The 57671-nt window shown below is 64.2% G+C and carries 48 protein-coding genes and 1 pseudogene (1 of these 49 only partly in view); 30 read left to right on the top strand and 19 right to left on the bottom strand.

What is annotated here, in order from left to right:
* The 4 genes from HPY64_06295 to HPY64_06280 form a co-directional block, all read left to right on the top strand.
* Positions 1 to 8: the final stretch of a VWA domain-containing protein gene (locus HPY64_06295; protein NPV66738.1), read on the top strand. It extends 1903 nt beyond the left edge of the window; the window shows 8 of its 1911 coding nt (coding positions 1904–1911); the start codon falls outside the window, past its left edge; the stop codon is at positions 6 to 8.
* A 76-nt stretch (positions 9 to 84) separates the two neighbouring features.
* The gene (locus HPY64_06290; GenBank protein NPV66737.1) at positions 85 to 1263 is read left to right on the top strand and encodes a GNAT family N-acetyltransferase; all 1179 of its coding nucleotides are present in this window, start codon (positions 85 to 87) and stop codon (positions 1261 to 1263) included.
* A gap of 20 nt (positions 1264 to 1283) precedes the next feature.
* The gene (locus tag HPY64_06285) at positions 1284 to 1574 is read left to right on the top strand and encodes a (2Fe-2S) ferredoxin domain-containing protein (GenBank protein NPV66736.1); all 291 of its coding nucleotides are present in this window, start codon (positions 1284 to 1286) and stop codon (positions 1572 to 1574) included.
* 15 nt (positions 1575 to 1589) lie between these two features.
* Positions 1590 to 4679 carry a VWA domain-containing protein gene (locus HPY64_06280; GenBank protein NPV66735.1) on the top strand — a complete coding sequence of 1030 codons (3090 nt, stop codon included), beginning with the start codon at positions 1590 to 1592 and terminating at the stop codon, positions 4677 to 4679.
* 138 nt (positions 4680 to 4817) lie between these two features.
* Here HPY64_06280 and HPY64_06275 read toward each other — a convergent pair whose 3' ends face one another.
* The 11 genes from HPY64_06275 to HPY64_06225 form a co-directional block, all read right to left on the bottom strand.
* Positions 4818 to 6350: an NADH-quinone oxidoreductase subunit M gene (locus HPY64_06275; protein NPV66734.1), complete on the bottom strand. Its 1533-nt coding sequence runs from the start codon at positions 6348 to 6350 to the stop codon at positions 4818 to 4820.
* 28 nt (positions 6351 to 6378) lie between these two features.
* On the bottom strand, positions 6379 to 8751 hold the full coding sequence (locus HPY64_06270; protein NPV66733.1) for an NADH-quinone oxidoreductase subunit L: 2373 nt from the start codon (positions 8749 to 8751) through the stop codon (positions 6379 to 6381).
* A 103-nt stretch (positions 8752 to 8854) separates the two neighbouring features.
* Positions 8855 to 9172, bottom strand: a complete 318-nt coding sequence (nuoK, locus tag HPY64_06265; GenBank protein ID NPV66732.1) for an NADH-quinone oxidoreductase subunit NuoK — start codon at positions 9170 to 9172, stop codon at positions 8855 to 8857.
* A gap of 31 nt (positions 9173 to 9203) precedes the next feature.
* Positions 9204 to 10394, bottom strand: a complete 1191-nt coding sequence (locus HPY64_06260) for a DUF4397 domain-containing protein (GenBank protein NPV66731.1) — start codon at positions 10392 to 10394, stop codon at positions 9204 to 9206.
* Positions 10395 to 10617: 223 nt separating this feature from the next.
* Positions 10618 to 11715: a hypothetical protein gene (locus tag HPY64_06255; protein ID NPV66730.1), complete on the bottom strand. Its 1098-nt coding sequence runs from the start codon at positions 11713 to 11715 to the stop codon at positions 10618 to 10620.
* Positions 11716 to 11822: 107 nt separating this feature from the next.
* Complete coding sequence (gene nuoI / locus HPY64_06250) at positions 11823 to 12317, bottom strand: NADH-quinone oxidoreductase subunit NuoI (protein ID NPV66729.1); 495 nt, start codon at positions 12315 to 12317, stop codon at positions 11823 to 11825.
* 127 nt (positions 12318 to 12444) lie between these two features.
* Positions 12445 to 13833: an NADH-quinone oxidoreductase subunit NuoH gene (gene nuoH / locus HPY64_06245; GenBank protein ID NPV66728.1), complete on the bottom strand. Its 1389-nt coding sequence runs from the start codon at positions 13831 to 13833 to the stop codon at positions 12445 to 12447.
* Positions 13834 to 14070: 237 nt separating this feature from the next.
* Positions 14071 to 16653 (bottom strand): NADH-quinone oxidoreductase subunit NuoG, encoded by a 2583-nt coding sequence (gene nuoG / locus HPY64_06240; GenBank protein ID NPV66727.1) that lies wholly within the window; start codon positions 16651 to 16653, stop codon positions 14071 to 14073.
* Positions 16654 to 16833: 180 nt separating this feature from the next.
* On the bottom strand, positions 16834 to 19500 hold the full coding sequence (locus HPY64_06235; protein NPV66726.1) for a PAS domain-containing protein: 2667 nt from the start codon (positions 19498 to 19500) through the stop codon (positions 16834 to 16836).
* A gap of 66 nt (positions 19501 to 19566) precedes the next feature.
* Positions 19567 to 20124 (bottom strand): hypothetical protein, encoded by a 558-nt coding sequence (locus tag HPY64_06230; protein ID NPV66725.1) that lies wholly within the window; start codon positions 20122 to 20124, stop codon positions 19567 to 19569.
* A 64-nt stretch (positions 20125 to 20188) separates the two neighbouring features.
* The gene (locus HPY64_06225; GenBank protein ID NPV66724.1) at positions 20189 to 21997 is read right to left on the bottom strand and encodes a hypothetical protein; all 1809 of its coding nucleotides are present in this window, start codon (positions 21995 to 21997) and stop codon (positions 20189 to 20191) included.
* 289 nt (positions 21998 to 22286) lie between these two features.
* Here HPY64_06225 and HPY64_06220 point away from each other — a divergent pair, with 289 nt between their 5' ends.
* The 5 genes from HPY64_06220 (at position 22287) to HPY64_06200 (ending at position 28872) form a co-directional block, all read left to right on the top strand.
* Positions 22287 to 24305 carry a hypothetical protein gene (locus HPY64_06220; protein NPV66723.1) on the top strand — a complete coding sequence of 673 codons (2019 nt, stop codon included), beginning with the start codon at positions 22287 to 22289 and terminating at the stop codon, positions 24303 to 24305.
* Between the two features lie 182 nt (positions 24306 to 24487).
* The gene (locus HPY64_06215) at positions 24488 to 24691 is read left to right on the top strand and encodes a hypothetical protein (GenBank protein NPV66722.1); all 204 of its coding nucleotides are present in this window, start codon (positions 24488 to 24490) and stop codon (positions 24689 to 24691) included.
* A gap of 150 nt (positions 24692 to 24841) precedes the next feature.
* On the top strand, positions 24842 to 26137 hold the full coding sequence (locus HPY64_06210; protein ID NPV66721.1) for an MFS transporter: 1296 nt from the start codon (positions 24842 to 24844) through the stop codon (positions 26135 to 26137).
* A 146-nt stretch (positions 26138 to 26283) separates the two neighbouring features.
* Positions 26284 to 28488, top strand: coding sequence for a UvrD-helicase domain-containing protein (locus HPY64_06205; GenBank protein NPV66720.1), 2205 nt, complete (start codon positions 26284 to 26286; stop codon positions 28486 to 28488).
* An 84-nt stretch (positions 28489 to 28572) separates the two neighbouring features.
* A complete protein-coding gene (locus tag HPY64_06200) occupies positions 28573 to 28872 on the top strand; it encodes a hypothetical protein (protein ID NPV66719.1) in 300 nt (99 codons plus the stop codon).
* 23 nt (positions 28873 to 28895) lie between these two features.
* Here the strand turns inward: HPY64_06200 and HPY64_06195 are convergent, their stop codons facing one another.
* The 3 genes from HPY64_06195 to HPY64_06185 all read right to left on the bottom strand — a co-directional run bounded on the left by HPY64_06195 (position 28896) and on the right by HPY64_06185 (position 33177).
* Positions 28896 to 30518, bottom strand: coding sequence for an SH3 domain-containing protein (locus HPY64_06195; GenBank protein ID NPV66718.1), 1623 nt, complete (start codon positions 30516 to 30518; stop codon positions 28896 to 28898).
* Between the two features lie 48 nt (positions 30519 to 30566).
* Positions 30567 to 31874, bottom strand: coding sequence for a hypothetical protein (locus tag HPY64_06190; protein ID NPV66717.1), 1308 nt, complete (start codon positions 31872 to 31874; stop codon positions 30567 to 30569).
* A 73-nt stretch (positions 31875 to 31947) separates the two neighbouring features.
* Positions 31948 to 33177, bottom strand: a complete 1230-nt coding sequence (locus HPY64_06185; protein NPV66716.1) for a hypothetical protein — start codon at positions 33175 to 33177, stop codon at positions 31948 to 31950.
* Between the two features lie 317 nt (positions 33178 to 33494).
* On the opposite strand from HPY64_06185, the gene HPY64_06180 reads away from it, so the two are divergent.
* The 4 genes from HPY64_06180 (at position 33495) to HPY64_06165 (ending at position 35928) form a co-directional block, all read left to right on the top strand.
* Positions 33495 to 33971 (top strand): GIY-YIG nuclease family protein, encoded by a 477-nt coding sequence (locus tag HPY64_06180; GenBank protein NPV66715.1) that lies wholly within the window; start codon positions 33495 to 33497, stop codon positions 33969 to 33971.
* A gap of 142 nt (positions 33972 to 34113) precedes the next feature.
* Positions 34114 to 34875 (top strand): GNAT family N-acetyltransferase, encoded by a 762-nt coding sequence (locus HPY64_06175; protein ID NPV66714.1) that lies wholly within the window; start codon positions 34114 to 34116, stop codon positions 34873 to 34875.
* Between the two features lie 87 nt (positions 34876 to 34962).
* Positions 34963 to 35379, top strand: coding sequence for an NUDIX hydrolase (locus tag HPY64_06170; GenBank protein ID NPV66713.1), 417 nt, complete (start codon positions 34963 to 34965; stop codon positions 35377 to 35379).
* Positions 35380 to 35556: 177 nt separating this feature from the next.
* Positions 35557 to 35928: a VOC family protein gene (locus HPY64_06165; protein NPV66712.1), complete on the top strand. Its 372-nt coding sequence runs from the start codon at positions 35557 to 35559 to the stop codon at positions 35926 to 35928.
* Between the two features lie 139 nt (positions 35929 to 36067).
* Here the strand turns inward: HPY64_06165 and rho are convergent, their stop codons facing one another.
* Positions 36068 to 37360 carry a transcription termination factor Rho gene (rho, locus tag HPY64_06160; protein NPV66711.1) on the bottom strand — a complete coding sequence of 431 codons (1293 nt, stop codon included), beginning with the start codon at positions 37358 to 37360 and terminating at the stop codon, positions 36068 to 36070.
* Between the two features lie 342 nt (positions 37361 to 37702).
* On the opposite strand from rho, the pseudogene HPY64_06155 reads away from it, so the two are divergent.
* The 8 genes and pseudogenes from HPY64_06155 to hutU all read left to right on the top strand — a co-directional run bounded on the left by HPY64_06155 (position 37703) and on the right by hutU (position 44673).
* A pseudogene (locus HPY64_06155) lies at positions 37703 to 38838 on the top strand (ISAs1 family transposase).
* A 222-nt stretch (positions 38839 to 39060) separates the two neighbouring features.
* The gene (rpmH, locus tag HPY64_06150) at positions 39061 to 39237 is read left to right on the top strand and encodes a 50S ribosomal protein L34 (protein ID NPV66710.1); all 177 of its coding nucleotides are present in this window, start codon (positions 39061 to 39063) and stop codon (positions 39235 to 39237) included.
* Between the two features lie 4 nt (positions 39238 to 39241).
* Positions 39242 to 39574: a ribonuclease P protein component gene (rnpA, locus tag HPY64_06145; GenBank protein NPV66709.1), complete on the top strand. Its 333-nt coding sequence runs from the start codon at positions 39242 to 39244 to the stop codon at positions 39572 to 39574.
* A gap of 105 nt (positions 39575 to 39679) precedes the next feature.
* Positions 39680 to 39892 (top strand): membrane protein insertion efficiency factor YidD, encoded by a 213-nt coding sequence (gene yidD, locus HPY64_06140; GenBank protein NPV66708.1) that lies wholly within the window; start codon positions 39680 to 39682, stop codon positions 39890 to 39892.
* A gap of 9 nt (positions 39893 to 39901) precedes the next feature.
* On the top strand, positions 39902 to 41041 hold the full coding sequence (locus tag HPY64_06135; GenBank protein NPV66707.1) for a PQQ-binding-like beta-propeller repeat protein: 1140 nt from the start codon (positions 39902 to 39904) through the stop codon (positions 41039 to 41041).
* Positions 41042 to 41056: 15 nt separating this feature from the next.
* Positions 41057 to 41839, top strand: coding sequence for a membrane protein insertase YidC (locus tag HPY64_06130; protein NPV66706.1), 783 nt, complete (start codon positions 41057 to 41059; stop codon positions 41837 to 41839).
* A 20-nt stretch (positions 41840 to 41859) separates the two neighbouring features.
* On the top strand, positions 41860 to 42762 hold the full coding sequence (locus tag HPY64_06125) for a KH domain-containing protein (protein NPV66705.1): 903 nt from the start codon (positions 41860 to 41862) through the stop codon (positions 42760 to 42762).
* A 264-nt stretch (positions 42763 to 43026) separates the two neighbouring features.
* The gene (hutU, locus tag HPY64_06120; GenBank protein NPV66704.1) at positions 43027 to 44673 is read left to right on the top strand and encodes a urocanate hydratase; all 1647 of its coding nucleotides are present in this window, start codon (positions 43027 to 43029) and stop codon (positions 44671 to 44673) included.
* 108 nt (positions 44674 to 44781) lie between these two features.
* Here hutU and HPY64_06115 read toward each other — a convergent pair whose 3' ends face one another.
* The 3 genes from HPY64_06115 to HPY64_06105 form a co-directional block, all read right to left on the bottom strand.
* Positions 44782 to 45699: a hypothetical protein gene (locus HPY64_06115; protein NPV66703.1), complete on the bottom strand. Its 918-nt coding sequence runs from the start codon at positions 45697 to 45699 to the stop codon at positions 44782 to 44784.
* 282 nt (positions 45700 to 45981) lie between these two features.
* A complete protein-coding gene (locus tag HPY64_06110; GenBank protein ID NPV66702.1) occupies positions 45982 to 46764 on the bottom strand; it encodes a tryptophan-rich sensory protein in 783 nt (260 codons plus the stop codon).
* Positions 46765 to 47052: 288 nt separating this feature from the next.
* Entirely contained in the window at positions 47053 to 47214 is a 162-nt protein-coding gene (locus tag HPY64_06105) for a YqaE/Pmp3 family membrane protein (protein NPV66701.1), read from the bottom strand.
* A gap of 418 nt (positions 47215 to 47632) precedes the next feature.
* Here HPY64_06105 and HPY64_06100 point away from each other — a divergent pair, with 418 nt between their 5' ends.
* The 9 genes from HPY64_06100 to HPY64_06060 all read left to right on the top strand — a co-directional run bounded on the left by HPY64_06100 (position 47633) and on the right by HPY64_06060 (position 56663).
* Positions 47633 to 48052: a CoA-binding protein gene (locus HPY64_06100; protein NPV66700.1), complete on the top strand. Its 420-nt coding sequence runs from the start codon at positions 47633 to 47635 to the stop codon at positions 48050 to 48052.
* Between the two features lie 262 nt (positions 48053 to 48314).
* The gene (locus HPY64_06095; protein NPV66699.1) at positions 48315 to 48926 is read left to right on the top strand and encodes a TetR/AcrR family transcriptional regulator; all 612 of its coding nucleotides are present in this window, start codon (positions 48315 to 48317) and stop codon (positions 48924 to 48926) included.
* 33 nt (positions 48927 to 48959) lie between these two features.
* Positions 48960 to 51566 carry an MMPL family transporter gene (locus HPY64_06090; protein NPV66698.1) on the top strand — a complete coding sequence of 869 codons (2607 nt, stop codon included), beginning with the start codon at positions 48960 to 48962 and terminating at the stop codon, positions 51564 to 51566.
* A 204-nt stretch (positions 51567 to 51770) separates the two neighbouring features.
* Positions 51771 to 52835 carry a bifunctional phosphoglucose/phosphomannose isomerase gene (locus HPY64_06085; protein NPV66697.1) on the top strand — a complete coding sequence of 355 codons (1065 nt, stop codon included), beginning with the start codon at positions 51771 to 51773 and terminating at the stop codon, positions 52833 to 52835.
* 76 nt (positions 52836 to 52911) lie between these two features.
* Positions 52912 to 53919, top strand: a complete 1008-nt coding sequence (locus HPY64_06080) for an SDR family oxidoreductase (GenBank protein NPV66696.1) — start codon at positions 52912 to 52914, stop codon at positions 53917 to 53919.
* 20 nt (positions 53920 to 53939) lie between these two features.
* Positions 53940 to 54335: a PPOX class F420-dependent oxidoreductase gene (locus HPY64_06075; protein ID NPV66695.1), complete on the top strand. Its 396-nt coding sequence runs from the start codon at positions 53940 to 53942 to the stop codon at positions 54333 to 54335.
* Between the two features lie 18 nt (positions 54336 to 54353).
* Positions 54354 to 54941, top strand: a complete 588-nt coding sequence (locus HPY64_06070; protein ID NPV66694.1) for a GNAT family N-acetyltransferase — start codon at positions 54354 to 54356, stop codon at positions 54939 to 54941.
* A 37-nt stretch (positions 54942 to 54978) separates the two neighbouring features.
* Positions 54979 to 55431, top strand: a complete 453-nt coding sequence (locus HPY64_06065) for a hypothetical protein (protein NPV66693.1) — start codon at positions 54979 to 54981, stop codon at positions 55429 to 55431.
* A 32-nt stretch (positions 55432 to 55463) separates the two neighbouring features.
* Positions 55464 to 56663: a PD-(D/E)XK nuclease family protein gene (locus HPY64_06060; protein NPV66692.1), complete on the top strand. Its 1200-nt coding sequence runs from the start codon at positions 55464 to 55466 to the stop codon at positions 56661 to 56663.
* Between the two features lie 319 nt (positions 56664 to 56982).
* Here HPY64_06060 and folE read toward each other — a convergent pair whose 3' ends face one another.
* Positions 56983 to 57639, bottom strand: a complete 657-nt coding sequence (gene folE / locus HPY64_06055; GenBank protein NPV66691.1) for a GTP cyclohydrolase I FolE — start codon at positions 57637 to 57639, stop codon at positions 56983 to 56985.
* Positions 57640 to 57671: the final 32 nt, after the last annotated feature.

Raw genomic sequence — 57671 nt, 5'->3', positions numbered from 1 at the left:
AAAGCTGAGGTGTCTGCCGTGGGGGGGAAGATGGTTGGGAATTACGCAGGGTGACGCAAGCATCTTGGGGGAGTTGGGCCAGTTATGGCGATAACGGTGACGCTGACACATGACAGCAATGCCCTGGCGGCGTTGCGTGAAGCGTGGGAGGCGCTGAGTGAGCGCTGCCCCACCCAGAGCATCTACATGACCTGGGACTGGGTCACCATCTGGTGGAAATTCTATGGCCAGGGTGCCGAACTATGGCTGCTTCAGGCGCGGGCAGAAGATGGGCGATTGATCGGCCTGGCGCCACTCATGCTGGTTGTTCACCGGCCAGTCTCACTGCTGCGCTGGCGGCAGTTACAGTTCATCGGTGCATCATCGCCATTCGATCACCTCGACTTTCTGATCGAATCCGGCGCTGAGTCACTTGTGCTACCGTTGTTCCTGGAGCGTTTGCAGGCCGAACAGCATCGCTGGGATGTATTGCTGCTCTCCGCCTTACCAGAACAATCGTCGACATTGTCCCTGCTACGCCAGAGTAGCCTCCCTTGGGAAGCGGGGGAACCGCAGTGCTGCCCGGCTATCGCCCTGCCCGGCGATTGGGAGACTTACCACAGCGCCCTCAGCAAGCGCAAGCGCAAGAACATTCGCCACACGCATAATGTCCTGGATAGCGCCTTTCCGGGTCGCTGGGGCTGGGAACGTGTAGAGAACCCGGCTGAGCTGGAGCCGACCATGTCAACCATGATCCGGCTGCACCAGGCCAAATGGGCCGCGCTCGGTAAGCCGGGTGGTTTCGCCGACGCCACCACAGTCGCCTTTCATCAGGCCATCAGCCGCCGCCTTCTGGAGCAGGGCTGGCTGTGGCTGTACCGTCTGTGCATTGATGGCCGGCCGGCGGCTATTGAGTATGCCTACGCTTACCGCGACCGGGTGTATGCCTTTGCTTCCGGTGTGGATTTCAGCCTGGCGGAATACAGCCCCGGCCAGGTTCTAATGGAAGCCATGATTGGGGAGGCTATCCGTGCCGGGATGCGGTACTATGATTTCCTGCGCGGAGACGAAGCATACAAGTTCTTCTGGGAGGCGCAGTGCTGTTATGATCATAGCCTGTGCTGGTATGCCAGCCCGGCTGCACAACAACAGCGCCGCCTGCTGGCATTGGGTCGGTCTGTCTGGCACCGGGGGAAGCGCCTGCTGCCCGCCGACCTGCGCCGTCGTCTGCGTCGCCTGGGAGCATCTCCCCCTGCTACTGCTGGAGTAGCCGACATCGAGTAAGTGTATCGGCAGAGGGTCCTATGCCTGACTCCCACCAGCCTCCGCGCGTGATTGTCTGCACCGGCGTCAACTGCAACGCCGCCGGTTGTGGGGAGCGTATCTACCACCACCTGGAAGCGCTACTGGCGCAGGCCGATCCGCTTCATCCGCCATTCCTGTTGCGCACAGCCAATTGCCTGGATATGTGCGCTGTGGGGCCGAACATGGTCATCTACCCCGGCAACCGCCGCTTTAACAGCCTGGACGAGGCAACGGCGGAAGTGATCGTCCGCCGGGAGAGCGCGCCGGATGCTGCCGGGACGGAGTCGTAGGCTTGTGAGGGCATCATGACCTTCACCAACCCCATTGCCCTGCTGTTGCTTGCCCTGCTGCCGGTGATTGCTGCTATCGGCTGGCCGCGTGCTGCCTACCGCCGCCGCCGTGACGCACTCAGTCTGGCCCTGCGCCTGTTGATCGTGACCCTGATCGTGCTCAGCCTGGCCGGACTGCAGCTCAGCCGCGCCGCCGACCGGCTGGCCGTCGTCTTCCTGGTGGATGTCTCCGACAGCATGGACGCTGCCGCGCAGGCCGCCGCCCTCGATTACGTCCGGGCAGCCATGGCCGAAAGCCCGCCCGACGACCGGACAGCTGTGATCCTCTTTGGCGGAGACGCCCTGGTAGAGCGCCCGCTGCTGCCGGGCCACGAACTGGGGCCGATCGGTTCCCGCCCCAGCACGCTCAACACTGACCTGGCAGAAGCCATCCGGCTGGGGCTGGCCCTCTTCCCGGCGGATGCGGCCCGGCGGATGGTGATTCTCAGCGATGGCGTGGCTACGGTAGGCGACGCCCCGGCAGCTGCCCGCCTGGCCGCCGCCGCCGGTGTGCAGATCGACTTTGTGCCCTTCAGCCGGCAGTCCGCGCCGGAGATGGCGGTCACTGATGTGCAGGTCCCTTCGCGGCTTAATGTTGATGAGCCGTTCGAGGTCAGTTACACCATCACCAGCACGATCGACACCCCCGCTGTGGTCATCCTGCAGGCTGGCGGCCAGACGGTTGCCCGCGTGCCGGTCAACCTGCGGGCCGGGGAAAACCGCTACTTCTTCCGCCTCAGTTCTGGCTTCCCCAACCCTGGCTTCAGCGATATCCGTGTGCAGGTGGAGCCGGAAGATTCCGCCGCTGACAGCTTCTACCAGAACAACCAGCTTTCCGCCTTCGCTGAGATCACCGGCCCGGCGCGGGTGCTGCTGGTGGCGCGGGATAGCCCGGAAGGCCAGGCGGACATCGAGCACCTGCGTCCGGCGCTGGAGGAAGTCGGGCTGGCCCTGGATACCGCCACGCCCGCTGACTTGCCGATCGGTCTGGCCCCACTGAGCAGTTACGCCAGCGTGATCCTGGTCAACGTCCCGGCGCGGGACCTTTCCTACCTGCGCATGGAAGCCCTGCGCACGTATGTGCGCGATCTGGGCGGCGGGTTGGTGGTCATCGGCGGCGACCAGAGCTACGGCGTTGGCGGCTACTACCGCACCCCGCTGGAAGAGACCCTGCCGGTGGAGATGCAGCTCCGTGATCAGGAGCGCCTGCCGGCGCTGACCATGCTCTTTGTGATCGACACCTCCGGCTCAATGGGGGCGGTCGGGCCGAGTGGCTTCACCAACGTTGACCTGGCTAAGGAGGCGATCATCCGCTCGGTTGACCTGCTCAACCCGGTGGATCGCGTCGGCGTTGTTGGCTTCGACAGCCGGGCGTCCTGGGTTGTCCCGCCCACCTCCGCAGAGAATCCAGCAGCCATCCAGGAGCAGGTCGCCACCCTGCGCGCCGGGGGCGGGACGGACATCCTGGCTGGCATCCGCGCCGCCGCCGACTACCTGCCGCAGGACCCCTCCCTGCTCAAGCATGTCATCCTGCTGACTGATGGCGGTGCCAACCCGGCCGGCATTGTCCCCACCGTGCAGCAGATGCGCATCCTGTATAATGCCACGACCACAGTAGTCGCTATCGGCGAAGGCTACGCGCCTTTCCTGCAGGACGTGGCCGTAGCCGGGCAGGGTAATTTCCATGTGGCCCGCGATGTCAGCACAATCCCTTCGATCTTCACCGCAGAGACAGTACTGGCGACCCGCTCCTATATCATGGAGGAAGAGTTCTTCCCGGCGGTGACCGGCCAAAGCCCGATCCTGAGCGGCATCCAGCGCTTCCCGCCGCTGCTGGGTTACGTGGCGACGACCGCCAAAGATACCGCCCAGGTGCTGCTGCGCAGCCCGCAGCCCAACGCCGATCCGATTCTGGCGGCGTGGCAGTACGGGCTGGGTCGTGTCGTCGCCTGGACCAGCGATGCCGCCGCCCGCTGGGCGCGCCAGTGGGTCACCTGGGAGGATTACCCGCGCTTCTTCAACCAGATGGTGCGCTGGACCATCACCGAAGGGCTGAACAGCAACCTGGAGGCGCGCGTGGAGCAGCGCGGGGAACAGGCCGTGTTGATCGTGGATGCCCGCGACGGCGTGGGGAACTTCCTCAACGGCCTGCTGCTGGACGCCGGGATCGTCAGCCCTGGCTTGCAGGCGCAGGCTGTTCAGCTCTTTCAGGTCGCGCCGGGGCGCTACGAAGGGGTTTTTGAGCCGGGGGAGGAAGGCGCGTATTTTATCCGCCTGGTCGGGCAACCCGCGCCCGGTGCACGGATTCCCGCCGACGTGCGCGTGGCCCAGACGACCGGCTGGGTGCTGACCTATTCGCCGGAATATCGCCTGCCAGCGGGCAGCCAGGACCTCGACCTGCTCAACGAGCTGGCCAACCTGACTGGCGGCGGTTCGCTGGCCGGGCGGCCAGAAGCTGTTTACGCCCACAATGTGCGGGCCGCCCGCGCCGCGCTGCCGCTGTGGCCGTGGCTGCTGGGACTGGCGGCCATCCTGCTGCCGCTGGACGTGGGCGCTCGGCGGCTGGTGCTGACAGCCGCTGACCTGCGCCGGTTGCAGGCATGGCTGGACGCCCGGCTGGGCCGCCCGGCCCCCCTCCGGGAGGTTATCCGCGCCGAGCAGCTTGACCGCCTGCTGGCCGCCCGCGAGCGCGCTCGCAGCGAGATGGAAAGCGGCGAACCGCGTCCACCCGGCGAGCGCATTCTGCCCGTTGACGAGCGCCGCCAGCCGACTCCTTCCCGCCCCGCCCAGGAAGAGACCACTCCCGCCGCCGTGACCGCCGCAACGCTGGTCGCCCGTCGCCGCAGCACACGGCAGGAACAGGGTGCACCGCCCGCTCCGGAGTCGCTGCCTGCCCAACCACCGCCAGCAAGACCGCCGGAGCCACGCCCGGCGCGGCGCGGGACGCCTCAGGCTTACCCCAAGCCACCCAAACCGCCGGAGGAAGAAGGCACGGTGGCCTCCCGTCTGTTACGGCGCAAGCGCGCCCGCGGATACGATCGAGACGAGGGCGGCCCGCCCGAATAAGCGGGGAGCGGGAGCAGAAGTCGCCCGCAGGGGGGAACCAGCGGGCTGGTAAGGGTGAGGACGGTGGTATCAGCACAACGGGGGCGCTCCACCGCAGAGCGCCCCCGTGTGATCTCCCTTGCCAGCGCAGCGCAGGCGCTAGCCCCCGCCCGCCACCATCTGCACGAACGGCCCGACCTGCGCCACCAGCTCGCTTACGCTGCTGCTCATCATCCCGAAGAACATCTGCGGGAAGAGACCGATCCAGAAGATCATGACGATCAACGGCGCCAGCGCCACCAGTTCCTTCCAGGTCAGCGGCTGGGCAGCCAGCGCTTCGTTCTCCGGCTTGTCCAGCGGGCCCATGAAGATCTTCTGGAACATGTACAGCAGGTACACGGCGGCCATGATCACGCCGAACGCGGCGAAGAACGTGAAGAAGAAGCCCAGCACCGGGCTGCCAAATGAGCCAAGCAGGATCGTGAACTCGCCAACAAAGCCGTTCATCCCTGGCAGGCCCATGCTGCTCAGGACAATGATCAGGCTCAGCCCGCCGAAGAGCGGCAGCGCCTTCCACACCCCGCCGAAGGCGTCCAGGGCTTTGGTATGGCGGCGCTCATAGAGGATGCCGACGAGGATAAACAGCCCGCCCGTGCTGATCCCGTGGTTGACCATCTGCAGGATGCCGCCAGAGATGCCCGCCGCGTTGAGGGCGAAGATGCCCAGCATGACAAAGCCCAGGTGGCTGACCGAGGAATAGGCCACCAGCTTCTTGGCGTCCTTCTGCGCGTAACTGACCCACGCGCCATAGATGATCCCGATCACGGCCAGGACGGCGATCAGCGGCGCGGCCTGTACGCTGGCCTGCGGGAAGAGCGGCAGGTTGAAGCGCACAAAGCCGTAGGTGCCCATCTTCAGCAGGACGCCGGCCAGGATGACCGAGCCAGCCGTCGGAGCCTGCACATGTGCGTCCGGCAACCAGGAGTGCAGCGGCCACATGGGGACCTTGATGGCGAAGGCGATGGCGAAGCCAGCAAAGAGCAGCATCTCCGCGCCCGCCGGGTAGACCAGTGTCCCGTTGCGCACCTGCGCAATCAGCTCCGGCAGGGCGAACGTCCCGCCCATGTTGCCCAGGAACAGAATGGCGATCAGCATCAACAGGGAGCCGGCCATCGTGTACAGGAAGAACTTGACGGCGGCGTAGACCCGGTTTTCCGCGCCCCAGATGCCGATCAGGAAGTACATCGGCACCAGGGTGACCTCCCAGAAGATATAGAACAGGAAGAGGTCCTGGGCCACGAACACGCCGATCATGGCGAATTCCAGCAGCAGCATGAAGACGTAGTACAGCTTGACCCGGTCTTTGATCGAGTCCCAGCTCACCAGGATGGCAGCGGGCATGATAAAGCTGGTGAGCAGTACCAGCAGGATGCTCAGGCCGTCCACGCCGACGTAGTAGCTGATGCCCCACGCCGGGACCCAGTTGTAGAATGTGACCAGTTGCAGGTCAGGGTTGGCGTGGTCCATAGCCAGGGCCAGCAGGATGGTCAGGATGAAGGTGACCAGCGTTGTGCCCAGCGCTACCCAGCGGATAGCTTCCTCGCGCGCCCTGGGGATGAAGAACAGCACGAACATCCCTACCAGCGGCGCGAACAGAGCCACGGTTGTGAGCGAGATTGCGGTGTTTTCCATCATCAATCGGTCTCCCGTATCAAGAACGCTATCCGCCCAGCGCCTGCTGTAGCAGTGGCGCCACCAGCAGGACAACAATCAGCAACGCGCCCAGCAACACGCTCAGCGCGTACACGCGCACATAACCGGTCTGCAGGCGGCGCACTGCGCCACCGGCCCGGCGCACCAGCCGCCCCAGCCCGTTGACCGCCCCATCGATCAGGCCCAGGTCGACTGGCGTGGCCAGCACCCGGCCCAGCGCGTTGTAGGCGTTGCGGATCAGCACGTCGTGCACGAAGTCATGCAAAAAGGCCCAGTCCAGCCGGTCGCCCAGCCAGGCCGCCGCCCGGTTGAATGGCTGCTCCAGGTAGCGGTCGTAAGTCTCGTCCCAGTACAGCCGGGCGTTGGCCAGGGTGAAGATGCCCGCCGTTTGCGGGTTGACCTCCAGCGGATCGCGGGTCCCCTGTACCACCGCCTGCTTGCGATAGAGGATGCGCGCCAGGTAGATCATGGCCAGCGCGCCGAACACGGCGATGAATGCCAGCAGCATGTTGGCCGACCCCGCATGAGCGTAGACCACCGTGTGCGCCAGAAAATCGGTGAAAACATGATTGGGGACGATCCGGTCAACCACCCAGAAGCCCGTCGGGACATTGATCAGGCCGATCAGGGTTGAGCCGATGGCCAGCACGATCAGGACGTTGACCATCACGTTCATGCCGCCGCCGCGCTCCCCGGCGTATTTCGCGGCCTCCGTGCGCGGTTCCCCGTGAAAGATCATGTACACCTGGCGGCCCATGTAAAAGGCCGTAAAGAGCGCCGAAACCAGCAACAGGCCAAAGGCGATGTAACCCTCCAGCCGTCCGTTCAGGAAGCCAACCTTCAGCGCGTCAAGGAGAATCTCATCCTTGGACCAGAACCCGGCGAAGGGGAAGATGCCTGCCAGGGCCAGCATGCCGATCAGGTAAGCGCGGTAGGTGCGCGGCATGCGCTCCTTCAGCCCGCCCATAAAGCGCATGTCCTGCGGGTCAAAGGGCAGGTCGGGCAGGTCGTCGCTGTGATGGCCACCATACTCATGGGCCACCTCATGGGCGTGATGGTGGCCGTGTTCCATAGCGTGGATCACCGCGCCGGAACCCAGGAAGAGCAGCGCCTTGAAGAAGGCATGAGTCACCAGGTGGAACATGGCCGCCCCGTAAGCGCCCAGCCCTGCCGCCGCCACCATGAAGCCAAGCTGGCTGACCGTGCTATAGGCCAGCACGCGCTTGATGTCCCACTGCCCCAGGGCGATGAAACCGCCAACCAGGGCGGTGAAAGTGCCCACCAGGGCCACCACCGCGCTGCTGACCGGCGCGGCGTGAAACAACACATTGCTGCGCACGATCAGGTAGACGCCCGCCGTGACCATCGTGGCGGCATGAATGAGGGCGCTGACTGGCGTTGGGCCAGCCATCGCGTCCGGCAGCCACACAAACAGCGGAATCTGGGCGCTCTTGCCGGTCACGCCCAGCAGCATGAGCAACGTTGCCAGCGTGATCACCGTGCTGATCGGCAGTGTGAACGGCCCGAAGTGCACTTCCGCGCCCTGCTGAAGCATCAGCTCCGCCTGGTTGAAGACGCCCATCGTTGCCGCAAGCGGCAGGCCCTCAGCGGCGGCGGGCATCCCCGCTTCGCCCTCGCCGTGAGTGGCTTCTGCCTCGCTGTGGGCCGCCTCGCCATGGGTTGCCGCCTCGCCGTGCGCGGGCAGGATGGGCACTTCACCCGGTTTGTAGTAATCCAGCGTACCGAAGGTCCAGAAGATCAGGAAAATAGCCAGCAGCAGGCCAAAGTCCCCGATCCGGTTGACGATCATGGCCTTGCGCCCGGCCAGCGAATTCTTCCAGCCCACCGTCCCGAACTTCCTGTCTGGCTGGCGCTTATCCCACCAGAAGCTGATCAGCAGGTAGGAACACAGGCCCACGCCCTCCCAGCCGACAAACATAACCAGGAAGTTGTTGCCGGTGACCAGGATCATCATGAAGACGAGGAAAAGATTGAGGTAGACGAAAAAGCGGGGGAAGAGCGGGTCGCCGTGCATATAGCCGGTAGCGTACAGGTGGATCAGGGAGCCGATGCCAGCTACCACCAGCATCATCGTCACGCTGAGTGTATCCACGCGGAACTGCCACTTGATGTCCAGCGCCGCCCCCGGAATGGTGATCCAGTTGGCCAGCGGGCGAATCTCGACCACTGCCGCCTCATAGCCGTTGGCGGCCAGGGCCATCCACAGCAGGATGGCGACCGCAAAAGCGATCGCCGCCGCGCCTACCGCGACAATGCTGACCCCCCGCTCGCCCAGGTACTTGCCCAGGAAGAGGTTGATCAGCAGGCCGATCAGCGGCACAAAAACCACCAGCGGGACGAGTTGTGGGAAGTTTTCCATAAGGACACGCCTATCACATCAGGTCAATCGGAAGCGCGTTCAAAGCTGACCGGGCAACCATCGCCGCAAGAATCCCTCTTGGAGTTCAGCCCCTTGCCTCAGCTTAACCTTTCAGGTTGTGCAGGTCGTCGATGTTGATGCTCTTGCGCGTGCGGAAGATGGACACGATCAGGGCCAGGCCCACCGCCACTTCCGCCGCGGCCACCGTCATTACAAAGAACACAAACACCTGCCCGTCCACCTGGCCCCACTGCCGGGCCAGGGCGACCATGGCCAGATTGCCCGCGTTAAGCATCAGCTCCACCGACATGAAGATCACGATGGCATTGCGGCGGATGAGCACACCCAGCGTGCCCATCACGAACAGCACCGCGCTCAGCATCAGATACAGGTCAGTCGGGACAAAGATGATTGGTTCCATAAGGCAGGGCGTTCCTTCCGTCGGGCAAGGCTCAGTCGCCGGACTTCGGCGCGGTAACGGGCCGGGTTGGTTCCTGGGCAGGCGTGGCAAGGGTGGCCGTCGGCGCGCCGATCAGCGGGCGCAGCACCACCGGGCGGCGCGGGCGGCTCTCCTGGGTCAGGTCGCGGCGAGCCAGCACCACCGCCCCGATCATGGCGGCCAGCAGCAGCACCGAGACCATCTCAAAGGGCAGCAGGTAATCGGTATAGAGTGCTTCGGCAACCATATCCGGGCTGCCAAAGAGCGGGCGGGTCGCCTGAGCCACATGCACCGGCGCTATCCGGCGCGTGCCGTTCGGCAGCTGCTCCGGAGCCGCGATCAGGAGGTTATTCGTGCCTTCCACCAGCGGCAGATCGCGGTAGGTTGCCAGCGGGCGATCCCCGGCGCTGCCGGCCTGCTGAACTGCCAGCGTACGCGCTTCCGCCGCGTCGACCAGCAGGGTTTCCACCGGCTCGGCAAAGCCCGCGCTGGCGATCAGGATGGTGGTATCGTCAGCGGAGGGTAACCCTGGATCAACCAGGTCGATAGCCGGGACATCCGGCAGGGCGTTAAGGATGGTCAGGCGGGCCAGGTTGGAACCCGGCGGCAGGGGGTTGTCTTCCAGGCGTACCAGCTGAAAGACGCCGTCAGCCCCGACCGCCACCATGCTGACCACATCGCCATCAGAAAGCACCAGCTCGCCCAGGATGGCCGCCGATTCGGTGGCCGGATCGGCGCCCGCCGGGAAGACGGTTACGCCATAGGTCCCGGCTGCCAGCGAATGGTAATCTGTAGCCTGGCGGAAGTTCACGCCTTCCACAAAAATCTGGTTATTGAGGTAAACATCAATCGGCGGCGCTTCTGCCGCATGGATGACGCGCACCTGCGGCGCGACAGGCGGAGGGGTATGGGTGTTGATCTCGCCGCTGGCCAGCGCCCAGCCTACCGTGATCAGGAAGATTGTGACCAGCACCAGGGCCGCCCGCGGCAACCAGTTATAGATGTTGCTGCTATTCCCGACCACACGTTCCGCCCCGAGCAACATGATCACAAAGAGGAACAGCACCATGATCGCGCCGGCGTAGACCGCTACGTGCACCAGGGCGATGAACGGTGCGCTGAGGGTCAGGAAGAAGAAGGCCACGCACATGAAGTTGAGTACCAGGAAGACGGCGCTGTGCACCGCATTCTTGCTGATCAGCATGAACGCGGCGGACAGGATGGCGATGCTGCCGACGATGAGAAAGACGATGACTTCCGTCATACACTTCATCCTGTGGGTAAACGGATTCAGCTTGTGCAGTGTAGCGCAAATGACCCGATTAGTCCACTTCAGCTTTCGGGTCCCCCCGGTTTGTACTCCTGTAGAAACACCAGGGGCCTTCAGCCTCTGTCAGTGGCCTCAGGCCCCGCGTCTTACCGCTCGACTAGCCAGCCTGGACGGCCTGGCCGTGACGGGCAATCGCCCGGTCGAGGATGCCGTTGACCAGCTCCTCGTAGGTCCAGCCAGCAGCCCGCGCCTGGATGCACAGGTCGCTATAGCCGGGGTTGAGGCCCGGCAGCGGGTTGACCTCCAGGATGTATGGCTTGTGGTCGTTCTCCTCATCCAGGCGGAAATCCACGCGGGCGACATCCTTGCAGCCCGTTACCCGGAAGACCGCCGCCGCCAGCAGGCGCAGCTGCTGCTCGAACTCATCGCTGATCGGCGCCGGGCAGAAGTAGTAGAAATCTTCAGCCATCTCGACCTTCATCCTGTTAGTGTACACCCCGGCTTCTGAGGCATAGGCGCCGGTATCTACCTCCAGCACGGGGAAGAAGGTCAGGCCCTGGGGCAGCTCATTGGGCGGGGTATGATCGCTCAGGCGGCGAGCCGCTGGAGGCGTGATGTTGCCGATCATGCCCAGCGTCATCTCCCGGCCCTTGATGAAGTGTTCCACCAGGATCGGCTGTTTGTACAGCCGGAGTTGTTTGGCAACCTGTGTATGCAATTGATCGACGGTATAGACGATACTTTCTGCACTGACGCCCATGCTGGTGCCTTCCCGGCTGGGCTTGACGAACATCGGAAAGCGCAGTTCGCCGCTCTCATCGAGCAGGTCTTCGTCGATCAGTTCGTCGGCCCGATCGAAAACCTGAAACTCCGGCGTGGGCAGGCCGTGATACCACAGGATACGTTTGGTCATCGGCTTATCCAGGGCCAGGGCCAGGGTCAGCACCTGGCTGCCCGTATAAGGGATCTGGAGCATCTCCAGGATGGCCGGCACCTGCGCTTCGCGGCCATCGCCAAAGTGACTTTCAGCGATGTTAAAGCAGATGTCTGGTTTGTAGGCTTCCAGGCGCTGCACCAGGTTATACGGCGGGCGGATCTGGGCCTCAAAGAATTCGGCCTCGTGTCCCCGCGCCTGTAGCGCTTCACAGATCGCATGGATGGTTTTTGGACTGTCAAGATCATCCCACTGGTCGGCGGACATGCCTTCCCAGGTGGGGGCGTTTTCCTTCAGGTTCGCCAGAACCGCAACGCGCATCGAGATTCTACCGACCTCCTCCCGGCTGGGTATGGAACAGGCTCTGCTTGCGCAGAAAGTAAGCACAGAATCCCGCTGGGGACGCTCCCCGGCGGGTCAGAACTATTCTAATCGGGATCGCGCATATCGGGAATGGCGCGGTCAAAACTGCCCGGCGTAACTTTCTGCGGCGTGCCCGGCACACCCGGGGGCGGCGGATCCAGCAATTCGGCCCTGGTGTAGATGGCGTCGCGGCGATTGGTGAAGCTCAGGCGATGCTCGTGTTCCAGCACGATGGCCTCGGTCGGGCAGGCATCCTCGCAGTAGCCACAGAAGATGCAGCGCAGCATGTTGATCTCGTAAGTCTTGGCATACCGCTCGCCGGGACTGTAGCGTTCTTCATCGGTGTTTTCCGCTGCTTCCACCCAGATGGCGTCCGCCGGGCAGGCCGCTGCGCACAGGGCACAACCGATACACTTTTCCAGCCCATTTTCGTAACGTTTGAGGGCGTGGCGTCCCTTGTAGCGCTCGGCAAAGGGCCGCTCCACTTCCGGATACTGGTAGGTCACCGGCTCCTTGAAAAGATGCTTGAGTGTCGTTGCAAAGCCACGGATGACGTTCACAGGTTCACTTCCTCCAGACTCGTTCCATCCTTTTGAGCGGCCAGTACCTTTAGAATCTCTCCGCAGACTGTCCCGGTCTGCTCAGCCAGGGGGCTTAAGCCCCCTGGGCCTCCGGCTGCTATCTGTCTTAGCGGCTGTCGCCGGACGATCCCGCCTGTTGCTCGGCGGCGCGCGCCGCGCGGGCGGCCTCGCGTTCGCGGCGGGTTGCTTCCCAGAAGCCTTCAAAGCTCCCGCGCTGCTTCTTCAGCCAGTCGTAGAGCGCAAACGGCGCGGCTACTACTGCCCCTAGGGCATACACGATGGCCCAGCCCAGGCTGGAGCGCGAATCGGTCAGGTCGTAGGCCGGGGTTGACCGCCGGGACCGCCACAGGCTCATCAGGGCAGCTAGCACCACCAGCGCGAAAGCGGTCCCCGCCAGGCCGGTATACACCGTCATGGCAGTTGAATCCTCGGCCAGCGTCAGGACGATGGCCTGCCAGGCCACCGATAGCAGCGCCAGTGGGAACATGATCTTCCAGCCAAAGGCCATCAGCCGATCGTAGCGGATGCGCGGCAGGGTTGCCCGCACCCAGACCATGCTGCTGAGCAGCAGCACGATCTTGAGGATCATGTTGACCGGCCCCAGCAGCGGGGACCAGGTCGCCGGCAATGGCCAGTGGTAGCCGCCCAGGAACAGCGCCGCGAACACCGTGCTCATGGCGATCATGCCGATGTATTCCGCCGCAAAGAACAGGGCGAACTTCATGCCGCTATATTCGGTATGGTAGCCGCCAACCAGCTCTGACTCTGCTTCTGGCATATCAAAAGGCGACCGGTTGACTTCGGCCAGCAGAGCGGTCATCAGGATGACCGCCGCCAGCGGATTCTGCCAGAAGAACCAGCCCAGCATCAACGCTGGATCAGCCTGGGCTTCAATCACCTTCACTAACGACAGGCTGCTGGCGATCATGATCGGGACGAGCATGGAAATGCCCATGCTCAGCTCGTAGCTGATCATCTGGGCGCTGGAACGCAGACCGCCGTACATCGAGTACTTGCTGCCGCTGGCCCAGCCGGCCAGCACCACGCCGTAGGTGCCCAGACTGGTGATGGCCATCAACCAGAGCACGCCGACGTTCACATCGGTCAGGCCCAGCCGCACCTCGTACCACCGGCCATCAAACCAGGGCACCAGCATGGTTGATCCCAGCGGCACCACGGCCAGGACGATCAGGGCTGGGACGGCCTTGATCATCGGGGCCAGCCAGTACATGACCTTATCCGCGTCCAGCGGTGTGACATCTTCCTTGAAGATCAGTTTGATGCCGTCAGCGATCGGCTGGAGCAACCCCGCCGGGCCGACCCGATCGGGGCCAAGGCGATGCTGGAAACGCGCCACCAGGCGGCGCTCCAGCCAGGTGGTATAGGCGAAACCGCCCATCAGCACCAGGAAAAACAGCAGGCTCATGACAACGGCATGCACCACGCTGCAGGTGGCATTGGCGCTGCAGGAGACAATCAGACTCGGATCGATCATGGGCGCAGTCCTCTCGCAAAAGCGATCAGCAGCCAGCTTTCCGCACCGGCTGGAAGCCGAATGCCCGCTCTGGCGCACCGTCTGGTTTGCCTTCGCCAGCGGGCGCCTGTCTCCGGGGATTCCCGGTTCACCTGTTCATGTGCTAGGCCGGTTATCGGACGGTGCCGAAGACCGGCAGACTATTCCTTGTTGCGCTTGGCCAGGCCGGATGCCACACTGTACACCCATCCGGCATCGCTAGACCGTTTCCGCGATCGCTGACCTGGCCACCACACCCACCGTCGGGACAAACGGCAGTGGATCGTCGCTCAGGCGCTGCGGGACCAGGACGACCCCCGCCGGCGCGTAATCATTCACCACGGCGGTGACGGTCAGGCTGGAACCGGCCACCGTGATCGTGATGGGGTCACCGGCAGCGATGCCCAGCCGGGCAGCGTCGGCGCTGTTGAGCGCGGCAAACGGCTGCGGGATGCGGCCATGCATCAGCGTGCTGGCGTAGAACTCCGGCGCGCGGTCGTACAGGCGGCGCACCGGCACAATCACCAGCTCGCCATCGCCCGCCCTGGCTGGCGCTGACGCTTCCGCCGGGCGCAGCGGTAGCCTGTCGCTGCCTTCAGCCAGGCACGGCCACTGCCGCCCTGTGCCGCCGGTTGGCGCTTTGGCCGTACCGCCATAAAAGCCCGGCGCTTCCCCGATCGGCGGGAACTGCTTTTCGACCTGTGCCAGCGCGGGGTAGCTCATCTCTGCATACTGGCTGACGCTTTCCGTGATGGCCTTCATCACCAGCGCGGCGCTATGGCGTGGCTTTGGCCCACCCAGCCGCTGGCCGATCAGGGCCGCCACCTCCCAGGCGGGCAGGCTCTGCCCGACCGGGCCATGCAGCGTGTAGAAGCGCTGGACACGGCGCAGGGCATTGGTGAAAGTACCCTCGCGCTCGGCAAAACTCTGGATGGGCAGGACCACTGCCGCCTGCGTCGTTGTTGCGTCGGGGAACAGGCTGAGGGCAATCACGGTGCTGCTGCTCAGGACCCCGGCCCAGGCCGGATCGTACGCCACATCAGCCCCGGCGATCACCAGCACCGCAGGCGGGTCCTGCAACATAGCGCGGGTTTCAGCGGCGCTGAAGCCCAGGTCAAAGGCGCCCTGGGTGTTGGCCCCCGGCCAGACCGGCACCAGCCCGTTATTGCGGCGGCCAGCGTGCCCGGTCACGATCAGGAAGTTGGCCGCGGCCTGTAACAGGGCGCTGTGCCCCGCCGCGTCAAGGCCGTCGTCCCCGGCGAAGATCACCAGGTTGGTAGCCCTGGCCAGCGTTGCGGCGGCCTGCTGATGGGCGGCCCGGCCTTTGAGCGCCTTGCGCAGCCCGGCCAGACCTTCGGCCCGCTCCAGGGATGCGGAATCGGTTAGATCGCCGGTCAGCGCTGCCGCTGTCAGACCGTTGAGGATGTCTACCGCCCCGCCAAAGCCGAAGCGGATCACCTCGTCGGCGTAATGCTCCAGCTTGGTGACGCGCATATTGGCCACGATCACCGCGGCTCCGCGATCATGAGCCTGTTTGGCCTGCAGGTACCAGATCGGGGCCTCTTCCTCCAGGTCGGAGGCGATGACCAGCACAGCGTCGCCTTTGCCCAGCTCGACCAGCCGCGAGCCGCTGGCCAGCCCGACTTCCGCTACCGGGCGGGGATCGCCCAGATTGGGCGGCCAGACACCCAGCCGCCGGCTGCCGACCAGTTCGGCCAGCTCCCGCAGAGCAAAGAGGTCCTCGTTAGTCATCATCGGCCCGCCAATAAAGCCCACGCTGCTGCCAGCCTCTTTGAGGGCTTTACCCGCCGCCCTAATGGCGTCGTCCCAGCCGGCTTCAACCAGTTCACCGCGCTTGCGGATCAATGGCGTGCGCAGGCGGTCAGGACTCATCGAGAAGTGATGGCCAAAGCGGGTTTTGTCGGAAATCCAGATTTCGTTGACGGCTTCGTTCTGGCGGGGCAGGATGCGCTTGATCACCTTAACGCCGCCGGAATCGCGGTCCAGCCGCGTGCTGGCGACGATGTTCTCCCCGACCGGGCCATGCGGTGAGATACTGGGCACATCCTGCAGTTCCCAGGGACGGGCGCCAAAACGGAAATCCACACTGGTCAGTGCGCCTACCGGGCAAATGTCGGTCGTGTTGCCGCTGAAATAGGTGTCAAAGGGCGGATTACTGACGGTGATGATCTCCAGCCGCCGCCCGCGCTCGTAGAAGGCCAGCACGTCATCGCCCACGACTTCCGCCTGAAAGCGCACACAGCGGGCGCACTGGATGCAGCGCTCGCGGTCGAGCACGATCAGGTCGCCCAGCGGGACGTTTTTGGCCAGGTGCATCTTTTCTTCAAAGACCATCCGGCTGGTGCCGGGGCCATGCCGCATAGTCAGGTTCTGCAGCGGGCACTCGCCGCCTTTGTCGCAGATCGGGCAGTCCAGCGGGTGGCTGCTGAGCAGGAATTCCAGGACGTCTTTGCGGGCTTCCTGGACCTGGGGGGTGGTGGTGCGGATGTGCAGGCCGGCGCGGGTCAGGGTGGTGCAGCCGGTTTCCAGCTTACGGCCCCAGCGAACCTGAGGGGTGCCGTCCGGGTTAAGGACCGGCTCGCCGGTGGCCCGGTCGCGGACTTCAAAGCCGACCTCTACCAGGCACATGCGGCACATGCCTACCGCGTCCATCTTGGGGTGGTAACAAAAGATCGGGATTTCCACCCCGGCATAAACGCGGGCTGCGTCCACCAGGTTCATGCCCTCAGGCACGTCATAGGGGACGCCGTCAATATGAATGGTGATGATCTTGTCTGTCATGCGTCAGCCTTTTGCTTCCCGAATCCCGGCGGAACATTCCCCGGCAGCCATCACCCGACACAAACCGGCCAGTGCGCCAGCCGGTTTTATTCTAACGGATGTCATCATTTTTGCCGACATTCACGCCAAAACAAACACCGGCAACCATTGTAGCGAATACCGCTAACCGAGTCGATTCGTCTACCCTGCTGCGGGCAGGGGCCCTGCCGCGGGCAGGGGCCCTGCCGCGGGCAGGGTGAACCAGAATGTGCTGCCCTGGCCCGGCGCACTTTCCACGCCAACCTGCCCGCCCATCTTGGTCACAATGCGCAGCACAATGGAGAGCCCCAGCCCAAAGCCCTGCGCTTCGCGCTTATGAAAGCGGGCGAACATCTCAAATAGCCGCTGTTGATCCTCCTGGCTGATCCCGACGCCGTTATCCTGCACCTCGCAGCGGACTGTCTCCCCGGTACGGAAAGCGCGCACAGTGATGCGCGGGGCGGCGTTCTCCCGCCCGATGTACTTGATCGCGTTGCTGACCAGGTTGGCCAGCACTTCTTCCACCCAGGGGGCATAGCCGAGCGCTGCCGGCAGGTCCGGCTGCACGTCGACCTGGATGCCGCGTTCCTCAATCTGGACATGGAAGCGGTCGATGGCTGCCTGTACCACGTCATTCAGGTTGACTTCAGTGCGTATTTCCGCGCCGTTGCGCACCTGGGCCAGCAACAACAGCGCCTCGATCATGCCGTTCATCTTGTGCGCCGCGCCGATCGCTTCTTCGACATACTGGCGGACTTCTGGTGTCAGATCTTCCTCGGTGGCCAGGCCCAGGTAACCCAGGATCAGGCCCAGTGGGCTGCGCAGATCGTGGGCGACCGTATGGCCGAAGGAATCCAGTTCGCGGTTGCGGGCTTCCAGTTCCGCCGCATAACGCTGAATGGTGGCAAAGGAACGAACGTTAGCGAGGGCGATGGCCGCCTGGTTGGCAAAGGCCCGCAGGTGCTCGACCGTCTCCTGGTCAAAGGCGCCCGGCTGGCGAGCGCTCAGGTTGAGGATGCCGACGACACGATCCTCCAGGCGGATAGGCACGCAGATGCAGGCGCGAATCCAATCGCTGCCGGGCAGATGCCGCCAGCCCGGATGCATATGCGTGTCCGGGATGAGCAGGGGCTGGCCGGTTTCATAGACCTGCTGCAACGGTGGCAGGTCGCCGACCGGGAAGGTCGTCAATTCGCGGAGGGGCACATCGCTGCCGGGAGCGCGATGCTGGCGCACCAGGCGCGCGATTCCGTTTTCGATCAGCAGGATGCTGGCCAGATCGTACGAGGTGAAGACGGCCCGCAGGGCGTTTTCCAGCACATGCCTGAGTACCTCTTCCCCATCCAGCGTGCTGTTGAGCGCCTCGGCGTTGTCGCGCAGCGCTTCAGCCAGCAGGCGCTGGCGGCGCTCCTGCTCGGCGACTTCCTTCTGGCGGGTGATGTCATCCTGGACGGCCACAAAGTGGGTGATATTCCCTTCGGCGTCCAGCACGGGCGAGATCACCGCCTGTGCCCAGTAAAGCTGGCCGTTCTTCTTGCGGTTGTGGAATTCCCCGCGCCACTCCTGGCCGCTGGTCAGCCTTCGCCACAGCTCCTCATAGACCTCTGGCGGCGATTCGCCGGAGCGCAACAGGCGCGGGTTCTGGTACAGGGCCTCGGCAGCGGTATAACCGGTGACCGCCGTAAAGGCCGGGTTGACGTACTCGATTTCGCCGCGCGTGTTGGTGATGATAATGATGCTGCCGCTCTGTTCCACCGCGCGGGATAGCGTGCGCAGTTGCGCCTCCGCCTCCACCTGGGCGGTGATGTCGCGCAGGACAATCACCCGCCCGGTCAGCTGCCCGCGCTGATCTTCCAGCGGCGAAATGCGCAGGTCGAAGTGACGCACGCCGGTATCCAGCGGCAGCGTGATTTCGGTGTGGACACTGCGCACATCGCGGGAACGGGTCAGGAGTTCTGGCATTCCCTGGAACACACACTCGATCGACTGGCCGACCGAATCAAGGGTGAGGGTATTGACCAGGGCCAGCGCAGCAGGGTTGATGCTGACAATGGTGTTGTCGGCGTCCAGAACAATCACGCCGTCATCCATGCTGGCCACAATGTGATCGTAGGTCGCGTGGGAGATGGCGAAGATATCCTGCGCGTACAGACTCCAGACCAGCAGCAGCGAACTGCCGCCCAGCAGGTAGGGCGTCAGCTCAGCCAGGGCCCCGGCAGGCACGTTCAGGACGTGCAGCACCATGACGGCGGTTGGCGGCGACCAGATCAGCAGCAAGGCTGCGAGTTGCCCCCGCGTCATCTGCGGCGAACGCCGGAAGGTGCGCACCAGGATCACGATGGAGACCGCCCCCAGCCCCAGCGCGAGCACGGTGCATAGCCACATCCAGACGCCGGGCATGTGGGCGATGGACAGCGTCTGCCCGCTATCCTGCACGGTAATAGATTCCCAGAAAAGGTGGTGCTGGTCATTGGTCAGCATCAGCGCCAGCGTGAGCGCGGAAAAGGCCAGGAACGCGCCCCAGATGGCCGGGTGACGCCAGATGCGGTATCCGGCAAAGGCCAGCACGAAGATCATCCACGCGACCAGCATCAGCATGGCGGTGATCGAGCGGGCGATATGCCACGTGATGGCAGCCGCTGGCGTGGCAGCGCCAAGCTCCAGAGCGTAGCTGGCCAGCCAGGCGGCAGCCAGCACCATCAATGCCACAAAGGTCCGCCCAGTGGCACCCGCCCGGCGGCGCCAGGTCAACGCAGCGCTGAACAGCAACAAACCGACGCCGATCAGCAACGACAGGGAATGGGGATGCAGGTAATATTCCAGGCTCATGAGTCGTCCGGCGGATACCCCGCCTTCAGGGCGTATAACACACCAGGCGGGAGCCCCGCGCCGAACTCACTCCGGTGGCCCCGCCAGCTTATGGATCACGTCAATCAGCACGAAGCCGTCAGTTGTCTCGCTGCCAACCTGCACCGGCAAACGCTCGCCTGTCTCGTAATTATACAGGCCCATGACGACTGAGTAAGTGCCTACCGGCACCTCGTCGCCCAGTTCAACCCAGAGCTGATCTTCGATGTATTCGCCCGGCTCCCACAGCGAGGTGACGTATTTATTCTGGCCGGGCATGTGATCCCAGGTGGCCAACAGGCGCTCGCCATCGGTGACGTGCAGATAGATGGTGTAGTCGGTATCGACACGCCCCAGGACATGGAAGTAGATGTTGAGCACGATGCGGCGGCCCGGCCAGAAGTCACGCCCGGTGACCGCGAAGCCGAGCACCTCCGCGAACTCCGGGTAGACGACGCGTTCCGGTAGTACCCCATTATACTCTGGCTCGCTAAAGCGGGCCGCGGTGTCAACCCGATAGATGTCGTAATAGAAGTCACCGTCCCATTCGTGGGCCAGCAGCTGCGCCAGCCGGGGTAGGCCCATCGCCCCGCGTACCGGGTTCACAGACTGGCCGATGGCCTCATAGGCGTTTTGCGCTTCGAAACCGTCAATGAAGTGGGTGACACCATCATCCAGGATATGCAGGGTCGCTGACCGGATCGGTGATCACCGGCAGATCGGGGAAAAAGAAGGGCAGCCGTAGATTGCCAGGAGCCACGATCTTGACCGGGCGCTCGCTGGCGGCAATCTCCTGCCGCAGCAGGTTGACCGTCCGCATCAGGGCATAGTTAGAGGCCAGTTGCTTATCGTCGTCAGTCTGAAGTCTGCCTTCGATCCAGTAGGGCACGACATCGCTCATCGTCCCGACCAAGCCGGGCACGATCAGCGCCAGCAGGGCCGCGCTCGCCAGCGCCCGCCCCCGCGCTGGAGCCAGTCGCCTTTCCAGCCGCGCCGCCAGCGCCAGCAGCAGCCGCGCAAGCAGGAACAGTTGCAGCACGGTGATGGCAAAGGCCAGGCGCGGATGGTACGAATACGACCAGAACCAGGTCACCCAGTAGGGCAGCAGCAACGCCAGCGTTTCGGCTGCCTGCGCCAGCGCAGGCCGATCGGCCAGCGCGCTGCCCCCCTCCCGCCACCAGCGGACCACACCCGCCGTGTAGAGCGCCAGCCCCGCCAGTAGCACGCTGACCTCCGCGAGCGTCAGGCGGTGTGTTGGCATCCCCCCCAGCCCGGCGGAAGGCAGGGCGCCGCCGATCATCAAGAGCAGACCGGGGATCAGCAGCCGCCTGCTGGCGCGCGGCCCTTCCCGGCCCAGCAGCAGGATCGCTGCCAGTAGAGCCAGGCCGATCAGCGGCAGGGTGAGCTGCCGGCCGCTGCGCTGGGCCTGGGTCAGCCAGTAGGCCGGGGGGAAAATTAGCGCCGGGTGGCCCAGCAGCAAGTTGCGGATGTACCACATCCCCCCGATCGGTGCGCTGAAAACTCCGGCGACGGCGATCAGGCGGAAGTTCCGCCATAGCCGGGCGCGGTCCAGCCGGCTGCGGGCGGTGTCTAGCAGCCATAGCAGCCCGAAGCCCCATACCAGCGCCCCGGCGGTGGGCTTGGTCCACATGCCGCCGGCCAGCATCAGCCCGGCGGCAGCGGCGTAGCGCCAGGCCCGCCCGCCTTCCGCCCGCCAGGCCAGCAGCGTGAATAGCGCCGCCAGCGTGAAATAGCACGTCAGGGGGACTTCCAGATCGCCAAAGCGCGACCAGTCGACATGAGGCGGAAAGCATGCCCACAGGATGGCGGTCAACAGCCCGGCGCGGCGATCGGCCAGCCGCGCCCCCAGCAGGTATGCCGCGCCCAGGCTGCCCAGCGCCATGATCGGGATGGCGGCGCGGGCGGCGTGATCGTTGATCCCGCCCCAGAGCAGCTGCCCAAAGGTATAGAGCAACGACAGCAATTGCGGGTAGTAGTCCATGCTGGCCGGAATCTGGCCGCTGAGGGTGAAAACGCGGGCGTTATAGCCGTAGACCCACAGAGCGTCATAGGCGGCGAAAGGCCAGTAGGCTACGCGAATCACCCGCAGGATCAGGGCAACGATCAGACCGGCCAGGATCAGCCGTTCCCAGTTCGCCAGCGGGATGTCCGGCCCGCCGCTCTCCGTCGGGGGCGGCTCCCGCCGTGCCCGCCAGAAGGCCGCCGCGCCGGTCAGCGCCAGCGCTGCGCCGCTGAGCAGAATCCCAACCAGCGTGATCGTCCCGAAAGTGCCCAGCAGGAACATGGCGGTGGTCAGGCCCATCGCGCCCAGCGCCAGGCCAAACGTCCCGACCATGACCCGATCGGCCCAGTCCTGACGAGGCAGGACAACCAGTGCCCAGGGGACGCCCACCACCAGCAAGACGCCGATCATCACAGGCAGGATCGCCAGGGTGGGCAGCAGCCAATCGCCAACCATTCGTTATGCGCCTCCAGTCGCTCAGCGCGGGGGACTATACCGCCTGCGCAGAGAGAGGGCAACGGCTGGGGACAAAGACGGCCTGCGATCGTGTCGCGCCGCGGCACGTAACAGAAGCAGGGGACAGGGAGCAGGGAGCAGGTAGTAGGCGTCCTCCCGTTCTCCTATCCTGGCTCTTACCTTCTGCCTCCCGGTTGCGTTCCCCGGCGGCGGCACTACAATCAGCCGCAAGAATGCCTGCGTCTTCTCCCTCTGCCCGGCCGTGCCGGTAGAAGAAAGAAGCCCGCCTATGACCACAGCCGCTTTGAGCGCCGCAGCCGCACCACTGGATGAACGCACCTACAGGCGCCGCATCTGGGCCTGGACGATGTACGACTGGGGCAACTCCGCCTTTGCCACCACCATCCTGGCGGCGGTCCTGCCCGCCTACTACAGCAATGTCGCCGGGGCTACCCTGCCCAGCGAGGCTACCGCCACCGCTTACTGGAGCGTCGGTCTGAGCATCTCGTTGTTGATCGGCGCGCTGCTTTCCCCGATTCTGGGTACGATCTCCGATATCCGGCGCAACAAAAAGCCGCTGCTGTCGATCTTCGCCGGGCTGGGTATTGTCGCCACCGGCCTGCTGGTGCTGGTCAGCACCGGCGACTGGCTGCTGGCTTCGGTGCTGTTTGTGCTGGGGCGCGTCGGGTTCACCGCCGCCAATGTCTTCTACGATTCACTGCTGCCCCATGTCGCCCGTGAGGAAGACCAGGATGAGGTCTCTACCCGTGGTTATGCGATGGGGTACCTGGGCGGCGGGCTACTGCTGGCGATCAATATCGCCATGATTCAGCTCATTCCCGATAGCTGGTTCGATTACGCCGGGATTCGCCTGTCGTTCCTCAGCGTGGCGCTCTGGTGGGCTGTATTCACCATCCCGTTGCTACGTGCGGTGCCGGAGCCACCGGCGGCCACCGCCCGGCTCAAGCCCGGCGAGACCGTGATCGGCGTCAGTTTCCGTCGCCTGGCGACCACCTTCCGCCAGGTGCGGCAATACAGCGAGCTGTTCAAGTTGCTGGTGGCCTTCTTCATCTATAACGATGGCATCGGCACCATCATCGGCGTCGCCGTGATCTACGGCGCAGAACTGGGCTTTGGCACGACCGAGTTGCTACTGGCCCTGTTGCTGGTACAGTTCGTCGGCATCCCCTTCAGCCTGATCTTCGGGCGTCTGCCGCGGTCCGGGGAAAAGCGCCGCCCGCAATTCCTGGCTTTCATCCTGTTCAACCTGATCGTTTTGCCGCTGGTGGGCATCATCGCCCGCCCGGCGCTGCCGGTTGACCTGAGCGGCGCGCCGCCCGCCCCCTACGCAGCCACAGAGACAGCGGTCGGGCAGGGGCAGTACGCCTGGGATGCTCCGGCCATCGTCCGCCAGGGCGCCTGGGAGACGGCCGCCATCCCCGCTGCCGCTATCGATGCCGCCGCGGATGTGCCCTACGCCATGACGACCGAACCCGGCGCAAGCTTCATGCTGACCTTCAACGGCCAGAATGTGGTCCTGACCTACAACACCGGGCCGGACGGCGGTAAAGCAGATGTCCTGCTCGATGGCGAGCCTCTACGGGATAAGGCTGGCGAGCCGGTGGTTCTGGATACTTACCAGGCTACCGTGCGCTACAATGTCAGCAAGAAATTCAGCGCCCCTGAGCCGGGCGAGCATACCCTGACACTGGTCAACCGCGCTGAGGCTAACCCTGCCAGCAGCGGTACGCGCCTGGCGCTGGTTGGCGTCGAGGTGCTGCCGCCGGCCCGCCGCAGCAACCTGGGGCTGATCATCGGGCTGCTGCTGGGCGTGCAGGTCGTGGGCATCATCTTTGCAGCACTGCTGGGACGTCCGCTGTTCACCCGCCTGGCGGAGGCGCTGGATACCAAACGCAGTGTGTTGCTGGCCCTGTTGATCTACAGCGTGATCGCCATCTGGGGTTTTGTACTCGATTCCACCATCGAGTACTGGTTCCTGGCCTGGATGGTAGCTATCGTCCAGGGCGGTAGCCAGGCCCTCAGCCGCAGCCTGTACGCCAGCATGTCCCCGGCGGCCAAGAGCGGCGAGTTCTTCGGCCTGTATGGCGTGATGGAGAAGTTCTCAGCCATCATCGGCCCGCTGCTGTTCGCGGCGGCAGTGGCCATCTTCGATAGCAGCCGTCCCGCCATCCTGAGTCTGATCGCCCTGTTCATCATCAGCGGCTTCCTGCTGACCCGGGTGAATGTGGAGGAAGGGCGGCGTGTGGCCCAGGCGGAAGACGCTGCCGTGCTCGGTACAGCTTCTTGATTGGATCTGGCGGGGCTTTCGGGGCGCGGCACTCGCCGGGGCGGGCCGCCGCGCCCGATTGCCCGATCATGATGGCCGGCTGTGAAGCGAGTATTGCGTCCCGCAAGAATGCGGTACAATGATCACGCGGGAATACTACCGCTCCAAACATTGGTGTACCTGTTCACAAGGAGTTCAATACAATGGCTTCAATCGAATTCTTTGACGTCAAACTGAAGAAGAAGGTCATGGTTGACGAGAAGGACATCGTTAAAGTCACTTTCACGACCAAGGGTGGCAGCGTGCGTTATGGTATCCGCGGCAAGACCAGCGATGGCCGTAACCTGACCAAGTTTGTCAACAAGGCGACCTGGGATGCCCTCAAGGTGCCTGAGGCCAAGGGGTAGTCCGCCAATCGGCGGGAGTCGGCCTGCAGGGGGCAGACCGGCTCCTTTTTTGATCCCGGCGCTGGCCGCGGCGGGCAGCGCGGCGGCTGGCCCTCGCTGGCCTGAATCCTGGCCGGGATGTATCTCTGCCTTCTGTCAAAGGACAACACCATGGCCACGTATTTCCGTCGTCGGTGGGTTGTCGTCGTCATCTTCTTCGCCTTCATGCTTCTCCACCAGTCTGACAAGCTGCTGATCGGCCCGCTGACCACCCAGATCATGGAAACCTTCGGGATCGACCGCACGGCGATGGGCGCGGTCGGCACCGGCGCGATGATCGTGGCCGCGGCCCTGTACCCGCTATGGGGCTACCTGTACGATCGCTATGCGCGGGCCAAACTGCTGGCCCTGGCCTCGGCCATCTGGGGGGTGACCACCTGGCTGGGGGCGATTGCCCCGACTTACCCGCTGTTCCTGGCGGCCCGCGCCTCCACCGGCATTGACGATTCCAGCTATCCCGGCCTGTACAGCCTGATCGCCGATTACTTCGGCCCGCGTGTGCGCGGCAAGATTTACGGCATTCTGCAACTCGCCCAGCCGATGGGCTATATGGTCGGGCTGGTGCTGGCCCTGGTGCTCGGCCCGATCATCGGCTGGCGCAATGTGTTCATCATCACCGGGACAGTCGGGCTGATCATTGCCGCGCTGATCGCCCTGTTCATCCGGGAAGTGCCGCGTGGCCGGGCTGAGCCAGAACTGGCCGAACTGGCCGAGATCGGTGTCTACCGCTTCGACTGGAAGACCGCCCGCGGGCTGTTCCGCCGCCGGACGTTGATCCCGCTGTTTTTGCAGGGATTCTTCGGCGTCTTCCCCTGGACGGTGATCTCCTTCTGGTTCTTCAACTACCTGGAGACGGAACGCGGCTACACCCCGGACGAAGTGCTGCCGACCATGGCCATCGCCGTGCTGGTGCTGGCTTCTGGCTACTTCATCGGCGGCGCGCTCGGCGACTGGCTGTTCCGGCGGACACAGCGCGGGCGGCTGCTGGTCTGCCTGTTTGGCGTGGTCAGCGGCGCGATTATGCTTTACCTGACTCTACAGGTGCCGCTGGAACAGAAAGGGCTGTTCCTGGCTCTGCTATGCCTGACCGCCCTGCTGATCCCGTTCTCGTCGCCCAATGTGATCTCGACCGTTTACGACATCACTGTGCCGGAGGTGCGCAGCACGGCGCTGGCTGTGCAGTATTTCATCGAGAATGGCGGCGCGGCGCTGGCCCCGCTGATGGCCGGAGCGATGGCTGAGCAATCCACGCTGGGGAACGCCATCCTGACCATCTGTGTGATTGCCTGGGCGTTCTGCGCGGTGTTCCTGGCGATCGCCGTGATTATCGCTCCGCGGGATATCACCGCGCTGCGGGCGGAGATGCGTCGCCGGGCGGCGGCGCTGGCCGCCTCCGCTGACCGCTGAACAGAAAACGGGGGCGCCAGCACGAGGTAGGTGGACCGCTGGCGCCTCCGCAGGCTCAGAGCGCCGCCCTACACCCCCCGCCCAAAATCAGCTACAATACCTTCCTGCCATCGAACAAACGAGCCATCAGCAGGAAGGCCAGAGCCATGCCTGAATCGCCCCTTCTGGAGGGCCTTAATCCCCAGCAGCGCGATGCCGTCTCCGCCGGGACAGGCCCGCACCTGATCCTGGCCGGGCCGGGCAGCGGCAAGACGCGCGTCCTGACTCATCGCGTCGCCTACCTGGTACAGGAAATGGGTGTTACCCCCTACCGGATCATGGCCGTGACCTTCACCAACAAAGCCGCGCGGGAGATGCAGCAGCGTGTCGAGCGGATGCTCGGCGGGCAGGAGCTGAGCGGGCTTTCGCTGGGCACGTTTCATGCCCTGTGCGCGCGCATCCTGCGCGTCGAGGCGGAAAACACCCCCTATACCAGAGACTACGTGATCTTTGACACGCGCGACCAGCTCACCGCCGTCAAGCAGGCCGCCACCCAGCTCAACATCGACATCAAGCGCTTCACCCCGCGCAGCCTGCTGGATGGCATCTCTGCCGCCAAGAATGAACTGCTGACGCCGGAGGTCTTCGCCGACCGGGTGGATAGCTACTTTGCCGAGATCGTCAGCCGCGTTTACTTTGCCTATCAGGAGATTCTGCTGGGCAGCAACGCCATGGACTTTGACGATCTGCTGATGCAGACCGTCCTGCTGTTCCAGCAGTACGCGGACGTGGCCGCCAAGTATCAGCGCCGCTATGAGCATGTGCTGGTCGATGAATTCCAGGACACCAACTACGCCCAGTACAAGCTGATCCATGCCCTGGCCGCGCCGCAAAACAACCTCTTTGCCGTCGGGGACCCCGACCAGAGCATCTACGCTTTCCGCGGCGCAGATTACCGCAACGTGCAGCGCTTCCAGAAGGACTTCCCCGACGCGCGGGTGATCCTGCTGGAGCAGAACTACCGCTCAACACAGACGATCCTGGACGCCGCCACCGCCGTGATCAACGTCAACACCAACCGCACACCCAAACGGCTCTTCACCGCACGCGGCAAGGGGGAGCGGATCGCGCTCTACGAAGCTTACGACGAAGATGACGAAGCCCGGCACATCCTCAACACCATCCTGCGCCTGAATGAGGAAGGCCGCTATAACCCCGGCGAGTGTGCGATCATGTACCGCACCAATGCCCAGTCCCGCCCCCTGGAGGAAGCCTTCCGCCGGGCCGGGGTGCCCTACCGCCTGATCGGCGCGACGCGCTTCTACGATCGGCGCGAAATCCGCGACCTGCTGGCCTACCTGCGCCTGATCCACAACCCCGATGATGGCGTCAGCCTGGAGCGGATCATCAATGTGCCTACCCGCGGCATCGGGGAGCGAACACTGGGCGAGCTACGCGCCTGGGCGGAATCGGTCGGCCTCTCGCCGGGGCGCGCGTTGCTGGCTCTGCTGGAAGGCGCAGATGCGCCCTTCAGCCCGCGCTCCCGCCGCGCTCTGGAAGCCTTCGCCGGGCTGCTGGCCCACTGGCAGGCGCTGGCCGCCGCCGGTCGCCCGCCGCTGCCCATCCTGGACGCCGTGATCGACGATACCGGCCTGGCCGCCTACCTGCGCGATGGCTCCCATGAAGGTGAAGATCGCTGGGAGAACGTGCTTTCCCTGCGGGAAAGCGCCGCCGATTACGAGCACGCTGACCTGGCCGAGTTCCTCACCCAGGTTGCCCTGGTCAGCGATGTGGACGTGCGCGATGACAACGTCGATGCGCCCGCCCTGCTGACCCTGCACAGCGCCAAAGGGCTGGAGTTCCCGGTGGTCTTCCTGTGCGGGCTGGAGGAAGGCACGTTGCCGCACCTGCGCAGCCTGGAGGCTGACGCCGAGGGCGATCCGGACGCCCTGGCGGAGGAGCGCCGCCTGATGTATGTGGGCATCACGCGGGCCAAAGACCGCCTGTACCTCTCTTACGCCTTCCGCCGGACGCGCTTCGGCGATTCAGAGCCAAGCCTGCCCAGCCGTTTCCTGCAGGATGTGCCTCCGGCGTTGCTGGAAGGCGCGCCGCTGGCGGGGACCTCGCGGGCCGCGCAGGATAGCTTCGCCCGGATGACGGCCTGGATGGATGACCTGCCGCGCCCGCACGCCGCCCGGAACGCCCCGCCCCCGCCGCGCTTTCAGCCCGGCATGCGGGTGATCAACCCGCACTTCGGCGAGGGGGTGGTGATCGCCGCCAGACGCTACCACGACGCCGAGGAGGTTGATGTACAGTTCGACCGCGCCGGGCGCAAACGCATTGACGGCAACTTCCTGGAGCCGCTGGGCTGAGGAGATCGGGCATGGTTGCCCCCGGCCAGCGCCGCGCTTATACTGAGGTGCAAACTGGCCGCGTACGCAAGCCGGAGGCCCCCCATGAGCGAGAGCGACCCCTACGCCGCGCTGGAGCAGCTATACCCGGCCCTGATCGCCCAGATGCCGCCCCGCTTTAACTCCCACGAATTCATCCTGCGCCTGGCCTACCAGCATCAGGGGCTGTACATTCGGGCGCTGGCCCAGTACGCCGATAGCGATCATCCCTTCATGATCGCTCATGCTCGCCTGGCGCGGGCGCTGGCCCGCTTCCCCGATCTGGTGCGCTATGTCGGCGATGAGCCGAGTGTAGATATCTTCGGCCATACCGGGGCCGCCGCCCTCTGGCGGCGGGTGAAGTGAGGACGGCGTAGCCCCGTAGCGCTTCAGTTCACCCGGATGGTCACCGTCCGGGTAGTGCTTTCCCCGTTCTGCAGGACGACGCGCAACGTATATGTCACATCCGCCGGCGGGTAGACGGATGGACACTCCTGCTGTGACCCGTTGCCGACCACGCCGCGGTCCTGGTAGTAGACCTCGCGCACGCCCTCGGTTGCCCAGGTCAGCGTCACGCACTCGCCCAGCTTGATGTTGGTGCGATCTGCCGTGAAGGAGATGAAGTAGCCGCCCAGCACGGTGATCGGGATCGAGCGGCTAACCCGTTCGCCATTCCGCAAGACGACGGTCAGCGTGTAGGTCATGTTGTAAGGCGGGCATTCCTGGCGGGAACCCTGCCCGGTCACGCCCTGGCCCTGGTAGTAAACCTCCTGCACGTTCTCCACCGCCCAGCTCAGGGTGAGGCACTCGCCCAGGTTGATCGTCGTCCGGTCAGCGACGAAGTTGATGGTCGGCCCGACCGGCGTTGGCGTGGCCGGGACCGGCGTTGGCGGGGGCGGCGGGATATAGTAGGCCAGCGTCGGCAGGCTGGCGGGCGGCACGATCGGCCTGCCGAACAGCGATGATCGGGCAGCAAAGCGGGCGGCTGCCGCGATCTGCTCCCCCACAGCCGGATCGCGCAGGCGGAGCAGCCGCGAGCCTGTGTCAACCAGCCCTGCCGCGTTGAGCGAGACAGCGATCGCCTGGCCGGGGCGGGTCAGCGTCACCGGGTAGCCGCCAACGCGCGTCTGCAGGCGGCCATCCAGCAGGGCGATCACCAGCGCCCCGCCCGCGCCGTTACCGGTCGGAGCAGTCGTCAGGGCGATCGTCGAGCCGAGCCGGATTTCCAGCGCGTTGACGTTCAGGCGCACTTCGGCCAGTTCCGTGCTCTGGATGATCAGGGCATTGGGGGCTTCAGCGCAGACCGGGCCGCCAAAGCCGGTGGTGAAGTAGAAGGCCTGCATCGGGCCGTAACGCGGGCCGCTGCCTACGGGCAGGCGGCTGAGAGCGGCGGTATCGCTGACGCGCACCAGCTGCCCGAAGATCCAGCCGCGCCCGCCATTCTCCAGCAGCAACTCGTACCAGTCGTGTCCCTCGCTGACGCCGGTGATGGTGAGCGGTGTCCCGGTGGGGACGCTGGTCAGGATGTTGGCGGCGGTAGTCGGGCGGCTGCGGATGTTGGAGGCGGTGGTCGTCACGCCGCTGACCGGCGCTACAGTCCCGGCGGCCTGCTCCGGCGGGACGGCGTTTTGCAGCGTGACATCGCCCATCAGCAGGAAGGTCACGGCCTGGCCGGGCAGGGTCTCTGGCACGTCAGCCTGCAGATTAAGCAGGACCAGCCCCCATTGATTGCTGGCCAGGTCCAGCGGCGCGGTAGCGATCGTCTGCAGGTCAAGCAGGGCGGCACGGTCGGAAGGCCGGCTGAAGCGCGCCTCGACCTGCGGCCTCCAGAAGATGGCATCCACACGGTTGTAGCCGTAACAGGCGGCGTCCCGTTCCAGCCCGGCGCAGACTGTGTCCAGCGATTGCAGCGCGTCGGTCACCAGCGCCGGGCAGACTTCCGTGCCCTGGCCGCTGGCCGGGCCGGTCAGGGCCGCCAGAGTCAGAATCGCGATCACGAGGACCCTTTTCATGGGCTTTCTCCTCCCCGGCCCTGCCACAGACGAGTCAGGTTGCCGGGGCTATTCGTCCGACACAGTGAAGACACAGGCGTGTGGGCCACAGGGCGGCATATTGCCGATGGCGGTATGACCGCCAGCAGTGGCCGTCCACACCGTTCTCACGGAAACTTCCCACCCAGCCGGGATGTCATACGCCGGTTCTGCCTCCAGCCAGCGGATCCACCCGTGCTGGACAGGCGCGGAGACGCCATCGATGATGATGTACCCGTTTGCGGCGGCGGCTGACGCCAGCGCTTCAGCCTCGGTTGGCCAGCGGCAACCCTGCATGATGGTGACCCTATCGCCGGAGTGGATGCCCTCCACCCGGTCCCGCCCGGCTTCGCAGGTACCCACGTCAAAGAGGCGCTCGGTGGGGGCAGTGTCTTCGGCGGGCGCCTCGGCGGTGATGGCGACCTCTCCGGCGGCCTCCGGCAGCGGCGGAGTATAGGGTGCCAGGGGGGCGGCGCAGCCGGCGGCGCTCAGAGCCTCGATCCCGGCCAGGCTCGCATCGAGGCAGGCATTGGTCACCGTCGCTGCCACCGCCGCTACCGGCGGAGCGACCAGCGTCGAGGTCTCATCCACCCGCCCCCGGTCGTTGAGCGTGACAGCGATGGCCGGCAGGGCGATCGGCTCGGCAGCATCCGGCTGTTCCAGGGCAACCGAACCGGCGGCGACGGCAGTGTTCAGGTGGCCTTCCAGCAGAGTGATCACCATCACCTCCGCCGCGCCATCTTCGGTCGGCGCTTCGGCCAGGGTGAAGATGGCGGTTGAACTGAGCTGCACCGCCAGGTCGTTGATGGTCATGGTCACCGGCGTACCCGCCGGACTCTGGATCACCAGAGCGTTGGGGGTTTCGGCGCATTCCGGCACGCCCAGGCCGGTTCTAAGGTAAAGGGCCTGCAGAGGGGCAGCGCCCGGCGCTGCAGCGTCTTCCAGTGTCGCGTCACCCATCAGCAGGAGCATCACCGCCTGACCGGGCAGGGTCTCCGGCAGATCGGCCTGAACATGCAGCAGGGCCACCCCCCAGATCTGGGCCTGTCGATCGAGCGGGGCGGTAGTCAGGGCGCGCAGGTCGGCCAGGGCCACCCGGTCCGCCGGGGCCGCGAAGACCAACCCCGTCTGCCCCTCGCGAAAGGTGGCGTTCACCAGCGAGTGCCCGTAGCAGGCGGTGTCCCGCCCCAGCCCGGCGCAGGAATCGCTGGCCAGTTGTAGCGCCTGCGCTGCCAGCGCCGGGCAAGCTACAGGATCGGCGCCCTGGGCCGTGACTGTCACGCCGGCCACGAGGAAAGCCAGCGCCAGCGCGGCACAGAGTGCGATTCGACAATTCATCTCTCTTCCTCCTGATAAGCGCTATGGCGTCACATCATTCCCCGCGGGCGCAGACCGACCTGGCGGCTGCCCCTCAGGGCGAGACGGTGAACGTGCAGGTATTGGTCTCGCCGGTGATCGACCAGGTGGAGGTGAGGGTGTGCTGGCCTGCCGTGGCGATCCAGTTGGCGCGGGCGCGATCGCCGTAGCCGGGCGGCCCGCCGCCAACATGCCAGGTCGGCCCTTCGTAGTACACCGGCAACGGCTGGCCGTCGAGGGTGATCGTGGCGTAGTGCCCGGCCAGCGCAGCCCGCAGGGCCTCCGGCGATTCCCAGCGCCCTACGCCCTTCTGGAAGACGACCGATTCGCCGGGTCGGATACGGTTCATCTCCCGGCAGCGGGAACCGAATCCACCGATCTCATAGGCGGTCGCGCTGGCAAAGTCGGGTGGCAGGTGGAAGACCGGCGGGTGGGTACAGGCATCGCGGCGCGGCGCAGCCGTCCACAGATGAGCGGCGATCCAGTCTTCGCACGCGCCGCCGAGGATGGCCGCCAGCGCCGGATTCGGGCCGGGATCGACCGGTTGCGAGCTGGCGTCCACCCGTCCCTGCGCGTTCAGAGCAAGTGCCAGGGCGTCGCCGGGCTGGGTCAGCGGGATGGTGAAGGCCGGATGGTGGGCGGTGAAAGTCCCTTCCACCAGCATCACCACCAGGGCGGTCGCGTCCGGCTGATCGGGCACGGCGCTGAGGGTAAAAACGACGGTCGAAGCCAGCGAAAACTCCAGGCCGTTGATCGTCAGGGTGGCTTCGATGCCGGTGGAGTTGTGGATGATCAGGGCATTAGGGGCCTGGCGGCAGGGCGGTTCGCTCAGACTGGCGCTGAAGTAAAAGGCCTGCATCGGGCGCGGGCCAGCCTCTGGTGGAGTCTCGTTTTCCAGTGCGGCCTCGCCCATCAGTAGAAAAGTGATCGCCTGGCCGGGCAGGCTCTCCGGCACGTCAGCCTGGGCGTGCAACACGGCCAGGCCCCATTGCTCGCGGGCGCTATCCAGCGGGGAGGTGGCGATGGCTCGCAGTGTCCCCAGCGGGACGGTGTCCGCCGGACTGGCGAATGTCGGGAGCTGGCCCGGCTCCCGGAAAGTGGCTTCCACCTGGCGGTGGCCGTAACAGGCGGTATCCCGCCCCAGGCGGCTGCACACCTGATCCAGGGCGTCCAGCGCAGCGTCGACCAGCGCCGGACAGGTCTCACCACTGCCCTGGGCCAGGATGGGCCGGGCGGCAGCCAGCAAAAAGGCAAACAGCACAACAAATACCAGCCGGCGACGCATGGCGGTTTCTCCCCCCTCTCTGAACGGTCTTGATAGTTCTATTATAGGCCGACTTTCCACAGCCGGCGTTGCGGAGAAGAGGCCGGAAGATCGGGTGATCGGGAGTCCAGGAAGAACGTCTACCCGTGGAGAGGCGCTGGAGGATGGGGAACGCGACACGCTCGACCCTGTATCATGTGCCTGGCGCTGGCAGACTGTCGACCTCCTGGCCCCCTGGTTTCCCGGCCACCTGACTGCTGGCCGTCCTGGCCTGTCAGCCGGCGAGCGCTTGACCCGCCCGGCGTCAGGGCGCACACTTACCCTGTGGAGGATGCGCTATGAGCGATTCGCCAGTTGCCGCGCTGCCCGCCGTGCCGGGGACCTATGCCCTGCTGATCCACGTCAATGCGCCGCTAACCATCCGCCCGGGACGGCTGGGAACGGTGGCGCTGGGGAGGGGCTGGTACGTCTATACCGGCAGCGCGCACGGCCCCGGCGGGCTGCGGGCGCGGGTAAGCCGCCATCTGCGCCGGGACAAAACCCGCCACTGGCACATCGACGCTCTGACCTGCGCCGCGCCGGTAGCGGGCGTCTGGGCGGTTGCCGCGCCGGAACGGCTGGAATGCGTCTGGGCGGCAGCGCTGCGCGCCCTGCCCGGCGTACAATTACCTGCAGCGGGTTTTGGCGCGTCAGATTGCACCTGCCCGGCGCATCTGCTTCAGGTGCCCGATCTGGCGGCAGTAGCCGCAGCGCTGAACGCTACCCTCGCCGCCGGACACCTGTTATACTTGCCGGTGATGCGCGGGACGGGCTGATCCGGCCTGCTGGCGTGCCGCGGCGTGCCTATCCCCAGGGACGATTCAGAAACCATCACCACGTGACAAAGCAACGCAGGGGCGTGGCAGCAATCGCGCTCTGCGCCTGTTGTGGAGCCAGACCACCAGTCAGTACACCGTTATGCTCATCCACGAAGCACGCCAGATCATCAGCCGCTACCTGCTTGACGACTCCAGCATCATCGATGCACCAACCGCCTATTATGCGCTGTACCATGACGCCCGGCGCTCCGAACTGCGGGTGAAGCTACGCCCTTCGGGCCGGGCGGATGGCTTCGTTGGCCGCTTTCAGACTGGCTATGACCTGTTCCGCCCGCTGGTGACCATGCACTGCCGCACCCCTGAAACCGCCGCTGACCTGCTGGCCGAACTGCTGACTCCGGGCCGCCCGTATCTGTTCTTTGCTGGCAGCCACCAGCTCCCCTACCTGGGCGGCAGCTTTGCCCTGCAAACCCAGCGGCTGATGCGCATCTACTACCTGGAAAGCAGGCGCTTCCGGCCCGCCATCAATGTCATGGTGGTGGAAAAGCCGACTCCGGGCGGCCTGCCGCGCTTTGAGATCCAATCCGGTGGCCTGGCGGCGGTAGCCGGGATCAACTGGCAATCGCCGGGGTTCGCCGAAGTGTATGTCCACACCGATCCGGGGGCGCGCAAGCGCGGCTGGGGGCAGGCCGTGGTGACCGCCTGCACGGAATACATCCTGCGCCGGGGACGGTTGCCGCTGTACCTGGTCGAGGCGGATAACGAGGAGTCGCTGGCGCTGGCGGAGGCGGTCGGCTATGTGGACAGCGGGGCGCAGCAGGTGTACGCCGAGGGCGTTTACCTGGGCCACCCCGCCCGGCGGCCCATCTCCATTAAGGAAGAGGGCACTGCCGGGTCATGATTCGGCCAACATATCCCCAACCAGCCTTGGGTTAATAAGGGATAACCGGCGCGTACTTGGGATTTCCACCCGGATCAGGAGGCAGGGATGGGCGAAGCGCCACAAAAACCAGTGCGCGATGTGGCCGCCGCCGTGATCCAGCGGGATGACGGGCGCGTGCTGCTTGTCCAGCGCGGCCCCACCGCCCCGACCTTCCCCGGTTGCTGGGGGGTGATCACCGGCTTTGTTGAAGTGGGCGAAACCCCGGCGGCGGCGGCGCTCCGCGAGATCGCTGAAGAGCTGGGTGTGAGCGGGCGTGTGCTGCGCAGCGGAGAACCGTTCCCGGTTGATATTGGGCCGTCCGTCGTGCGGGTCTGGCCGCTGCTGTGCGCCATCGATGCGCCGGAAGCGATCGCGCTCCAGGCGGAGAACCAGCGGTACGAGTGGGTGGCGCTGGAAGAGGTGCTGGCCCGCCCGACTGTCCCCCGGCTTGAGCAGGATTTCCGCGCCCTGGGCCTGCTGTAGGGAAGGCTCTTGAGCTGCGCGTGGACCGCTGTTAGCGCTCCGCCTCATGATCTTCTATCTCCCCTGTTTCCGCTTATTGCCTCCGGAATTGGTACTTGACAGAACAGAACTTTTGTTCTATTCTGAATATGAGTGATTTACTCACCTTTTTGTGGCCATTGGAGGGGAGACTGGCTGATGAGCGGAAGAAGGGTAGTACACCTGGAGTTGACGGGGAGCGACCGGCTGGCCAGCGCCCGCTTTTACGCGGACCTGTTTGGCTGGGAAATGAAGGATTACCCGGATATGCAGTACACCACGCTGAACACCGGCAACCAGGAGATCGGCATCGGCATCGGCCCGGCGAGCAACGGGCAGGCTTCTCCGCCGACCTTCTACATCGAAAGCACCGACCTGGAGGCTGACCTGCGGGCCATCCGGGCAGCAGGCGGCCAGGTGGTCGGTGAGACTCTTCATGTGCCCGGCGTCGGCTCCATGGCGTACTTCAGAGACCCGGCGGGTAACCTGATCGCCCTCGGCAAGTTTGACGAGACCCAGTCGTCAGTATAACGGAGGTGGCTTAGCGTACCTGGCAGGGCCAAAAAATCTAAAAGTAAGCTGTTGGGTCATGCGCCGCCGGGGCCGTCCGGTCCCGTTAGCTCCCGGCGCAACAATAAAACGAGCCACCTGCGCAGGTGGCTCGTCCTCGCTAGCGGCCCGTTGCTGAATAGCTGGATTTGCCCAGCGTCATCAGGAATTCCTCATTACTGTCGGTCATGCGCAGCTGCTGGAGCAGTTGCTCGGTGGCGACCACCAGACCGTTCTCGCTATTGCCCTGTTCGTCCATCAGGTGAGCCAGCATCCGGCGCATCGTCCAGACGCGCTGCAGGACATCCGGGCCGAGCAGCAATTCCTCGCGGCGAGTGCTGCTGCGGTCAATGTTGAAGGCCGGGAAGATCCGGCGCTCCTGCAACACACGGCTAAGGTGCAGCTCCATATTGCCGGTGCCCTTGAATTCCTCGTAAATGACATCGTCCATCCGGGAGCCGGTGTCGATCAGGCAGGTGGCGACGATGGTCAGGCTGCCGCCCTCCTCCACATTACGCGCCGCGCCAAAGAAACGCTTGGGCGGGTACAGGGCGGACGGATCGATACCGCCGGTCAGCGTGCGGCCACTGGGCGGCACAACCAGGTTGTAGGCGCGGGCCAGGCGGGTGATGCTGTCCAGCATGATCACCACATCCTGGCCGCCTTCCACCAGACGCTTGGCCCGTTCCAGGGCCATTTCCGCCACCCGCACATGGTGCTGAACCGGCTCGTCAAAGGTGGAGCTAATCACCTCCGCTTCCACCGAGCGATCCATGTCAGTCACTTCTTCCGGACGTTCGCCGATCAGGACGACCATCAGGTGGACTTCCGGGTAATTCTGGCTGATGGCGTTGGCGATGTCCTTCAGGACGGTGGTCTTGCCCGCTTTGGGCGGGCTGACGATCAGGCCGCGCTGCCCCTTGCCGATCGGCGCGATCAGGTTCAGCAGCCGGGTGCTCAGGATGCGCGGCGAAGTTTCCAGGTCAAAGCGTTTATCGGGGAAAATGGCGGTCAGGTTTTCAAAGTTGGGGCGGCGCTTGGCCAGTTCCGGGCTTTTGCCGCTGATGGCTTCTACCCGCAACAACCCGTAATACTTTTCGGAATCCTTGGGCGGGCGGACCTGGCCAATGACGAAGTCGCCCGTGCGCAGCCCGAAGCGCTTGATCTGGGTCTGGGAGACATAGATGTCTTCCGGGCCGGGCAGGTAGTTGTTGGAGCGCAGGAAGCCAATCCCATCATCGATGATTTCCAGCACGCCGCCGCGCAGCTCATACCCCTTCTTTTCGGCCTTATCGCGCAACAGCCGCAGGATCAGGTCCCACTTTTTCAGGCGGCTGTAGCCGGCGATATTGGCTTCCTGGGCCAGACGGCGTAGTTCAGTCAGGGTTTTCTTTTCAAGCTCAGCAACGTCCATTGAGAAGCTCCACAGTGGAGGGGGGCTTTCGCCCACACCAGGGGGTGAACAACGGCAGGGAGGCCGGTCAGTACGAATATGCCAGGGGAGTTTACCTGTTACAGCCAGGTAAACGCGGTTTCAAGCCCACAGGTGGTCACCGTCCGCTGGTCAGTTAACAGTCAGCACAAAAATGGGCGTGGGTCGTGGAATAACGCAATTACCGTGACGTACCGGGGAACCGCGTCGCCATCACTATAGCACACCTTCGAGACGGAATCAAGACAGACTGGATACAGAACAGGGCAATCGCATCAAAAGTGCTGATAGGGAATAATAGGATGCCTCTAACCAGGAGGCACTATGTCAGACGAAAACCCGATCAGCTTACTCATCAGTTTTCGGGACCTGCCCGATCCCCGAGTGGAGGGGCGTTGCGATCACAAGCTCATCGATATCATCGTGATAACGGTGTGCGCCGTTATTGCGGGAGCGGAGAGCTGGGTGGATGTGGAGAGCTTCGGTAAAGCGAAGCAAGAATGGTTGCACCTTTTCTCGACCTGCCGCATGGGATACCGTCGCACGACACGTTCGGGCGCTTTTTCGCGGCGTTGGATGCTGAGGCATTTCAGACGGCGTTCATGCGCTGGGTGGAAGGGGTCTTTCGGGTGAGTAGAGGTCAAGTCATTGCGATTGACGGCAAGACAGCACGGCGCAGCCATAACCGAAGCCTCGGCAAAGACGCCATCCATATGGTCAATGCGTGGGCCACGCACAACGGCATTGCCTTGGGGCAGTGGAAGACAGACGCGAAATCGAATGAAATCACGGCGATTCCGCCGCTGCTACGCCAGTTGAAAGTGGCGGGCTGTATTGTCACGGTCGATGCGATGGGTGCTCAAACCAAGATCGCCCAGGCGATTCGCGATGAAAAGGCCGACTACGTGCTGCGGGTCAAAGACAATCAGGGGCACTTGCACCAGGACATTCAAGACTGGTTCGCGCATGCGGACAACGTGCAATTCGCTCAGATGCCACACAGCTATGCCGAAACCATCAATAAAGGCCATGGACGCATCGAAATTCGGCGGTGCTGGGCCATCAGTGACCCCCTGGCCTTCGAATACCTCCGCAATTATGAGGGTTGGACTGATTTGCAGACCATTATACGGGTGCAACGTGAGCGACGACTTCCAGACAAGACCGAGCTCAACACGGCCTACTACATCAGCAGCTTGCCCGCTGAGGCTGAACCCCTCCTGGATGCCACGCGCTTCCACTGGGCGGTTGAAAATAGTCTTCACTGGGTCCTGGACGTCATCTTCAGAGAGGACAATGCCCGGGTCCGCCTCGGGCACGCCGCCCACAACATGGCGATCTTGCGACAACTGGCGCTCAACATTATCAAAAAGGACTCTTCCAAGGGGAGTATCCGCACCAAACGCTTCAAGGCCGGCCTTGATATCACCTTCCTTGAACGGTTACTGGAACAAATTTGATGCAATCGCCCTGGGATACAGAAGGGTAGTGTATCACAGCCGGCTGGCATCGTGCTGGCGTTGGCCAGAGTCGCCAGCCAGGCTGGCCAGCGCACGGCGCAAAAAATACGGTTGACCGCGCGATCCCGATCGGTTATACTGAAGCGCCGTGCTTGGCTCGCAATCCGTCCGATCTGGGCGGTTTTTCGGTATCACTAGGCTTGAGAAGGGTTCACAACGACTATGCCCAAGCGTACCTGGCAACCCAAGAAGCGTCGCCGTCTGCGCGTTCATGGTTTCCGTATGCGGATGCGCACCCGCACCGGTCGCGCCGTGCTCAAGGCGCGCCGGGCCAAGGGGCGTCATCGCCTGACCGTGCAGGTGGCGCACGTCAAGAAGACGAACTGGAACGCCTCCTGAGGAGATGCGGCGACGTCTGCGGCTCCGGCGTGATGAGGATTTCCTGCGTGTACGCAGGGAAGGGCGTACCTATGCCCACCCGCTGCTGGTCCTGGCCCTGGTTCCCAATCACCTGCCTCACAACCGCTACGGCATCATTACGACGCGCCGGCTGGGCAGCGCGGTGGCCCGAAACCGGGTCAAGCGCCGCATCCGCGAGGCTACCCGGCACTGGCATTCCCGGATCGCGCAGGGGTACGACGTGATCGTCATCCCGCGCCCACCGGCGCTGACCTGCCCATACCCGGAACTGCTGGAAGCGATGGCGGTTGGGCTACGCCGGGCTAATCTGCTATAACTGATAGCATCGGCGCAGCAGTCCGGCTGGCCCGGCTATGGTGCTTTCGCCGCCTGCACAACCGCACAACCATAATAAGATGTATTGGCGCCTTGAGAGAAGCAGATGTTAAAGCGGCCTGTCCTGCTGTTGATCCGGCTGTACCAGTTGACGTTATCCCGCGTGCTGCCGCCCAGCTGTCGTTTTACACCCAGTTGTTCGGTCTACACCTACCAGGCGATTGACAAGTACGGCCTCTTTAAAGGAGGCTGGCTGGGGATCAAGCGCATTGCCCGCTGTCATCCGCTCAATCCCGGTGGGTATGATCCCGTTCCTTAAGGAGCAACATTGAAGACGATGATCTCTCCGTTCGTGGAGCGGCAGAACGCTCACCAGCCGGTCGTATTCCTGCGGCGCGGCCTGTGGTTGATTCTGGCGCTGGTGCTGCTGGTGGCGGGCTGCGGGCCTGTCTCAGTAGCTGGAAGCTGGGCCGGCGTGACCGCCGGCGACGATGGCCTGATCATGGCCTACCTGGACCGCGTGACACGCTTTAACAGCAGCGGGGTTGCCCGCTGGGAATTCCCCGCGCCGGGCGACGAATTGCGGGGCCATACCCAGTTTTACGCCACACCCGCCGTCACCGAGGATGTGGTCTACGCAGGCGGTTATGACCACAAGGTCTACGCCATCAACCGGGACAACGGCCAGTTGCTGTGGGTGAATGAGGACGCCACCTCCCGGATTATCGCCGGGCTGACGGTCGCCTCTGGCAAAGTGCTGGTGGGCATCGGCAATCATGGCGTGATGGCCCTCAACCAGCGCACCGGCCAGAAGGAATGGTTCTTTGAGACAGGCCAGGGCGTCTGGGCGGCCCCGCTGGTGGTAGATGACGTGGTTTATGTTGCCTCGCTGGACAAGCACCTGTATGCGCTGACCCTGGCCAGTGGCCAGGAATTATGGCGGCAGAACCTGGGCGGGGCCATCGCCGGCGCCCCGGTTTACGATGATGGCGTGCTGTATGTCGGCACGTTCACGCGCACGATCGTCGCCGTCAACGCCGCTGATGGAACCATCATCAATACCTTCCAGGCGGAAAACTGGGTCTGGGACACCCCGACGGTGGCTGACGGCGTGCTTTATGCCGGGGACATGAGCGGCAATGTCTACGCGCTGGAAACCGGAACCTTCACCCCGGTCTGGCAGCGCAAAGTCGCCCGCGAAGGCATCCGCACCAGCCCGCTGGTTGCCGGCGACCTGCTGATCATTGGCTCCCGGGATGACACCCTGTACGCGGTCAACCGCACCAGCGGGACGCCCGTCTGGCAGCAGCCGGTCGGCGGGGACATCCTCAGTAACCTGATCCTGCTGAATGACGACCTGCTGGTCGTCAGCACCATGTCCCAGGATCGTCAGCTCGTGGCCTTCGATCTGGAAGGTAAGGTCGTCTGGACTTACCCGCCGGTCGCCGCCAGCCAACAAAGCCAATAACCAGGGAAAAACACCATGTGGGATCTCATCCTCAACCCGTTCATCACCGTGCTGGTCTTTCTGTACCAGCTCCTGGGGCAAAACACCGTCCTGGCGATCGTGGCCTTCACCATCCTGATTCGCCTGCTCACCCACCCGCTGACCGTTCAGCAGCAGCGCTCGCTGAAGGTCCAGCAGGAACTGCAGCCCAAGCTCAAGAAGCTCCAGGAAAAGTACAAGGGCGACCGCGAAAAACTGGCTCAGGCGCAGATGGAACTGTACCGCGAGGCGGGGATCAACCCGGCTGGCGGCTGCCTGCCGCTGCTGATCCAGTTTCCCATCCTGATCGGCCTCTACCAGGCGATCATCCAGGTACTGGGGGCCACCCCGCTTCAGCTCCTCGATCTCTCCGGGCGCATCCTGGTGCCACAACTGAACCAGCTCATCCCGCTCAGCAACCAGTTCCTGTGGATGAATCTGGCTGAGCCGGATCCGTTCTACGTGCTGCCGGTGCTCGTGCTGATCACCACCTGGGCCCAGCAGCGCCTGCTCACCCCGCCGGCCACCGATGACGGCGGCCAGGCTGCCGCGATGACACGCTCAATGAACACCGTCATGCCGATCATGTTCTTCTTCTTCTCGCTGTCTTTTGCCTCCGGCCTGTCGGTGTACTTCGTCGTGTCGAACCTGATCGGGATCGTCCAGTACGCCATGATGGGGAAAGCCAACCTGAGCAACCTGCTCCCCTTCAAGCGCGGCCAGAATGCTAACCCGCCGGCTGGTGAGCCATCGCCGCGCAAGTCGACACCAGCAAAGTGAAATGATAGAGGGGCTTGACCATGAACGAACCACGGTTCGTCGAGGCGACCGGGCCAGACGTTGAGACGGCGATCAAGAACGGTCTGGCCAAACTGGGCGCCGACAGCAAAAACGTGATCGTCGAAGTCCTTGAAGAATCCAGCCGGGGGTTGTTCGGCATCGGCGGACGCCCGGCCAAAGTTCGCCTGACCCTCCTGGCGCCAAGCGCACCCACCCCTGCCCGCGCCGAAAGAGCCTCCCGCCAGCAGCAAACTACCGCCGAAGGCCAGCCAGCGCCCCGATCGCGGCGCCACCGTCGCCGGTCGAAGAGCCGGACTGCCACTGGTGGGGCGGAAAAGTCCGCCGCTCTCGAGGCAGCCGATCTCCCGGCTCAGGGGGACCTGGCCGAAGACGATGAGCCTGGCAGCGACCTGCCGTTACCCGCCCGCATCGCCGCTGCGCCCGATGACGAGGAAGCGCACACCGCGGTGGAAACCCTGCAGGAATTGCTGGGCAAGATGGGCATCAGCGCCAGCGTGGAAGCCAGCTACGCCGAGCCTGCCGACGAAAACGAGAGCGGCCCGCTGGTCCTGCAGATCACCGGCAAGGACCTGGGCGTCCTGATTGGGCGGCGCGGCGAGACGCTGGCCGCGCTCCAGTACATCACCCGCCTGATCGTCAGCCGCGAATTGCAGCGCCGCACCGATCTAGTGGTGGATGTGGAGCACTATAAAGCCCGCCGCGAGCAGCGCCTGCAAAGCCTGGCCCTGCGCATGGCCAAGCAGGCTACCCTGCGGGGCCGCACCATCAACCTGGAACCGATGCCGGCTTATGAGCGGCGGATCATCCACCTTTCCCTGCGCGACCGCACGGATGTTTATACCGAAAGCGTGGGCGAAGGCGAAAATCGCAAAGTCACCATCGTGCCGGTCAAGAATCGTTAACCTTTCATCTTCCAAGGTGTCTGTTCACGCGCCTGAGGCTGCCGGTTGCCTCAGGCGCGCTGCTTTTCGGGGGGGCGGGCAGCAGGCTAGGGAGTCGAACGTACAGGCAAGGCTCCGCGCCCTGACCTGCTTTCTCTTGCCTCCTGCCTCCCGGCCTCCTTCTTTTGCTGCTTGTCCCCCCGCCGGGAGAATCTCTGCAGGCTCCTGTGCTACAATCGGGATCGATCCATCGGGTAGGCTTGTGCCACGAAAGGACGAATCCTCATGAGCCGTGTGATTCGGGCGCCGCGCGGGACACAGATCACCTGCAAAAGTTGGCTGCAGGAAGCCGCCATGCGCATGCTGATGAACAACCTCGACCCCGACGTGGCCCGCGACCCTGACAACCTGATCGTCTACGGTGGGCGCGGACGGGCGGCCCGCAACTGGGAAGCCTTCGACGCGATCATTGCCACGCTCAAGGAGCTGGAAAACGACGAGACACTGCTTGTCCAGAGCGGCAAGCCGGTGGCCGTCTTCAAAACCCATCCTGACGCGCCGCGCGTCCTGATCGCCAACAGCAACCTGGTCCCTCACTGGGCCACGCAGGAGCATTTCGATGAGCTGGAGCGTCGCGGCCTGATCATGTACGGCCAGATGACCGCCGGATCGTGGATTTACATCGGCACGCAGGGTATCCTGCAGGGCACCTACGAGACCTTTGGCAGCCTGGCCCGCCAGCAGGGCTGGGGATCGCTGCGCGGCAAGTTCGTCCTGACTGCCGGGCTGGGCGAGATGGGCGGGGCGCAGCCGCGCGCGGTGACCATGAACGAAGGCGTAGCCCTGATCGTGGAGATCGACCCGGCCATGATTGCGCGGCGGCTGCGCACCCGCTACCTGGACGAATCGACCGATGACCTGGAGGACGCCCTGCAGCGGGTGGAAGACGCGTTGCGCACCGGCACGCCGAAATCGATCGGGCTGCTGGGCAACGCCGCTGATGTCCTGCCGCGCCTGGTGCGCATGGGCATCACGCCCGATGTCGTCACTGACCAGACCCCGGCTCACGATCCGTTCTCCTATGTCCCCCACGGCATGAGCCTGGCGGAAGCCGTCGCGCTGCGCGAGCGCGACCGGGTCGATTACGAACAGCGCAGTATGGCGAGCATGGCCGCCCACTGCCGGGCTATGCTGGATATGCAGGCGGCGGGGGCTGTCGTTTTCGATTACGGCAACAACCTCCGCCAGCGGGCCTATGACGCGGGCGTCACTGATGCCTTCAACTACCCCGGCTTTGTCCCGGCTTATATCCGCCCGCTGTTCTGTGAGGGCAAGGGGCCGTTCCGCTGGGTAGCCCTTTCCGGCGACCCGCAGGACATTTACACCACCGACGCCAAAATCCTGGAGCTATTCCCGGAGGACGATCACCTTCGCCGCTGGATCACCATGGCCCAGAAGAGCTTCGAATTCCAGGGCCTGCCGGCACGCATTTGCTGGCTGGGCTATGGCGAACGGGCCAGGGCGGGGCTGGCCTTTAACGAACTGGTCGCCAGCGGGGCGGTCAAGGCTCCGATCGTGATCGGGCGCGATCATCTGGACGCCGGGTCGGTCGCCAGCCCCAACCGCGAGACGGAGGGGATGCTGGACGGCACGGACGCCGTCAGCGACTGGGCGATCCTCAACGCCCTGATCAACGCGGTGGGCGGGGCAACCTGGGTCAGCTTCCACCATGGCGGTGGAGTGGGCATCGGCTATAGCCAGCACGCCGGGCAGGTGATCGTGGCCGACGGCACGCCGGAAGCAGCCCGCCGGCTGGAGCGCGTCCTGACCACCGATCCCGGCCTGGGTGTAGTGCGCCACGCCGACGCCGGTTATCCGCAGGCTATTGCTGCGGCCAAACGGCACGGGATCAAGATGCCGATGTTGAAGTAGGAGGGCCACAGGGCCGGGAGTAATCGGGGCATCGCTCCCGACAGGGCTGCAAGAGGCCTGTCCAGGCATCCGGTGTGTTCTTCCGGACTGACAAAAGCCAGGCCGTCCTCAGCCCAGGCCCAGTCCTTCCGCCCGCGCCTGGCCTGTCTGCGCCCGGCGGACGGCCAGCGGCAGCGCCCCGCGCAACAGGGTTTCGATCATCAGTTGCCGGTATTCGGCGGTGGCCCGGTACTTGCTGGCGCGGGGGCGCAGCGAGGCATGGGCGGCCCGGATGGCCGCGTTCAGCGCAGCGTCATTGCATGGCTGTCCGCGCAATGCGTCCTGGACGGCGGTCGCCAGGATCGGCGTCGGCGCGACCGGGCCGATGCACACCCGCGCATCGACGTAGCGCGTCTTGCTTTCGTCCAGTTTCACCCATACAGCACAGCCCAGCACCGGCAGAGCCACCCCCTGCGGGCGCATCACCCGCTTGAAGGCGCTGCCTTCCCTCGCCCCGGCCAACCGAAAGCGGAAGCGCACCAGCACATCGCGCCGCGAATCCAGCGCGGATTGCCCCGCGCCCCGGTAGAGCGCCGCCAGCGGCAGCCATTCCCGCCGCCCATCGCCCCAGGCAACCTCCGCCTCGGCGGCCAGCGCCATCAGCGAGGTGGCGCCGTCGCCAGCGGGCAGGGCGTGGGCGACATTGCCGCCGAGCGTGCCCACGTTGCGCACCTGCGGCCCGCCGATCACACCGCAACTTTCCACCAGGCAGGTGGCGCGGGCCTCCAGCAGGGTGGAACGGGTGATGGCGGTGTGCGTCACCGCCGCGCCCAGGAGGACGATGCCATCCGCCTCATGGATGGCGGTCATCTCCGGGATGCGGGTGACATCGACGAGCGCCATGCGGGGGGCTTCCCCGCCATACTGGAGATCGATCAGTAGGTCGGTACCGCCGGCGATCACCTGGGCTGCGCCATCATAGCGGGCCAGAATCGCCAGCGCTTCTTCCACAGTTTGCGGGGTATGGTAGTACTGCCAGAAGGGCATGGCTATCATCCTGAGCGGGTACGTGGCAGTGCTGGGCTTGTGGCTCTACTGTAACACGATTTCCCTGCCGGGGCAGAACAACCAGCGGGCAGGATGCCAGGACAGGCCGGTGGTCAGAGTCCCCGGAACCCCTGCGGGCAGCAGGGGGAATCCCGGAGGCGTTTCCTGGCTGGTGAGCCACGCCGCCGCCAACTGCTGAACACAAAACGAGGGCGCCAGCAGGGAGGGGAACCGCTGGCGCCCCCAGGGGGAAGGGAGATAGCTTGCGTGAAGAAGGCAGCGCTACCCGGCGCGCGCCCCGCGGACCGGGGACTGGCCGCGGTTCTGCCACAGGCTGTAGGCCAGCACGGCCACGATGACGATGATGGCCGCCAGCGCTGCGCCGCCAACCAGCGTCGAACGCTCCCACTGGGCGATGATGATCCCTGCCACTGCCCAGATGGTCGTCAGCGCGTAGGCAATATTGCCCCGCCCCGTGTAAACCACCGCGCTGATGATCACCGTACCGATGGCGATCATGATCGCCGCCCAGGTCGGGCCGCCCAGCCCCAGCTCTGTGTAGCCGTTGGCGTACAGGGTTTGGGAGATGTTGGCGATGGTGGCGATGGTGATCCAGCCCAGATAGATGCTGAAGGGCACCTGGAGCAGCCAGTACGTGGCGCGGGAAACCCGCTGACCGATCCCCAGTTGTCGGTAGATCGTGATCAACAGGCCCAGGATGACCAGCATCACCGGCACGCTCAGCAGGAACTGCTCGCTCTGGAAGAGGATCAGCCACAGGGTATTGGCCAGGTTGCTGAACACAAAGGGCCAGGCGATGCGCTTGAGCAGGGGATTTTCCCGCTGAGCGGGCAGCGCCTGGTAGATGGCAAAGGCCGTCAGGCCCAGGTAGATCACCCCCCAGATGGCAAAGGTCAGGTTGGCCGGGACGAAGTAGATCGGGTAGGCGTTGCTGATCTCAGCGGTCGGTGTGCCGCCCAGCGCGCCGCTGGAGGCCATACTGTTGATCACCAGGGTGATCGCGAAAGTGACCAGCACGATAATTTGCCTTGCCAGATCGCTCATGTCAGTTTCTCCATTGGTTGCAGCAGGGTGCTGCGTAACGGCTTGCCAGCCGTAAGATAAGCGAAAATATCTACCTTTAATGTCTATTTATTGAACAGGTTTTGACTGGAAATATTCTACACTGTTTGTCGGGAAAGTCAATGAGCTTTCGCTGAGAAACCGGCACCGATCCCGAGCGGCGCGGATCGCCAGCGCCGGGCAACAAAAAACCCTGCTCCAGGCCAGGAACAGGGCTGCTCAAAGACTGGTTTGGTGGGAGTCACAGGCGCCAGCGCCTGCCCCCGACCATTAGCTGTTTTCAGCCAGGTAGTTGAGCAGTAGCGCCGCGATAGCCCCCGGCACCCACCCGGCCAGCGTCAGCGCAAAAACGATCAATACCGTCCCACAACCGCGATCCAACACCGCCAACGGCGGCAGGATGATGCACAGAATAGCGCGCCCACAACCCATATTCCTCTACTCCTCTGGTATGTACGCCGTTACACGCACCACTCTTAAGAGCTATACGCAAAAAGCACCGGCGCGTTGCGGCAGGTTCCCATTGCCGGGGATAACCGTGCTGCTCTGTCGTCCTTTCTCGCCAGGGCTGAGGATGCCAGTTTCTACAGCACTGGCGGCCAGGTCATTCTCGCGCCAGTAGGCCGGACATCTGCTATACTCCATCTCATATAGAACACGGGAGCCGCCGGGTCATCACTGAGGTGGCGGGTTTTCGCCCCCTGACTCTACGCTACGTTCAACAAAGTGCCATCACCGCCCTCGCGGCCAGCGCCGGAAGTCAGGGGCTGTCGCCTGCCTGTATCGCCCTGTCGTGGTTCCTGTCCATGCCTGCTGGCGGCAGTTGCTTGTTGTGGTAAGGAGATACTTCATGTCTGTGCTCACCAGTGACCCTGATCTGCGCGATCTGCTCCAGAACGCCCGCGTGATCGCGGTCGTCGGCCATTCCGATGACCCGGAACGCACCAGCTACCAGATCGCGGCTTACCTGCGACGAGCCGGTTACCGCGTCATCCCGGTCAATCCAACGGTGAGCGAGATTGACGGCGAGACCAGCTACCCCTCGCTGTCCGCTGTGCCGGAGAAGATTGACATCGTCAACGTCTTTCGCCGCGCCGAACACCTGGCCGATGTGGTGGCGGCGGCGGCAGCGGTTGGCGCGGGGGCGGTGTGGGGCCAGCTTGGCGTAATCAGCGCCGAAGCCGCTGCTGTTGCGGAAACCGTGGGTATGCCGCTGGTCATGGATCGCTGCATCAAAACCGACCACCTGCGCCTGCTGGGTCAGAAGTAGCTGACTTCCCGGCAATACTGGCAGCAGGTGCTCCGCTCGCCGGAATAGCACACCGTCTGCCCGCCAGCAGCAGGTGGCTGATAAGCTCCCCCTGAGCATAGCCAGCCCCGGCGCTGCCATCTCCAGCGCACGGCATGTTTACACCATCCTGGCACTTGCCAGGCATCTCCAATTGATATACGATATTCCCATAATTGAACGGCATGTATAATCATCAGCAGGGCGATCAGCGCGCTATCCGGCGCGGGGAAGGCACAGCCGCATGAAGACACGGCTCACCCGGCATGAGCGCCGCAAGCTGCATACCCGCCGCAAGTTGCTCGACGCCGCCCGCCAGGAAATCGCCCGGCGCGGCTACGAGGCCACCGGCGTGCTGGATATCACCGAGGCCGCTGATGTCAGCAAGGGCACCTTTTACCTGCACTTCCGCGACAAAGAAGACCTGACGCGCACTCTGATCCTGGAAGGGTTTGCGGCCCTGCGCGCCCGCCTGACCGAGGCGCTTGGCGCCAGTCCTCGCCCGGTGGACAGCATGGAAGAGGCGCTGCGCGTCGTGTTTCGCCATGCAGCGGAGAACCGCGATCTGTTCCGGATCATGCTTGGCCGCCAGGCTTCCGCCGAACTGCAGATGACGGCGCTGGAATATTTCTCCAATGCGGTGGAGGAGATCATCCGCGGCCAGATCGCCCCTGACCGTCCCCTGTCCCTTCCGCCAGACCTGCTGGCCCGTTTTATCACCGGGGCCGGCGTGCAGGTTGGGCTGTGGTGGATCGAGGACGATCACGGCCTTTCGCCGGAGGCCATGGCTGCCATCCTGTATCGCCTGCTGACGCGGGGTGTCCTGCCCGATTCCCTGCCGACCTCGTCCGCCTGATCCCTCACCCTATTCATCAGGAGAAGCCCAGGCATGTTTGAATTCATCGGACGTTTTGCTGCCCATTACCGCTGGCCGATCATCATCGGCTGGATCGCCCTGGCCGCGCTGGTCACACTGATCGCCCCGCCCCTGGAGCAGGTCGCCAGTAGCACCACGACTGACTTTCTGCCGGCCAGCGCCCCCTTTGTGCGCGCCTATGCCCTGGCTCACGAGCACTTCCCTGACCAGGACATGGGCGGCAGCGCCGTGATCGCGGTTGAGACGCCGGAAGGCAGCAGTGTCCGCGAGGGAGCGGCCTGGAACTACATCGTGGAACTGACCGCCTGGTTGATGCAGCTGGATGGCCCGGCAGGAATCACGGGTGTGACTTCCCCGGCGCAGGGCGTCCCCCTGCTGGCCGACAGCCTGATCGCGCCGGATGACCGCCTGGCAATTATGATGGTGGACTTTCAGACTGGCGTGCTGGAAGATGAGACCAGGGAATTGCTGGAGCGCATCAAAGCGCATATGGCCACGCTGGAAACAGACGGCTTCCAGGTTTACCTGACCGGCAATTCGCCGATTTTCTCCGGCTACGCCACCGGTGCACTGGAAAGCGTCGACCGCACGCTGGGCGTGACGATTGTCCTGGTGGTGTTGCTCCTGTTGCTGGTCTACCGCTCGCCGGTCAGCCCGCTGTTGCCGCTGCTGACGGTGACCATCGCCTACCTGATCAGCCGCGGGATCGTCGGCTGGCTGGGGGCTAACGTCCTCACCATCACCATCTACGCCAATGTGATGATGATCGTCGTCCTGTTTGGCGCAGGGACGGATTATTGCCTGTTCCTGATCAGCCGCTTCCGCGAGGAGATGGCCGACGACGACCAGGCCGCCGAAGCCACCATCCGCACGGTGCACCGCGTGGGCGAGACCATCACCAGCAGCGCCGGGACGGTGATCGTGGGCTTTGTGGCTATGATCTTCGCGGAAATGGGGCTGTTCAATACCACCGGCCCGGCGCTGGCGATCAGCGTGGTGGTCATGCTGTTGACCGGCCTGACGCTCACACCGGCCCTGCTGGCGACGCTCGGCGCACGCGCCTTCTGGCCGGGCAAAGCCCATCATCGCGGGGATAGCCGCCTGTACGAATGGGTCTCCCTGCGCGTCTCGGAGCATCCGGTACAGGCGATTTTGCTGCTGGTCGCTGTGCTCGGCCCGCTGGCACTCTACGCTACCGGCCAGCGCACCACCTATAACATGCTCTCCGATCTCGTCGCCACGAATGAAGCACGCCGGGGCTTTGAGGCGCTGGAGCGGCATATGGGCGGCGGAACCATCCAGCCGCTCACGGTGGTTGTCGCTGGACTTGATCCCGATTCCGCGCTGGCCGAGATCGATCGTTGGACGCAAACCCTGCTAGCACTGGATGGCGTTGCCGATGTGCGCAGCCTGTCCGCGCCGCTGGGCCGTGACAGCGGGCTGCTGACGAATATCGCGTCAGTCCGCGCCCAGTTTGGCGCGGCAGCATCACTGCTGGCGGAGGCAGGGGAAGGCGGGCTGCCCGCCGACGCCCTGACGCCGCAGAACCTGCAACTGGCCTTGAGCCTGCTGCCGACCGTTGCTGCCTATCTGGACGCTGTGCAGGAACGCGCCCCCGCGCTGGCCGAGAACGCGGACATGCAGGGCCTGCGCCAGACGCTTGCCGGGCTGCCGGTGGCGGCGCTTACCGGCCGGATCAGCCCGGCGCTGGAGACGTTACAGGCCCATCTGGCCGCGCTGGCCGCTTCACCGGACCTGGAGGGTGTCTACTACCTGCCGGATGAACTACCGGCGGAGCTAAGCGCCGCGATCGCCGGCGCGAGCGCCGGGCTGGATACCGAGGGTCTGCTCGATAGCTTCCTGGGTCGCTACCTATCCGCCGATCGCACGGCGGCCCGCTTTGAAGTCATCCCGCGGGATAACCCGTATGGCGACGAAGTGACCACCCTGGTGCATACCCTGCGCGACATGCTGCCCGGCGGGGAAGCCGCCGTTTCGGGCGTGCCGGTGGTGACCACCGATCTGCGTGACACCATGGAACGCGATATGCTGCGCTCGTTCTCGCTGGTGCTACTGGGCATCCTGATTGTGCTGGTGGTCTTGCTGCGGGCGCTGATCAGCCCGCTCTACCTGATCCTGACCATCCTGCTCAGTTACGGGGCTACCATGGGCATCACCCGCCTGTTCTCCAGCCTGGTCTTCGGCGTGGATGCTCTGACCTGGTGGGTGCCCTTCTTCATGTTCAGCATGTTGATCGCGCTGGGGATGGACTACAACATCTTCCTGATGGGGCGGGTCAAGGAAGAAGCGGCGCAACACGGGATGCGCGAGGGCGTACACCGCGCTGTCGCCGCCACCGGCCCGATCATCACCTCCGCCGGGCTGATCATGGCCGGGACGTTCGCGGCGATGCTGGCCGGGTCAGTGACCGGCCTCAAGCAACTGGGCTTTGCCGTCGCGGTGGGCGTGCTGCTGGACACGTTTGTGATCCGCACAGCGCTGGTACCGGCGATCGCTGTACTGCTGGACCGCTGGAACTGGTGGCCGGGCAAAGCGCCGCGTGTCCCGGCAGGGAGGAAGGCCGGGGCCAGCCACGCGCCGGCCAGCGGGGATCGGTGAAGAGCCGGGAATAGGGGGCAGGGCAAGCGGCGGCGTTGCCGTCGCCCCCGCTGGGCTTGCCCTGAGCGCGGGGGCCAGGCCATCCCCAGGCCTGGCCCTTCCCCTTTTGCCCGCCCATTGCCATCCGCTTATGCGGGCAGCGCGGGACGCTTCGCGCTACAATGCTTTCAGCGCAATGTCTCATGAGCGATGGGAGAAAGCCCGATGCTTCTGGATGCCCCTGAGCGCTTCGCCGCGCTCGATCCGCAGGCCATGCTAAGCCACATTCACGCCCTGCCCGACCAGGTGGAACATGCCTGGGCGGCGGCCCATGATCTGCCGCTGCCGGAAGACTACCGCCACCCGCGCCTGATCGTCCTCAGCGGCATGGGCGGCAGCGCCATCGGCGGTGATTACCTGGCCGCGCTGGTAGCCCACGCCAGCCCGGTGCCGATCCTCGTCATCCGCGGCTACGACCTGCCGGCTTATGTCTCCGGCAGCGAGGTGCTGGTGATCGCCAGCAGCAACAGCGGCAACACGGAAGAAACACTGGCCGCCTACGCCGATGCCGGGCGACGTGGAGTCCGGCGGCTGGCCATCACCACCGGCGGGGAACTGGCCGCCCGCGCGGCGGCGGATGGCGTGCCGCTGTGGCAGTTCACCTACAGTAGCCAGCCGCGCGCTGCCCTGGGCTGGAGCTTCGGGCTGCTGGTTGGGCTGGCGGACCGGCTGGGGCTGGCCGCCGATCTGGCTAATGACGTGGCCGAGGCTGTCGCTCTGCTGCGCCAGGAACGGGGGGCCTTCGGCCCGGAGGTACCTGCCGAGCGCAACGGGCCAAAGCGTTACGCCGGGCAGTTCTGCGGGCGGATCGGCCTGATCATAGGCAGCGGGATCATGGCCCCAGTCGCCCGCCGCTGGAAGGGCCAGATCAACGAGAACGCCAAGAACTGGGCCGAATTCGACGAGTTGCCGGAGCAGAATCACAACGGCGTGGCTGGCACAGAACTGCCGGAGCGTGGCCTGGAGCAGATTTTCTGCATGTTGCTCCGCTCCAGCTACGATCATCCCCGCGTTGCCCTGCGCCATGACCTGACTTACCGCCTGTTCCTGCAACAGGGCATCAACACGGATACGTTTGTTGCTCGCGGGCAAAGCCGCCTGGCCCAGATGCTCAGCGCCACCCAGTTCGGCGACTACACGAGCTTCTACCTGGCCATGCTCAACGAGGTCGATCCGACGCCGGTGCCACAGATCGAGAATCTCAAAGCTGGTCTGGCGCGGGCGGGGTAGCGGGGCAGGCAGGGGTGCAACATGCTGCGCCCCGCGCCGCGACGAATCGCCGGCTTTTTCCGGAGGAGAGAAGCGTATGAAAGTCTTGTTCATCGGCGGCACAGGCAAGATCAGCACCGCGGTCAGCCGTCTGGCGGTGGAGCGCGGCATCGACCTCTACCACCTCAATCGCGGCCAGCGCGGCGTCAGCCTGCCCGGCGTGACCACGCTCACTGCTGACATTACCCGCCCGACGGAGGCCGCCCGTGCGCTGGAAGGCCACCGCTTCGACGCAGTGGTGGACTGGATCGCTTTCACCGAGGCGGATATCGAACGCGACCTGGGCCTGTTCCGCGGCAAAGTCGGGCAGTACGTGTTCATCAGTTCGGCCTCAGCCTACCAGAAGCCGCCCGCCAGCCCGATCATCACCGAGGCCACCCCGCTCTACAACCCGTTCTGGCAATACTCCCGTAACAAGATCGCCTGTGAGGAGCGCCTGATGCGCGCCTACCGGGAGGAGGGCTTCCCCATCACCATTGTGCGCCCCTCCCACACCTATGACTCCAACTTCCCGATCGCCATCGGCGGCTGGGATACCTACACCCTGCCCGACCGTCTGCTGCGCGGCGCGCCGATTATTGTCCACGGCGATGGCACGTCGCTGTGGGTGGTCACTCACTCGCGGGATTTCGCCAAAGCCTTTGTGCCGCTGCTGGGCCATCCGCAGGCCATCGGCCAGGCTTTCCACATCACCTCCGATCAGGTGCTGACCTGGAACCAGATTTACACCACCCTGGCGCAAGCGCTGGGGGTCGAGCCGAAGATCGTCCATATGCCGTCGGATTTCATCGCCCGGCTGGAGCCGGAAATCGGCGCGGGCCTGCTGGGGGATAAGGCCCATAGCGTGATCTTTGACAACAGCAGAATCAAGCGCCTGGTTCCGGAGTACACCGCCACGATCCCGTTTCATCTGGGGGTGCGGGAGACGCTGGCCTGGTTCCAGGCTGATCCTGCCCGCCTGCGCGTGGACGAGCGGGTTAATGCGCAGATGGATCGCCTGATCGCGGCTTATCAGGCTGCGACGGGCGTCGATCCTGCTTCCTGAGCAAGGTGGTACAGACGATGATGGTCGACTATTTCAGCAGCCTGCAGGGCCACCAGTTCATCAGCCTGACGACCTTCCGCCGCACAGGGGTGGCCGTTGCGACGCCGGTCTGGTTCGCCGAGGTTGGCGGCCGCCTGTACGTGACTACCGACCCTGACGCGGGCAAGGTTAAGCGCATCCGCCACACCGCGCGGGTGACGGTGGCCCCCTGTACCTTCAGCGGCCAGACACTCGGCCCGGCGCTGGAGGGATGGGCGCGCCTGCTGACGCCGGCGGAATACGGCGCGGCGGAAGCGGCGCTCAAGGCCAAGTACGGCCTGCAGTGGACGCTCTTAACCCTGCCCGATCGTCTGCGCAGGCGTGCCGCGCAACGCACCTTCCTGGAGATCACGCCGCCAGGGGAGGGCAGCGACTGAGATGAGAAAGGCCCTGCCATGCCTGAGGAAAGCCAGCTCGAATTCAGACCGGTGACCGCCGCCGAGTGGGACGACCTGCAAACGCTCTTCGCGGAACTGGGATCGCTGCAGGGCTGCTGGTGCATGTGGTGGCGGATCAGGCGGGCGGACTTCCAGCGCCAGTACAGGGAAGGTAATCGTCAGGCGCTCAAGGCTATCATTGACTCCGGCCAGGTACCGGGTATCCTGGCCTACCGCGATGGACGGCCGGTTGGCTGGTGCAGCGTGGCCCCGCGGGAGGCGTTCCCCGTGCTGGATCGTTCGCCCGTCCTCAAGCGGGTGGATGAGCAGCCAGTCTGGTCGATCGTGTGCTTTGTGGTGGCCAGGGCGTACCGCCGCCAGGGCCTGATGACCGCGCTCATCCGCGCCGCCGTCGCCTACGCGGCAAGCCAGGGCGCGCGGATCGTGGAGGCGTACCCCATTCTGCCGGAAGAAAGCTCTGATCCGCGCTCGCTGGTGTTCAGCGGCGTGTGTTCTGCCTTTGAGCGGGTCGGGTTTGTGGAGGTAGCGCGCCGATCGCGGCTTCGGTGTATCATGCGGTACGTAATCACTGATGGAGGCGCCTAAACATGCTGCTGGCAGCACGGGCCGGGAGGCAGGATGGATGGACGAGCGCGTACGCTGGCTGGACGAAGAGCGGACGCTGCTGGTGGTGGATCTGAGCCTGGAGCCAGGACGGACCGGCATCAGCATCGAGGAGCGGATCGCGCCGCTGCTGGAGGCAGCTCGGCTGGCCCAGACGGTCGAGCATCCGGTTGATTTGCTGGTCGACCTGCGCCGCGGTCGTGTCGCGGCGGGTGGCAACTGGCTGCGTAGCCTGCGCCAGCTCAACCAGGAGTTACCGCCGCAGACCGGCCTGGTGGTGGTGGTCGGAGCCTACCGACCTGTCTTACTCCGCCATACTCTGGCTGTCCTCAGTCGTATCCAGCGCCTTCATGCGCGGGGAGTGCACCTGGTGGACACGCTGGCGGAGGCGCGGGCTTTGCTCGGTGCAGAGCGCATCCCGGCGGCACTGGATGACGTGCCGGACGAGGGCGAGGCTGCCGCGAGCAGGTAGGGGATATAGATATAATGGGGGCGGGAGTGATCATGGATACAAAGCAGCAGATTAGTCAGCTTGAAGCCTTCGTCGTCGACAATTCAAGCCTTGATCGGCTGGAATCGCTGATTGCCGAGTTCAACATCTTTGAGGCAATAGGAGCAGTACGCCAGGAACTACGCCATTCAAATTTTCTGGCATTTTTGCTCAATCCCGCTGAAAAGCATGGCCTAGGTGACACCTTTCTCAAGCGCTTTCTGGTGTGTGTCCTATCGGCTGCTGATGAGCCGCCGGTTACGCCCATAGCTATCAATGTTGCCGACCTTTCCGATGCCGTCGTTGAGCGCGAGGTACAGAATATTGACATTCTTATTTACGACGCGGCCAGTGGGTTGGTATGCATCATCGAGAACAAGATCTTCAGTGGAGAGCACGACAACCAGCTTGGGCGTTACTTGCAAAGTGCCAAACAGCGTTTCCCAGATACCAAGGCGATCATCCCCGTGTATTTGACGCCGGATGGCATCCCACCGGCTGACGACGATAGTCCCTACATTCCACTCAGTTATGGACAGGTGTTGGAGATTGTGGAACACGTCCGTAACGCGCGAGAATCGCTGCTGGAAGCTGATGTCAACACCATAATGCGCCATTATGCGACCATGTTAAGGAGATATATCGTGAGCGAATCCGATATTGCGGAACTGTGCCGAAAGATTTACCGCACTCACAAAGCAGCCATTGACCTGATCATCGAGCACATGCCCAATTTACAGCAGGAATTATCTGAGTATCTTCGCAATCTCGTAGACAATACACCGTCACTCAGGTTAGAACGTCATTCAAAGGTCTATATTAATTTCATTCTAAGGGATTGGAAAGAGAGGGCCGAATTCAACACGGGTGTGGCTTGGCCCTCTAGCTCCGCGCTAATGACTGTCGAATTCCGTAACGACCGCAATAGTCTCAGCCTACACCTTTTGCTCGGCCCAGCGGAGTCGCAGCACCAGTATATTCGTGAGGCCATCTTCGCACATGCCGATAAAAATCGAGATGTGTTCAGAGGTTGCCGACGCAACTTAACTCAGAAGTGGTCAACGCTCTACAAAATGCAGTTTTTGCGACCGAATGATTATGAGGGCGCCTCGCTCGAAGATTTGGTGCAGATCATCGAGCCTAAGTGGGATCATTTTAGGTGCGAGATCTTGCCACAGCTTAACGAACACCTGATGCGGATCGAATTTGATTAGGGTTGACGGTGGATGACGGAGGACAAGTATCACTGGAAGAGGCATGCATGGTGTTTAGCATTTGAAGCGTGAGAACGGTTGGGGTTTTGACATAACAGGATGAAATTCGGGTGCAAACGGTCAAGTCCCCAATTGTACAGCGAGGATTCGAAACGCTGTGGGGTGACAAACACTGAACCACAAATGCAAAAAAAAGCCCCTCCTGCCCGGGGCTTTTTTGATCCCCGCCAACGAAAACCGCCTCGCCCCGGGCCATCGGTGGCGCCGGTAGAGGCGGTTTTCGGCCTGGCCGGCCTGTTTGCCGGGGGCAGCGTCCTGCCTAGATCAGGCTCTCCGTGCCCAGCGAACGCTGGACATGGCTGAGAAACTCGTTGCGGGTCTTCTCGTTGGTCTCAAAAGCGCCGAGCAGGTGGCTGGTGATCATGCGGGCGTTGTGCTTCTTGACGCCGCGCATCATGGCGCACATGTGCGCGCCTTCCACCACCACACCCACGCCTAGCGGGTTGAGCGTGTCCATCAGGAAGTTGGCGATCTGGGCGGTCATCCGTTCCTGCACCTGCAGACGGCGGGCGAAGAGATCGACAATGCGCGGAATCTTGGATAGCCCTACCACTTTGTCGCGCGGGATGTAGCCGACGTGCGCCCGCCCGACGAATGGCAGCATGTGATGCTCGCACAGCGAGTAGAATTCGATATCGGTGACCAGCACCATCTCCTGGTACTCGACATCAAACAGGGCGTCATTGATCACCTTCTCCGGGTCGGTGTAATAACCAGCTAGCAGCTCCTCGTACATGCGGGCCACGCGCTTGGGCGTATTGAGCAGGCCATCGCGATCTGGATTCTCGCCTACCGCTTTGAGGAGCATGCGCACTGATTCCTCGACCGTCGTACAATCCAGGCTCAGGTTGAGGTCAATGTCGTATTCTTCCAGGAACTGAGTCTTGTTGCCGTTAAATACCTGAATGTCGCTCATGATGAATGTTCTCCCTCCTGTTTCGGCGGTGA

The organism is Anaerolineae bacterium (assembly GCA_013178165.1).
In the GTDB taxonomy this organism is placed as follows: Bacteria; Chloroflexota; Anaerolineae; order Aggregatilineales; family Ch27; genus Ch27.
The sequence above is the reverse complement of the archived record's forward strand: the minus strand, read 5'-3'. Positions and strand labels throughout refer to the sequence as shown.

Coding starts and splice junctions, on each gene's coding strand:
- HPY64_06290 (NPV66737.1), top strand. CDS start 85: ATGGCGATAACGGTGACGCTGACACATGACAGCAATGCCCTGGCGGCG.
- HPY64_06285 (NPV66736.1), top strand. CDS start 1,284: ATGCCTGACTCCCACCAGCCTCCGCGCGTGATTGTCTGCACCGGCGTC.
- HPY64_06280 (NPV66735.1), top strand. CDS start 1,590: ATGACCTTCACCAACCCCATTGCCCTGCTGTTGCTTGCCCTGCTGCCG.
- HPY64_06275 (NPV66734.1), bottom strand. CDS start 6,350: ATGGAAAACACCGCAATCTCGCTCACAACCGTGGCTCTGTTCGCGCCG.
- HPY64_06270 (NPV66733.1), bottom strand. CDS start 8,751: ATGGAAAACTTCCCACAACTCGTCCCGCTGGTGGTTTTTGTGCCGCTG.
- nuoK (NPV66732.1), bottom strand. CDS start 9,172: ATGGAACCAATCATCTTTGTCCCGACTGACCTGTATCTGATGCTGAGC.
- HPY64_06260 (NPV66731.1), bottom strand. CDS start 10,394: ATGCTGATCAGCAAGAATGCGGTGCACAGCGCCGTCTTCCTGGTACTC.
- HPY64_06255 (NPV66730.1), bottom strand. CDS start 11,715: ATGCGCGTTGCGGTTCTGGCGAACCTGAAGGAAAACGCCCCCACCTGG.
- nuoH (NPV66728.1), bottom strand. CDS start 13,833: ATGATCGATCCGAGTCTGATTGTCTCCTGCAGCGCCAATGCCACCTGC.
- nuoG (NPV66727.1), bottom strand. CDS start 16,653: ATGACAGACAAGATCATCACCATTCATATTGACGGCGTCCCCTATGAC.
- HPY64_06235 (NPV66726.1), bottom strand. CDS start 19,500: ATGAGCCTGGAATATTACCTGCATCCCCATTCCCTGTCGTTGCTGATC.
- HPY64_06225 (NPV66724.1), bottom strand. CDS start 21,997: ATGGTTGGCGATTGGCTGCTGCCCACCCTGGCGATCCTGCCTGTGATG.
- HPY64_06220 (NPV66723.1), top strand. CDS start 22,287: ATGACCACAGCCGCTTTGAGCGCCGCAGCCGCACCACTGGATGAACGC.
- HPY64_06215 (NPV66722.1), top strand. CDS start 24,488: ATGGCTTCAATCGAATTCTTTGACGTCAAACTGAAGAAGAAGGTCATG.
- HPY64_06210 (NPV66721.1), top strand. CDS start 24,842: ATGGCCACGTATTTCCGTCGTCGGTGGGTTGTCGTCGTCATCTTCTTC.
- HPY64_06205 (NPV66720.1), top strand. CDS start 26,284: ATGCCTGAATCGCCCCTTCTGGAGGGCCTTAATCCCCAGCAGCGCGAT.
- HPY64_06200 (NPV66719.1), top strand. CDS start 28,573: ATGAGCGAGAGCGACCCCTACGCCGCGCTGGAGCAGCTATACCCGGCC.
- HPY64_06195 (NPV66718.1), bottom strand. CDS start 30,518: ATGAAAAGGGTCCTCGTGATCGCGATTCTGACTCTGGCGGCCCTGACC.
- HPY64_06190 (NPV66717.1), bottom strand. CDS start 31,874: ATGAATTGTCGAATCGCACTCTGTGCCGCGCTGGCGCTGGCTTTCCTC.
- HPY64_06185 (NPV66716.1), bottom strand. CDS start 33,177: ATGCGTCGCCGGCTGGTATTTGTTGTGCTGTTTGCCTTTTTGCTGGCT.
- HPY64_06180 (NPV66715.1), top strand. CDS start 33,495: ATGAGCGATTCGCCAGTTGCCGCGCTGCCCGCCGTGCCGGGGACCTAT.
- HPY64_06175 (NPV66714.1), top strand. CDS start 34,114: ATGCTCATCCACGAAGCACGCCAGATCATCAGCCGCTACCTGCTTGAC.
- HPY64_06170 (NPV66713.1), top strand. CDS start 34,963: ATGGGCGAAGCGCCACAAAAACCAGTGCGCGATGTGGCCGCCGCCGTG.
- HPY64_06165 (NPV66712.1), top strand. CDS start 35,557: ATGAGCGGAAGAAGGGTAGTACACCTGGAGTTGACGGGGAGCGACCGG.
- rho (NPV66711.1), bottom strand. CDS start 37,360: ATGGACGTTGCTGAGCTTGAAAAGAAAACCCTGACTGAACTACGCCGT.
- rpmH (NPV66710.1), top strand. CDS start 39,061: ATGCCCAAGCGTACCTGGCAACCCAAGAAGCGTCGCCGTCTGCGCGTT.
- rnpA (NPV66709.1), top strand. CDS start 39,242: ATGCGGCGACGTCTGCGGCTCCGGCGTGATGAGGATTTCCTGCGTGTA.
- yidD (NPV66708.1), top strand. CDS start 39,680: ATGTTAAAGCGGCCTGTCCTGCTGTTGATCCGGCTGTACCAGTTGACG.
- HPY64_06130 (NPV66706.1), top strand. CDS start 41,057: ATGTGGGATCTCATCCTCAACCCGTTCATCACCGTGCTGGTCTTTCTG.
- HPY64_06125 (NPV66705.1), top strand. CDS start 41,860: ATGAACGAACCACGGTTCGTCGAGGCGACCGGGCCAGACGTTGAGACG.
- hutU (NPV66704.1), top strand. CDS start 43,027: ATGAGCCGTGTGATTCGGGCGCCGCGCGGGACACAGATCACCTGCAAA.
- HPY64_06115 (NPV66703.1), bottom strand. CDS start 45,699: ATGCCCTTCTGGCAGTACTACCATACCCCGCAAACTGTGGAAGAAGCG.
- HPY64_06110 (NPV66702.1), bottom strand. CDS start 46,764: ATGAGCGATCTGGCAAGGCAAATTATCGTGCTGGTCACTTTCGCGATC.
- HPY64_06105 (NPV66701.1), bottom strand. CDS start 47,214: ATGGGTTGTGGGCGCGCTATTCTGTGCATCATCCTGCCGCCGTTGGCG.
- HPY64_06100 (NPV66700.1), top strand. CDS start 47,633: ATGTCTGTGCTCACCAGTGACCCTGATCTGCGCGATCTGCTCCAGAAC.
- HPY64_06095 (NPV66699.1), top strand. CDS start 48,315: ATGAAGACACGGCTCACCCGGCATGAGCGCCGCAAGCTGCATACCCGC.
- HPY64_06090 (NPV66698.1), top strand. CDS start 48,960: ATGTTTGAATTCATCGGACGTTTTGCTGCCCATTACCGCTGGCCGATC.
- HPY64_06085 (NPV66697.1), top strand. CDS start 51,771: ATGCTTCTGGATGCCCCTGAGCGCTTCGCCGCGCTCGATCCGCAGGCC.
- HPY64_06080 (NPV66696.1), top strand. CDS start 52,912: ATGAAAGTCTTGTTCATCGGCGGCACAGGCAAGATCAGCACCGCGGTC.
- HPY64_06075 (NPV66695.1), top strand. CDS start 53,940: ATGGTCGACTATTTCAGCAGCCTGCAGGGCCACCAGTTCATCAGCCTG.
- HPY64_06070 (NPV66694.1), top strand. CDS start 54,354: ATGCCTGAGGAAAGCCAGCTCGAATTCAGACCGGTGACCGCCGCCGAG.
- HPY64_06065 (NPV66693.1), top strand. CDS start 54,979: ATGGACGAGCGCGTACGCTGGCTGGACGAAGAGCGGACGCTGCTGGTG.
- HPY64_06060 (NPV66692.1), top strand. CDS start 55,464: ATGGATACAAAGCAGCAGATTAGTCAGCTTGAAGCCTTCGTCGTCGAC.
- folE (NPV66691.1), bottom strand. CDS start 57,639: ATGAGCGACATTCAGGTATTTAACGGCAACAAGACTCAGTTCCTGGAA.